This window comes from Streptomyces lichenis (genome assembly GCF_023218175.1).
Taxonomy (GTDB): Bacteria; Actinomycetota; Actinomycetes; order Streptomycetales; family Streptomycetaceae; genus Streptomyces; species Streptomyces lichenis.
The window spans coordinates 227,922-284,014 of record NZ_JALPTH010000005.1; the positions used below are offsets into that span (position 1 = coordinate 227,922).

54 protein-coding genes and 1 pseudogene (2 of these 55 cut by a window edge) are annotated in these 56,093 nt (G+C 73.8%); 15 read left to right on the forward strand and 40 right to left on the reverse strand.

From position 1 onward, the window contains the following. The 5 genes and pseudogenes from M1O15_RS07480 to M1O15_RS07500 all read right to left on the reverse strand — a co-directional run. A protein-coding gene (locus M1O15_RS07480; RefSeq protein ID WP_248632457.1) for a serine/threonine kinase C-terminal domain-containing protein crosses the window boundary here: on the reverse strand, positions 1–2,029 show its 5' portion. Its footprint begins 980 nt before the window's first position; only the first 2,029 of its 3,009 coding nucleotides appear in the window; its start codon is at positions 2,027–2,029; its stop codon lies off the left edge, out of view. 307 nt (positions 2,030–2,336) lie between these two features. Next, positions 2,337–5,048, reverse strand: a complete 2,712-nt coding sequence (locus M1O15_RS07485) for a serine/threonine-protein kinase (RefSeq protein WP_248632458.1) — start codon at positions 5,046–5,048, stop codon at positions 2,337–2,339. Between the two features lie 304 nt (positions 5,049–5,352). Then, entirely contained in the window at positions 5,353–5,529 is a 177-nt protein-coding gene (locus tag M1O15_RS07490) for an alpha/beta fold hydrolase (protein WP_248632556.1), read from the reverse strand. Positions 5,530–5,581: 52 nt separating this feature from the next. Beyond that, positions 5,582–6,145 (reverse strand): annotated as a pseudogene (locus tag M1O15_RS07495) (alpha/beta fold hydrolase); the annotation flags it as partial. A gap of 55 nt (positions 6,146–6,200) precedes the next feature. After that, positions 6,201–7,907 carry a glycerol-3-phosphate dehydrogenase/oxidase gene (locus M1O15_RS07500; RefSeq protein WP_248632459.1) on the reverse strand — a complete coding sequence of 569 codons (1,707 nt, stop codon included), beginning with the start codon at positions 7,905–7,907 and terminating at the stop codon, positions 6,201–6,203. 494 nt (positions 7,908–8,401) lie between these two features. Between M1O15_RS07500 and M1O15_RS07505 the strand changes: the two genes are divergently transcribed. Beyond that, entirely contained in the window at positions 8,402–9,643 is a 1,242-nt protein-coding gene (locus tag M1O15_RS07505; RefSeq protein WP_248632460.1) for a nucleotide sugar dehydrogenase, read from the forward strand. Between the two features lie 91 nt (positions 9,644–9,734). Here M1O15_RS07505 and M1O15_RS07510 read toward each other — a convergent pair whose 3' ends face one another. The 4 genes from M1O15_RS07510 to M1O15_RS07525 form a co-directional block, all read right to left on the reverse strand. Then, on the reverse strand, positions 9,735–10,859 hold the full coding sequence (locus M1O15_RS07510; protein ID WP_248632461.1) for a GuaB3 family IMP dehydrogenase-related protein: 1,125 nt from the start codon (positions 10,857–10,859) through the stop codon (positions 9,735–9,737). 112 nt (positions 10,860–10,971) lie between these two features. Further along, complete coding sequence (gene guaB / locus M1O15_RS07515) at positions 10,972–12,477, reverse strand: IMP dehydrogenase (RefSeq protein ID WP_248632462.1); 1,506 nt, start codon at positions 12,475–12,477, stop codon at positions 10,972–10,974. 139 nt (positions 12,478–12,616) lie between these two features. After that, positions 12,617–13,264, reverse strand: coding sequence for a sigma-70 family RNA polymerase sigma factor (locus M1O15_RS07520; protein ID WP_248632463.1), 648 nt, complete (start codon positions 13,262–13,264; stop codon positions 12,617–12,619). A 230-nt stretch (positions 13,265–13,494) separates the two neighbouring features. Beyond that, a complete protein-coding gene (locus M1O15_RS07525; RefSeq protein WP_003948568.1) occupies positions 13,495–14,106 on the reverse strand; it encodes a response regulator transcription factor in 612 nt (203 codons plus the stop codon). A 431-nt stretch (positions 14,107–14,537) separates the two neighbouring features. Between M1O15_RS07525 and M1O15_RS07530 the strand changes: the two genes are divergently transcribed. Then, positions 14,538–14,924: a WhiB family transcriptional regulator gene (locus M1O15_RS07530; RefSeq protein ID WP_248632464.1), complete on the forward strand. Its 387-nt coding sequence runs from the start codon at positions 14,538–14,540 to the stop codon at positions 14,922–14,924. Positions 14,925–15,052: 128 nt separating this feature from the next. Here M1O15_RS07530 and M1O15_RS07535 read toward each other — a convergent pair whose 3' ends face one another. After that, the gene (locus M1O15_RS07535; RefSeq protein WP_248632465.1) at positions 15,053–15,994 is read right to left on the reverse strand and encodes a LysR family transcriptional regulator; all 942 of its coding nucleotides are present in this window, start codon (positions 15,992–15,994) and stop codon (positions 15,053–15,055) included. Positions 15,995–16,121: 127 nt separating this feature from the next. On the opposite strand from M1O15_RS07535, the gene M1O15_RS07540 reads away from it, so the two are divergent. From M1O15_RS07540 to M1O15_RS07570, 7 genes are all read left to right on the forward strand, one after another. After that, on the forward strand, positions 16,122–16,805 hold the full coding sequence (locus tag M1O15_RS07540) for an MOSC domain-containing protein (protein ID WP_248632466.1): 684 nt from the start codon (positions 16,122–16,124) through the stop codon (positions 16,803–16,805). A gap of 77 nt (positions 16,806–16,882) precedes the next feature. Then, a complete protein-coding gene (locus tag M1O15_RS07545) occupies positions 16,883–17,656 on the forward strand; it encodes an SDR family NAD(P)-dependent oxidoreductase (RefSeq protein ID WP_248632467.1) in 774 nt (257 codons plus the stop codon). A 362-nt stretch (positions 17,657–18,018) separates the two neighbouring features. Then, positions 18,019–19,245: a substrate-binding domain-containing protein gene (locus M1O15_RS07550; RefSeq protein WP_248632468.1), complete on the forward strand. Its 1,227-nt coding sequence runs from the start codon at positions 18,019–18,021 to the stop codon at positions 19,243–19,245. 129 nt (positions 19,246–19,374) lie between these two features. Next, positions 19,375–20,685, forward strand: a complete 1,311-nt coding sequence (locus M1O15_RS07555) for an ABC transporter substrate-binding protein (RefSeq protein WP_248632469.1) — start codon at positions 19,375–19,377, stop codon at positions 20,683–20,685. A 235-nt stretch (positions 20,686–20,920) separates the two neighbouring features. After that, positions 20,921–21,814 (forward strand): carbohydrate ABC transporter permease, encoded by an 894-nt coding sequence (locus M1O15_RS07560; RefSeq protein ID WP_248632547.1) that lies wholly within the window; start codon positions 20,921–20,923, stop codon positions 21,812–21,814. After that, entirely contained in the window at positions 21,811–22,686 is an 876-nt protein-coding gene (locus M1O15_RS07565; RefSeq protein WP_248632470.1) for a carbohydrate ABC transporter permease, read from the forward strand. The genes M1O15_RS07560 and M1O15_RS07565 overlap by 4 nt, the downstream gene beginning before the upstream one ends. Positions 22,687–22,734: 48 nt before the next feature. Next, entirely contained in the window at positions 22,735–23,799 is a 1,065-nt protein-coding gene (locus tag M1O15_RS07570; protein WP_248632471.1) for a hydroxyacid dehydrogenase, read from the forward strand. 95 nt (positions 23,800–23,894) lie between these two features. Here the strand turns inward: M1O15_RS07570 and groL are convergent, their stop codons facing one another. From groL to M1O15_RS07590, 4 genes are all read right to left on the reverse strand, one after another. Then, entirely contained in the window at positions 23,895–25,523 is a 1,629-nt protein-coding gene (gene groL, locus M1O15_RS07575) for a chaperonin GroEL (protein ID WP_248632472.1), read from the reverse strand. 190 nt (positions 25,524–25,713) lie between these two features. Next, positions 25,714–26,022 carry a co-chaperone GroES gene (gene groES / locus M1O15_RS07580; protein WP_010471835.1) on the reverse strand — a complete coding sequence of 103 codons (309 nt, stop codon included), beginning with the start codon at positions 26,020–26,022 and terminating at the stop codon, positions 25,714–25,716. Between the two features lie 215 nt (positions 26,023–26,237). Continuing rightward, a complete protein-coding gene (locus M1O15_RS07585) occupies positions 26,238–27,185 on the reverse strand; it encodes an SGNH/GDSL hydrolase family protein (RefSeq protein ID WP_248632473.1) in 948 nt (315 codons plus the stop codon). 178 nt (positions 27,186–27,363) lie between these two features. Next, a complete protein-coding gene (locus M1O15_RS07590) occupies positions 27,364–28,299 on the reverse strand; it encodes a polysaccharide deacetylase family protein (protein ID WP_248632548.1) in 936 nt (311 codons plus the stop codon). Between the two features lie 91 nt (positions 28,300–28,390). On the opposite strand from M1O15_RS07590, the gene M1O15_RS07595 reads away from it, so the two are divergent. After that, the gene (locus M1O15_RS07595) at positions 28,391–29,596 is read left to right on the forward strand and encodes a class I SAM-dependent methyltransferase (RefSeq protein ID WP_248632474.1); all 1,206 of its coding nucleotides are present in this window, start codon (positions 28,391–28,393) and stop codon (positions 29,594–29,596) included. On the opposite strand, the gene M1O15_RS07600 is transcribed toward M1O15_RS07595, so the two are convergent. The 5 genes from M1O15_RS07600 to M1O15_RS07620 form a co-directional block, all read right to left on the reverse strand. Further along, entirely contained in the window at positions 29,544–30,176 is a 633-nt protein-coding gene (locus M1O15_RS07600) for a 3'-5' exonuclease (protein WP_248632475.1), read from the reverse strand. The two genes, M1O15_RS07595 and M1O15_RS07600, sit on opposite strands and share 53 nt — an antisense overlap. 33 nt (positions 30,177–30,209) lie before the next feature. Then, positions 30,210–30,866, reverse strand: a complete 657-nt coding sequence (locus M1O15_RS07605) for a hypothetical protein (protein ID WP_248632476.1) — start codon at positions 30,864–30,866, stop codon at positions 30,210–30,212. Between the two features lie 33 nt (positions 30,867–30,899). Continuing rightward, a complete protein-coding gene (locus M1O15_RS31615) occupies positions 30,900–31,094 on the reverse strand; it encodes a hypothetical protein (RefSeq protein WP_308282250.1) in 195 nt (64 codons plus the stop codon). A 206-nt stretch (positions 31,095–31,300) separates the two neighbouring features. After that, positions 31,301–32,200, reverse strand: a complete 900-nt coding sequence (locus M1O15_RS07615) for a hypothetical protein (RefSeq protein WP_248632477.1) — start codon at positions 32,198–32,200, stop codon at positions 31,301–31,303. Next, on the reverse strand, positions 32,197–33,210 hold the full coding sequence (locus M1O15_RS07620) for an SPFH domain-containing protein (RefSeq protein ID WP_248632478.1): 1,014 nt from the start codon (positions 33,208–33,210) through the stop codon (positions 32,197–32,199). The genes M1O15_RS07615 and M1O15_RS07620 overlap by 4 nt, the downstream gene beginning before the upstream one ends. 122 nt (positions 33,211–33,332) lie before the next feature. Here M1O15_RS07620 and M1O15_RS07625 point away from each other — a divergent pair, with 122 nt between their 5' ends. Further along, entirely contained in the window at positions 33,333–33,668 is a 336-nt protein-coding gene (locus tag M1O15_RS07625) for an NIPSNAP family protein (protein ID WP_248632479.1), read from the forward strand. 17 nt (positions 33,669–33,685) lie between these two features. On the opposite strand, the gene M1O15_RS07630 is transcribed toward M1O15_RS07625, so the two are convergent. The 4 genes from M1O15_RS07630 to tsaB are packed head-to-tail and all read right to left on the reverse strand — an operon-like array spanning position 33,686 to position 36,302. After that, entirely contained in the window at positions 33,686–33,961 is a 276-nt protein-coding gene (locus M1O15_RS07630) for a hypothetical protein (RefSeq protein WP_248632480.1), read from the reverse strand. Between the two features lie 19 nt (positions 33,962–33,980). Beyond that, positions 33,981–35,078: a tRNA (adenosine(37)-N6)-threonylcarbamoyltransferase complex transferase subunit TsaD gene (tsaD, locus tag M1O15_RS07635; RefSeq protein ID WP_248632481.1), complete on the reverse strand. Its 1,098-nt coding sequence runs from the start codon at positions 35,076–35,078 to the stop codon at positions 33,981–33,983. After that, a complete protein-coding gene (gene rimI, locus M1O15_RS07640) occupies positions 35,071–35,625 on the reverse strand; it encodes a ribosomal protein S18-alanine N-acetyltransferase (RefSeq protein ID WP_248632550.1) in 555 nt (184 codons plus the stop codon). The genes tsaD and rimI overlap by 8 nt, the downstream gene beginning before the upstream one ends. Before the next feature lie 20 nt (positions 35,626–35,645). Then, on the reverse strand, positions 35,646–36,302 hold the full coding sequence (tsaB, locus tag M1O15_RS07645; RefSeq protein WP_248632482.1) for a tRNA (adenosine(37)-N6)-threonylcarbamoyltransferase complex dimerization subunit type 1 TsaB: 657 nt from the start codon (positions 36,300–36,302) through the stop codon (positions 35,646–35,648). Between the two features lie 106 nt (positions 36,303–36,408). Here tsaB and M1O15_RS07650 point away from each other — a divergent pair, with 106 nt between their 5' ends. Next, positions 36,409–36,969, forward strand: a complete 561-nt coding sequence (locus M1O15_RS07650) for a hypothetical protein (RefSeq protein ID WP_248632483.1) — start codon at positions 36,409–36,411, stop codon at positions 36,967–36,969. Positions 36,970–36,986: 17 nt separating this feature from the next. On the opposite strand, the gene M1O15_RS07655 is transcribed toward M1O15_RS07650, so the two are convergent. The 8 genes from M1O15_RS07655 to M1O15_RS07690 all read right to left on the reverse strand — a co-directional run bounded on the left by M1O15_RS07655 (position 36,987) and on the right by M1O15_RS07690 (position 44,845). Further along, a complete protein-coding gene (locus tag M1O15_RS07655) occupies positions 36,987–37,172 on the reverse strand; it encodes a hypothetical protein (RefSeq protein WP_248632484.1) in 186 nt (61 codons plus the stop codon). Between the two features lie 140 nt (positions 37,173–37,312). Then, positions 37,313–37,825: a tRNA (adenosine(37)-N6)-threonylcarbamoyltransferase complex ATPase subunit type 1 TsaE gene (gene tsaE, locus M1O15_RS07660; RefSeq protein WP_248632485.1), complete on the reverse strand. Its 513-nt coding sequence runs from the start codon at positions 37,823–37,825 to the stop codon at positions 37,313–37,315. 77 nt (positions 37,826–37,902) lie between these two features. Further along, positions 37,903–39,168 (reverse strand): alpha/beta fold hydrolase, encoded by a 1,266-nt coding sequence (locus M1O15_RS07665; RefSeq protein ID WP_372499390.1) that lies wholly within the window; start codon positions 39,166–39,168, stop codon positions 37,903–37,905. A 154-nt stretch (positions 39,169–39,322) separates the two neighbouring features. Further along, a complete protein-coding gene (gene alr, locus M1O15_RS07670) occupies positions 39,323–40,537 on the reverse strand; it encodes an alanine racemase (protein ID WP_248632486.1) in 1,215 nt (404 codons plus the stop codon). 127 nt (positions 40,538–40,664) lie between these two features. After that, on the reverse strand, positions 40,665–42,134 hold the full coding sequence (locus tag M1O15_RS07675) for an NAD(P)H-hydrate dehydratase (RefSeq protein ID WP_248632487.1): 1,470 nt from the start codon (positions 42,132–42,134) through the stop codon (positions 40,665–40,667). A gap of 4 nt (positions 42,135–42,138) precedes the next feature. After that, positions 42,139–42,507: a holo-ACP synthase gene (locus M1O15_RS07680; RefSeq protein WP_248632488.1), complete on the reverse strand. Its 369-nt coding sequence runs from the start codon at positions 42,505–42,507 to the stop codon at positions 42,139–42,141. Positions 42,508–42,544: 37 nt separating this feature from the next. Further along, entirely contained in the window at positions 42,545–44,392 is a 1,848-nt protein-coding gene (glmS, locus tag M1O15_RS07685) for a glutamine--fructose-6-phosphate transaminase (isomerizing) (RefSeq protein ID WP_248632489.1), read from the reverse strand. A 138-nt stretch (positions 44,393–44,530) separates the two neighbouring features. Continuing rightward, positions 44,531–44,845: a hypothetical protein gene (locus M1O15_RS07690; RefSeq protein ID WP_248632490.1), complete on the reverse strand. Its 315-nt coding sequence runs from the start codon at positions 44,843–44,845 to the stop codon at positions 44,531–44,533. 97 nt (positions 44,846–44,942) lie between these two features. Here M1O15_RS07690 and coaA point away from each other — a divergent pair, with 97 nt between their 5' ends. Both coaA and M1O15_RS07700 read left to right on the forward strand, forming a co-directional pair. After that, positions 44,943–45,950, forward strand: coding sequence for a type I pantothenate kinase (gene coaA / locus M1O15_RS07695; RefSeq protein WP_248632491.1), 1,008 nt, complete (start codon positions 44,943–44,945; stop codon positions 45,948–45,950). Positions 45,951–46,008: 58 nt separating this feature from the next. Then, positions 46,009–46,953, forward strand: coding sequence for a DUF389 domain-containing protein (locus tag M1O15_RS07700; RefSeq protein WP_248632492.1), 945 nt, complete (start codon positions 46,009–46,011; stop codon positions 46,951–46,953). A gap of 62 nt (positions 46,954–47,015) precedes the next feature. On the opposite strand, the gene glmM is transcribed toward M1O15_RS07700, so the two are convergent. The 4 genes from glmM to M1O15_RS07720 all read right to left on the reverse strand — a co-directional run bounded on the left by glmM (position 47,016) and on the right by M1O15_RS07720 (position 51,421). Then, positions 47,016–48,374 carry a phosphoglucosamine mutase gene (gene glmM, locus M1O15_RS07705; RefSeq protein WP_248632493.1) on the reverse strand — a complete coding sequence of 453 codons (1,359 nt, stop codon included), beginning with the start codon at positions 48,372–48,374 and terminating at the stop codon, positions 47,016–47,018. 188 nt (positions 48,375–48,562) lie between these two features. Further along, positions 48,563–49,081 (reverse strand): 30S ribosomal protein S9, encoded by a 519-nt coding sequence (gene rpsI, locus M1O15_RS07710; RefSeq protein ID WP_248632494.1) that lies wholly within the window; start codon positions 49,079–49,081, stop codon positions 48,563–48,565. 42 nt (positions 49,082–49,123) lie between these two features. Further along, a complete protein-coding gene (gene rplM / locus M1O15_RS07715) occupies positions 49,124–49,567 on the reverse strand; it encodes a 50S ribosomal protein L13 (protein WP_248632495.1) in 444 nt (147 codons plus the stop codon). Positions 49,568–49,801: 234 nt separating this feature from the next. Next, positions 49,802–51,421: an ABC-F family ATP-binding cassette domain-containing protein gene (locus M1O15_RS07720; RefSeq protein ID WP_248632496.1), complete on the reverse strand. Its 1,620-nt coding sequence runs from the start codon at positions 51,419–51,421 to the stop codon at positions 49,802–49,804. 71 nt (positions 51,422–51,492) lie between these two features. Between M1O15_RS07720 and M1O15_RS07725 the strand changes: the two genes are divergently transcribed. Then, complete coding sequence (locus tag M1O15_RS07725; RefSeq protein ID WP_248632497.1) at positions 51,493–52,548, forward strand: hypothetical protein; 1,056 nt, start codon at positions 51,493–51,495, stop codon at positions 52,546–52,548. Here M1O15_RS07725 and truA read toward each other — a convergent pair. The 5 genes from truA to rpsM form a co-directional block, all read right to left on the reverse strand. Then, positions 52,525–53,391 (reverse strand): tRNA pseudouridine(38-40) synthase TruA, encoded by an 867-nt coding sequence (gene truA, locus M1O15_RS07730; protein WP_248632498.1) that lies wholly within the window; start codon positions 53,389–53,391, stop codon positions 52,525–52,527. The two genes, M1O15_RS07725 and truA, sit on opposite strands and share 24 nt — an antisense overlap. Positions 53,392–53,487: 96 nt before the next feature. Further along, the gene (rplQ, locus tag M1O15_RS07735; RefSeq protein WP_248632499.1) at positions 53,488–53,982 is read right to left on the reverse strand and encodes a 50S ribosomal protein L17; all 495 of its coding nucleotides are present in this window, start codon (positions 53,980–53,982) and stop codon (positions 53,488–53,490) included. A 128-nt stretch (positions 53,983–54,110) separates the two neighbouring features. Further along, positions 54,111–55,133: a DNA-directed RNA polymerase subunit alpha gene (locus tag M1O15_RS07740; protein ID WP_146481858.1), complete on the reverse strand. Its 1,023-nt coding sequence runs from the start codon at positions 55,131–55,133 to the stop codon at positions 54,111–54,113. Positions 55,134–55,273: 140 nt separating this feature from the next. Further along, a complete protein-coding gene (rpsK, locus tag M1O15_RS07745; protein ID WP_003956432.1) occupies positions 55,274–55,678 on the reverse strand; it encodes a 30S ribosomal protein S11 in 405 nt (134 codons plus the stop codon). Positions 55,679–55,746: 68 nt separating this feature from the next. Continuing rightward, a protein-coding gene (gene rpsM, locus M1O15_RS07750; RefSeq protein ID WP_105868313.1) for a 30S ribosomal protein S13 crosses the window boundary here: on the reverse strand, positions 55,747–56,093 show its 3' portion. Its footprint extends 34 nt past the window's final position; the window shows 347 of its 381 coding nt (coding positions 35–381); its start codon lies beyond the right edge, outside the window; its stop codon occupies positions 55,747–55,749.

Sequence of the window (56,093 nt, forward strand, 5' to 3'; positions counted from 1 at the left end):
GCGCCGAGCGGACGAGCGAGCGCAACCAGCCGCGCAGCTCCTCCACATCGGGCCGCTCGGTGGCGTCCTGGCGCAGCAGCGACTCGACCACCGGGCGCAGCGGGCCGCACTCCTCGGCGAACGCGGGCGGCTCGGAGCAGACCATCTGCACCAGCTCGGCGGCGTTCTCCTCCGGGTAGGGGGCGTGCCCCTGGACCGCGCGGTAGAGCAGGGCGCCGAGCGCCCAGAGGTCGGTGGAGGGCCCGACCGGCGGGGCCAGCTGCCAGGTGCCGTGCACCGGTCCGGCCTGTTCGGGCGCCCAGCGCTCGGTGACCGGGCCGACCACCGCGATCCGGGTCTGTCGGGCGCGCTCGGCGGCCAGCGGGGTCTCCGGGCCGCGGTAGCGGGGCGGGGCCGCCGGTCCGTCCCCGTGGGGAGAGTCCGGAGACGGCTCCCGGGCGGCGGCGGTACGGGAGGAGGCCGCGGCGGCCGGTACGGGCAGCCGGGGCTGCTCCCGCCGGGCGTCGGCCCGCAGCGCGTCCCGGGTGCCGTACGGGGAGCGGCTCTGGCCGGATGACCCGGACGGCTTGTAGCGGTCGTACGGGGAGCGGCCGCCGCCCGCGGGCACGGATCCGCCGCGTCCGGTGCCGCCGGGGCCGTCGTTCCAGACTCCGGCCAGATGGGCGCGCCGGGGCGGCTCCTGCTCCGGGCCGGGCCCCTCGTCCGGCTGCCGGTAGGGCCGGGCCCCATAGGGCTCGTCCCCGTAGCCCTCCGCCCCGTACGGCCGGGTCCCGTAAGCCGGGTCCTGGCCTTCGTCCTCGTCGTCGTCCTCGTCATCGGCGAGCGCGGGGTCATGGGACCACCACCGCGGTTCCGCGTCCCCGGCCCCAGCGGCGTAAGGCGGAGTGCCGCTGGGTGGCAGGGCGCGTGCGCCGGTGTCCTCCGGGGCGGGCGGAAGCGAGAGCGAGGCCCGGGCCTCGGCCGCGCGGGCGGCGGCCCGGGTACCGGCGCTGTAGGCGGCGATGGCGCCGGCCCGGGAGGCCCGGGCGTCCGGCACCACGGGTGGCGGCACCGGCTCGCCCGGCGGCTGGTCCGGCCGCTCCCCCGGCCGGGGCACCGGCTCGGCGCCGCGACTCTGCGGCAGCGCCGGCTCGTAGCCCGGGGCGAGCGCGGGCAGCGCGGGCGCGGCGGAGGCGTCCACCTCGTCGTAACCGCCGCGGTCCCCGTAGCGGTACCCGTACGCGTACTGCCGCTGGTGGCCGCCCGCGCCGCCGGACGCCTCCGGCGGGGAGCCCGGGGCCTCCTCGTCGTAGCCCTCATCCCCCTCAGCGGCGATCGGGCCGTCGTCACCGTCCGTCCCGCCCTGGTACTCCGCGCCGTCCGCGAAATCCTCGTAGCCCTCGTAGCCCTCGTCGTTCTGGTCGTCCTGGTCGGGCAGGGGGTCGTAGCCGCAGAGCGCCTCCTCGGCGGCGCCCGCGGCGAGCCCGGTGAGCACCACCCGGCCGTCGTCGCAGACCAGCACCGTCTGGGCGGTGACATTGCGGTGCGTCCAGCCGTGGGCGTGCAGCGCGCGGAGCGCGGTGAGCACCTCGGAGCCGATCTCGGCGGCGCGGTAGGGGGTGAGCGGCTGCTGGTCGAGCAGCGAGGCCAGGGAGCGGGCGGCCACCAGTTCGCTCACTATCCACAGCGAGCCCCCCTCGGCGAACACGTCGAAGACCTGGTCGAGCCGGGGGTGGTCGGGGATCTGGGCGGCGGCCTGCGCGGCCTCGACGGCCCGGCGCACAAAGGGGTCGGTGGGGCGGCGGACCGCCTGGTCCGGACGGGGGGCGGACGGGCCGCGGTCCGGACGGCGGGTGCCCGGCTCGTCGGCGTCCAGCACCTCCGCGTCCACGATCTCCGGCAGCGGGAGCCGGCGGATCATCACTTCCTGGCCGCTGTAGGTGTCGAAGGCGCGCGTGGCGACGGGCTCCTGCTCGTACCCGTACTCGTCCTGGGGTGGCAGCGGAAGGCGGTAGCGGTCGGCCAGCACCCTGCCCGCGTACTCGTCCACGACGCCGCCTCCCCACGGACCTCGTCCTCCGGCCACCGCGGTGCGGCGGGTCCGGCTCCTGGGATCCGGTTACCCGGACCCGGCCACCCCAGATCGTAGGCAACCGTCAGATTCGGTCGCCGGCCGAGCAGTTGTCGAGCATGTGTCGAACAGTTGCGGACCGACCCGAGGGGCTGTCCGGCTGCGTACGGTCTTCGGACTCTCACGATACGTGCCCCGGACCGTCCTCGGGCGCGATCCGGCGGTCCCACCGGACCCCCGGAGCTGAAGCCCCCTCAGCTCTTCGGGGCCTCAGCCCTTGGGGGCCTCAGCCCTTGGGGGTGAAGCTCGCGAAGGCCGTCTCCCGGAGCGTGGTGCACTCCTTGCCGCCCCACTCGGCGACCGGGCAGCTGATCATGATCGAGTAGCCGCGCCCGGCGTCCACCTTGAAGCCCCGGTTCAGCACCCGGACCCGCTCGCCGTTCTCGTCCCGCTCGAACTGCCAGTCGGCGACCGTCGGGTAGCCCTTGTAGTCGACCTTGGCTATGCCGATGTGGCGGTAGCCGCTGCTGGTGGCCGCCACCCCGGCGCGGGCGAGGTTCCACGCCAGTGCGGCGTCCCCCTTCGGGTCGCCGGTGAAGTCGACCTGGACGCGCGGGTAGGCGGAGGCGCCCCAGAACTTGCCGCCCGAGTTCTGCCCGGCTATCCCCTTCAGGGAGAAGTCCTTGGGCATGCCCATGCTGAAGCGGAAGGTGTCGTTGGAGACCGTGGTGTATCCCGCGGGCAGGCCGCCGGACGCGCCACCGGGCGTGCCGCCGTCGCCACCGGTGCCGGGGGTGCCGCCGTCCTCGGGCTGGTCACCGCCGGAGGCGTCCGGAGTGGGCCCGCCGCCGGGCTGCCCGCCCTTGCCCTCGTCCTTGCCGTCGTCCTTGCCGTCCGTCTTGCCGTCGTTCTCGCCCTGGCCCGTGCCGTTCCCGGACGCGCCGGTGGGCTCGACCTCCGACCCGGCCGAGGCGGTGCGGTCGGCACCGGGGCCGCCCTGGCCCTTGGTGCCCGGATCGTCGCCGCCGGCGGCGATGACGGCCACGATCGCGGCGATCACCAGGACGACCACGACCGCGATGACCACCAGGGTCCGGCGCGACACCACATCGGTCAGCGGGGCCCGCGGCGGGACCGCCGGCCCCCGGCCCTCGGACGCGGTCACACCGGTGCCGGTCCCGGCGGCGGTGGTACGGGAACGAGCGCCGGAGTCCTGCCGGTTCGCCGAGGTGGCAGCGGCCGCGTTCCGTACGGAGCGCAGCGCGCCGCGCATCCGCTCGGCCGCCGCCTCGGTCGCCGGCCGCTCGGCCCCGGTCGCCCCGGCTGCTGCGGCGGCTCCGGCCGTCCGCGAGCCGGTCCGGTCGCCGCCCCGGGTCCGCTTCTCGCGCTTCTCCAGCGGTGCGGGCCGCGCGGGAGGCAGCGGAACGACCCGGGTGGCCTCCGGTGAGGCCTCCTCCACGGCCGCCGGCTCGGGGGCCCGGATCACCGCCTGGAGCAGCGCCCGCGCCCCGGCGTCGTCCAGCCGCTTGGCCGCGTCCTTCTCCAGCAGGCCGTAGATGACCTCGGTCAGCGGGCCGGCGTTCTTCGGCGGGTCGAGCTGCTCGGTCATCACCGCGGTGAGCGTGGCGATGGCGGAGCCCTTGTCGTACGGCGGGCAGCCCTCGACGCTCGCGTACAGCAGGCCGCCCAGCGACCACATGTCCGCCGCGGGGCCGGGCTTGTGACCGCGGGCCCGCTCCGGGGAGATGTACGAGGGGGCGCCGACGAGCATGCCGGTGGAGGTGATGGAGGGGTCGCCCTCGACCTGGGCGATGCCGAAGTCGGTGAGGACGACCCGGCCGTCCGCGCCGATCAGCACATTGGACGGCTTCACGTCCCGGTGCAGGATGCCCTCGCGGTGGGCGGAGCGCAGCACGTCCAGGACCGCGAGGCCCACCTCGGCGGCGCGCTTCGGAGTGAGGAGGCCGTCCTCGCGCACCGCGTCCGCCAGGGACTTGCCCTCGATCAACTCCATGACGATCCACGGGCGGTCGTCCTCGTCCACGACGTCGTAGACGGTGACCGCGCCGTTGTTGCGGATCCGGGCGATCGCCTTGGCCTCGCGGAGGGTGCGGGTGATCAGACGGCGCTTCTCCTCCTCGTCGATGCTGTTGGGGAAGCGCAGTTCCTTGACTGCCACCGTGCGGCCCAGCGTCTCGTCCACGGCCCGCCATACGGTGCCCATGCCGCCTCGGCCGAGCACACCGTCGAGCCGGTACCGCCCGGCCAGCAGCCGACCGCCGTTGCCACTGCCACTGCCGTGGCTGCCGGTGCTGCCGCTGCCGGATCGGCTGCCGCTGCCCGAGCGGCCGCCTGACGACCCGGCACCGTCCTTGCCGCCCGTGCCCTTGGGCAGGTCCTTGGCCTGGTCCTGCCGGGCCTGGGCCTTGGCCGCGTCGGTGGCCGCGCCGGTCTCGCCGCCCTGCCTGGCGCCGACCTCCTTGGCACCGGCCTCCTTGGCACCGGCCTCCTTGGCGGGGCCGTCCTCCTGGGCGGAGCTCCCCGGCTTGCGGGTCGGCACCCGGTCGGCGGGCTTGGCGGGCGACGCCTCGTCACCGGCACCACCGGCCGCCGTCTCCTTGGTGAACTCCTTGGTGGTCCGCGGCCCTTCAGCGGTCTTCGCGTCGGCGGGCGTGCCGTCGGCGTTCTCGCCGTCGGCGTTCCGGCCATCGGTGGGCTTGGCGTCGGTGGGCTCGGCCTGCCCGGGCTTGACGCCGCCGTCAGCAGCCGCCTGGGACCCGGCCGCCGCATCGGGCCGCTCGGTTCCCTTGTCCGGACCCGGGGTTGGCCTGTCCCGTCCCGGGGTTGACGTGTCCGCCCCCGGGGTTGGCTTGTCCGGCTTCGGGCCCGTCTCCGCGGCCGGCTGGCCGGAACCCGCCGGTGGCCTGTCCGACCGCGCCTCGGCGGCGTCCGCGCCGCTCGGGGCCCCGTCCGCCTCCTTGGCCGCGCCGAGCTTCATCGTGGAGTCCCCGGCCGGCTGGGCACCCCGAGGAGAGGGGACCCGCCCTGCCTCGTCCGTGGCCGGCGTGCCCTTGTCCCGCTGAGGTTCCCGAGCCGCCCTGCGCGACTGCTCCGCTCCCGACATGCGTCCCCTCTGCGATCCTTGTTCCTCGCCCGCGCCTACCGCGTCCGCGCGACGCGGTAACCCGCCCTGGAAGAAACTCCATTGTCACCCACTCCGGGACCGGCGGCGCCTCCGGGTCCGTCAGCTTCCGGGTACGACCGGCACATCCGCCCCCTGTTCACCCTCGGCCGCCCCCGCCTCACTCGATGGATATGCCCAACGCCTCGGCCACCCGCCCCGGTTCGAGCAGTGGGACGAGATGGTAGGCGCCCGCCGGCAATCGGAAGCGGGCCCGCGGCAGCGCGGCGGCCATGTCCGCCATGGCCTCGGCGCTCGCCACCCGGTCGTGCTCGGCGCCGAGGAGGAGGGTGGGCAACCGTGAGGGTGCGCAGCTCCTCCAGGGCGTCGAAGTCCGCGATCATCCGGAGCACCGACGCCCACACCGCCGGGTCCGCGGCCCGCGCGCGGGCCGCCGCGTACCGCACCTCCGGCAGGCCGGCCGCCACCGCCTCGGGCGGGAACCGGCGGGCCACGGCGGAGGCGACCGCGGCGGTGCCGGCCCGCTCCAGCAGCCGGGCCGCGTCAGGGAAGGCGGGGTAGGGGGTGGCCCGGGTGCACAGCAGGGTGAGCCGGCGGACGCGCCCCGGGGAACGCAGCGCGAACCGCTGTGCCACCTGTCCGCCGAAGGAGTGGCCGAGCAGCCGCGCCCGGTCGATCCCCAGCCGGTCCAGGAGGGCGGCGAGGTCGTCGGCGAGCTCCGCCACGGTCGCGGCGGGCGGGGCCCCGGCCGCGGACCCGTGCCCCCTGAGGTCGTAGCCGACCACCCGGGCGCCCGGACAGCAGAGGGACGAGCCCGTCCCAGCAGTGCCGGTCCAGCGGCGTCCCGTGCACCAGGACCAGCGGCTCGCCCGCGCCCTCGTCCCGCACGGTGGTGGCCCGGCCCCCGCCGCCACCGGTCCCGATCCGGCGTACGGCCATGGCCTCGCCCTCATCCGCTCGCCGCCCCCTGCCCTCCTCCCTTCTCTCCCCGCGGTGGAGCCCCTCTCCTTACAGCGGCACGATGTCCGGGGCGCCGAGGCGGGCGGCGTCCGCGGTGAGGTCGTCGGGCTGGCGCTGGGACTCCCGCTCGGCCTCCACCCGCTTCTCGTAGTGCTCCACCTCCCGGTCGATCTGCCCCTGGTCCCAGCCGAGCACCGGTGCCATCAGCTCGGCGCACTCGCGGGCGCAGCGGGTGCCCCGGTCGAAGGTCTCGATGGAGATGCGGGTACGCCGGGTCAGCACGTCGTCCAGGTGCCGGGCGCCCTCGTGCGAGGCGCCGTAGACCACCTCGGCGCGCAGGTAGTCGTCGGCGCCGCCGAGTGGCTCGCCCAGCTTGGGGTCGGCGGCGATCAGCTCCAGGACCTCCTCGGCCGAGGAGCCGTACCGGTTGAGCAGGTGCTCGACCCGGACCACATGCAGACCGGTGCGGGCGGCGATCCGGGCGCGGGCGTTCCACAGGGCGCGGTATCCCTCGGCGCCGATGAGCGGCACGTCCTCGGTGACGCAGGCCGCCACCCGGCTGTCCAGGCCGTGCACCGCGGCGTCCACCGCGTCCTTCGCCATCACCCGGTACGTCGTGTACTTGCCGCCCGCGACGACCACCAGACCGGGCACCGGATGGGCCACGGTGTGCTCGCGGGACAGCTTGCTGGTCGCCTCGGACTCGCCCGCCAGCAGGGGCCGCAGCCCGGCGTAGACGCCCTCCACGTCGTCCCGGGTGAGCGGGACCGCCAGCACGCTGTTGACGTGCTCCAGCAGGTAGTCGATGTCGGCGCTGGAGGCGGCCGGGTGCGCCTTGTCCAGGTCCCAGTCGGTGTCGGTGGTGCCGACGATCCAGTGCCGCCCCCAGGGGATGACGAAGAGGACGGACTTCTCGGTGCGCAGGATCAACCCGGTGGTGGAGTGGATGCGGTCCTTGGGCACCACCAGGTGGATGCCCTTGGAGGCGCGGACGTGGAACTGCCCGCGCTCGCCGATCAGCGCCTGGGTGTCGTCGGTCCACACCCCGGTGGCGTTGACCACCTGCTTGGCGCGCACCTCGTACTCGCCGCCCGCCTCCACGTCCTGCACCCGGGCGCCGACCACCCGCTCGCCCTCGCGGAGGAAGCCGATCACCCGGGCCCGGCTGGCGACCTGCGCCCCGTAGCTGGCGGCGGTGCGCACCAGGGCCGTGACGAACCGGGCGTCGTCCATCTGGGCGTCGTAATACTGCAGGGCGCCCACCAGCGCGTCCTTGCGCAGCGCGGGGGCGACCCGCAGCGCGTGCCGGCGGGAGAGGTGGCGGTGCATGGGCAGGCCGCGGCCGTGGCCCGAGGAGACCGACATCGCGTCGTACAGCGCGACGCCGGAACCGGCGTAGAGCCGCTCCCAGCCCTTGTGCTGGAGCGGGTAGAGGAAGGGCACCGGCTTGACCAGGTGCGGGGCCAGCCGCTCCAGCAGCAGTCCGCGCTCCTTCAGTGCCTCCCGGACCAGCGCGAAGTCCAGCATCTCCAGATAGCGCAGACCGCCGTGGATGAGCTTGCTGGACCGGCTGGAGGTGCCCGACGCCCAGTCGCGCGCCTCCACCAGGCCGGTCGCCAGGCCCCGGGTGGCCGCGTCGAGGGCCGTGCCCGCGCCCACCACCCCGGCGCCGATGACCAGCACGTCCAGCTCCCGATCGGCCATGGCCGCCAGCGCCTCCGCGCGCTCGGCGGGCCCCAGTGTCGCTGTCCTCACCGCTGCCTCCCGTCGTTCCCGGGTCGTCTTCGGTCCTGCCCGTCCTGCCCGGTCCTCACCGCGAGCCCCGGCGGCCACTTCTGTGCCCGCTCTGCCCGTCTGCCCGGTCCTGCCCGTCCGTCCCCCTGCCGACCGCCGTCCGCCGCCCGTCATCCGCATCCGCATCCGCATCCGCATCCGGCACCACGAGACACGGACGTCGGCCACCAGGTCACAGCTTCGATTCTGGCCCGCCTCGCCGACTTCAGCCACCGCCTGCCCCGCGACCTGTGGACAACCCCGCGTCATCGCCGCGCCTGTGGACAACCCGGTACGTCCACCATCCGGCGCAGGGCGCCGCTCCCCCGGCAACACTCCGGATCTTCCCGGCCTGTAATGCCGCATAACGGTCATATTTACGCCTAGTCTGACATTGCGTCGCACTCGTTCTGACCACAGGGCTTGCGCGGCTCGTCCACTCCGGTTACCGGCCCCTGGGAAGGACGGCATCACCCATGCCCGCAGACCTCGCCGTCATCGGCCTCGGCCATCTCGGACTGCCCCTGGCCCAGGCCGCCGCGGCCGCCGGTATCGACACCATCGGCTACGACACCGACCCGCGCGTGGTCGGCGAACTGGCCGCGGGGCGCCCCCCGGTCGACGGTTCGCTGACCGCGCCGGAGATCCGCCGGATGCTCTCGGGGGGCTTCCGGCCCACCACCGACCCGGCCGAGCTGGGCCGCGTCCGCACCGCCGTCATCTGCGCGCCCACCCCGCCCGGCCCCGACGGCGGCCCGGACCTGACCGCCCTGGACGAGGCGGCCCGCGCGCTCGCCGCCCGGCTGCGTCCCACCACCACCGTGCTGCTGGAGTCCCCGGTCCACCCGGGCACCACCGAGGAGCACCTGCTGCCGCTGCTCGAAGCGGGCTCCGGACTGCGCGCCGGACGCGACTTCCACCTCGCCTACTCCCCCGGCCGCCTCGACCCCGGCCGGCCCGCCCACGGCTACGCCCGCACCCCCAAGGTCATCGGCGGGCTCACCCCCGCCTGCACCGAGTCGGCCGCGGCCTTCTACGGGCGCCTCGCCGACAAGGTGGTCCGCGCCCGGGGCACCCGCGAGGCGGAGACCGTCAAGCTGCTGGAGACCAACTTCCGGCATGTGAACATCGCCCTGGTCAACGAGATGGCGGTGCTCTGCCACGACCTCGGCGTGGACCTGTGGGACGTCATCCGCTGCGCCGAGACCAAGCCGTCCGGCTTCCAGGCCTTCCGCCCCGGGCCCGGCGTCGGCGGCCACGGCACCCCAGTGGGCACCCTGCCCGGGCACCGCCCGCTGCGCCTGGTCGAGCTGGCCGGCCAGGTCAACGAGCGGATGCCCGCCTATGTCGTCCAGCGCTGCGCCACCCTGCTCAACGAGCACGGCAAGTCGGCGCGCGGGGCGCGGGTGCTGCTGCTGGGCGTCACCTACAAGCCGGACCTCGCCGACCGGCAGGGCGCACCGGCCACCGAGATCGGCGAACGGCTCACCGCGATGGGCGCCCAGGTCGGCTACCACGACCCCTATGTGGCCGGCTGGCGGGTGGGCGGGCGGCGCGTACCGCGGGCCGACTCGCTGTACGAGGCGGCCGCGGCGGCCGATCTGACGGTGCTGCTCCAGCACCACCGCACCTACGACCTCCAGGGCCTGGCCGTGAAGGCGCAGCTGCTGCTGGACACCCGGGGGGCCACCCCGGCGGGCGCCGCGCACCGCCTGTGACCCCGGCCCGGCAGGGCCGTACGCAAAAGGGCCCGCACCCCGTTCCTCCGGGGGTGCGGGCCCTTCCCTGCCGAGGTCCGTCCCGGCGCCGTCAGCGCTTGTGCTGGGCGTCCGCGACGGTGACCTCCACGCGCTGGAACTCCTTCAGCTCGCTGTAGCCGGTGGTGGCCATCGCGCGGCGCAGGGCGCCGAAGAAGTTCATCGAGCCGTCCGGGGTGTGCGAGGGGCCGGTCAGGACCTCCTCGGTGGTGCCGACGGCGCCGAGGTCGACCAGCTTGCCGCGCGGCACGTCCTCGTGCACGGCCTCCATGCCCCAGTGCCGGCCGCGGCCGGGGGCGTCGGTGGCGCGGGCCAGCGGGGAGCCGATCATCACCGAGTCGGCGCCGCAGGCGATGGCCTTCGGCAGGTCGCCGGACCAGCCCACCCCGCCGTCCGCGATGACGTGCACATAGCGGCCGCCGGACTCGTCCATGTAGTCCCGGCGGGCCGCGGCCACGTCGGCGACCGCGGTCGCCATCGGGACCTGGATGCCCAGCACGTTGCGGGTGGTGTGGGCGGCGCCGCCGCCGAAGCCGACCAGCACACCGGCCGCGCCGGTGCGCATCAGGTGCAGGGCGGCGGTGTAGGTGGCGCAGCCGCCGACGATGACCGGGACGTCCAGCTCGTAGATGAACTGCTTGAGGTTGAGCGGCTCGGCGGCGCCGGAGACGTGCTCGGCGGAGACGGTGGTGCCGCGGATGACGAAGATGTCCACACCCGCGTCGACGACCGCCTTGGAGAACTGCGCGGTGCGCTGCGGGGAGAGCGCGGCGGCGGTGACCACGCCCGAGTCGCGCACCTCCTTGATGCGCAGCCCGATCAGCTCCTCCTGGATGGGAGCGGCGTAGATCTCCTGCAGACGGCGGGTGGCGGTGTCGGCCGGGAGGTGGGCGATCTCGTCCAGCAGCGGCCGGGGGTCCTCGTAGCGGGTCCACAGGCCTTCGAGGTTGAGGACGCCGAGGCCGCCCATCTGCCCGATGCGGATCGCGGTCTCGGGGGAGACCACCGAGTCCATCGGGGCGGCCAGGAACGGCAGCTCGAACCGGTAGGCGTCGATCTGCCAGGCGATCGAGACCTCCTTCGGGTCCCGGGTGCGCCGGCTGGGGACGACGGCGATGTCGTCGAACGCGTACGCCCTGCGGCCGCGCTTGCCGCGCCCGATCTCGATCTCAGTCACGTTGTGTGGCCTTTCCCTCTTCGTCTGCGCCTACCAGTATCCCCGACGCACGGCGGAGGGGCGGTCCCGGCCGTATGCCGGAATCCGCCCCTCCGCCGCACTGCGAGGGCCGTTACCTCTTGCTGCTGTAGTTGGGCGCCTCGACGGTCATCTGGATGTCGTGCGGGTGGCTCTCCTTGAGGCCCGCGGAGGTGATCCGGACGAAGCGGCCGTTGGCCTGGAGGTCGGGCACGGTGCGGCCGCCGACGTAGAACATCGACTGGCGCAGACCTCCGACCAGCTGGTGGACCACCGCGGAGAGCGGGCCGCGGTAGGGCACCTGGCCCTCGATGCCCTCGGGGACCAGCTTCTCGTCGGAGGCGACGCCCTCTTGGAAGTAGCGGTCCTTGGAGAAGGAGCGCTGCTCGCCGCGGGACTGCATGGCGCCCAGCGAGCCCATGCCGCGGTACGACTTGAACTGCTTGCCGTTGATGAAGAGCAGCTCGCCCGGGGACTCCTCGCAGCCGGCCAGCAGCGAGCCCAGCATCACGGTGTCGGCGCCGGCGACCAGCGCCTTGGCGATGTCGCCGGAGTACTGCAGTCCGCCGTCGCCGATGACCGGGACACCGGCCGCCTTGGCGGCGAGGGAGGCCTCGTAGATGGCGGTGACCTGCGGGACGCCGATGCCGGCGACCACGCGGGTGGTGCAGATGGAGCCGGGGCCGACGCCGACCTTGATGCCGTCCACACCGGAGTCGATGAGCGCCTGGGCGCCGTCGCGGGTGGCGATGTTGCCGCCGATGACGTCCACCGAGGAGTTCGACTTGATCTTGGCGACCATGTCGCCGACCAGCCGGGAGTGGCCGTGCGCGGTGTCGACCACGATGAAGTCGACGCCCGCCTCGATCAGGGCCTGGGCGCGCTCGTAGGCGTCCCCGGCGACACCGACGGCGGCGCCGACCAGCAGCCGGCCGTCCTTGTCCTTGGCGGCGTGCGGGTACTTCTCGGCCTTGACGAAGTCCTTGACGGTGATCAGGCCCTTGAGGATGCCCGCGTCGTCGACCAGCGGCAGCTTCTCGATCTTGTGGCGGCGCAGCAGCTCCATGGCGTCCACGCCGGAGATCCCGACCCGGCCGGTGACCAGCGGCATCGGGGTCATGACGTCCCGGACCTGCTGGCCGCGGTCGGTCTCGAAGGCCATGTCGCGGTTGGTGACGATGCCCAGCAGCTTGCCGGCCTGGTCGGTGACGGGCACGCCGCTGATGCGGAACTTGGCGCAGATCGCGTCGGCGTCGGCGAGCGTGGCGTCCGGGTGGACGGTGATCGGGTCGGTCACCATGCCGGACTCGGAGCGCTTGACCAGGTCCACCTGGTTCGCCTGGTCGGCGATGGACAGGTTCCGGTGCAGGACGCCCACGCCGCCCTGGCGGGCCATGGCGATGGCCATCCGGGACTCGGTCACCTTGTCCATCGCCGCCGACAGCAGCGGGATGTTCACCCGTACGTTCTTCGAGATGTACGAGGAGGTGTCGATCTGGTCCGGGGCCATGTCCGACGCGCCGGGCAGCAGCAGCACGTCGTCGTAGGTAAGCCCCAGCGTCGCGAACTTCTCGGGCACTCCGTCGACGTAAGCGGTCATGACACCTTCCCCAGATGGCCTTGCTCGGTGCGGATGTCCATGCTAACGGGCTCGCGGCGTGTCCCATTCCACGAACAAGATCACCGGGAAGGTTTGGACGTTCACACGGGTGGCGCAAGGGCCGGAAGAGAAGGGGGGGTCACTGCTCGGCGAGGGCGCGGAGCCGGCTGAGCGCGCGGTGCTGGGCGACCCGGACCGCGCCCGGGGACATGCCGAGCATCTGCCCGGTCTCCTCGGCGGTGAGGCCCACCGCGACCCGGAGCACCAGCAGTTCGCGCTGGACCTCGGGGAGGTTGGCGAGGAGCCGCTTGGCCCACTCGGCGTCATCGCTGAGCAGCGCCCGCTCCTCGGGGCCGAGGGAGTCGTCGGGCCGCTCGGGCATCTCGTCGGAGGGCACCGCGGTGGAACCGGGATGGCGCATGGCGGCGCGCTGGAGGTCGGCGACCTTGTGGCCGGCGATGGCGAAGACGAAGGCCTCGAAGGGGCGGCCGGTGTCGCGGTAGCGGGGCAGTGCCATCAGCACCGCCACGCAGACCTCCTGGGCGAGGTCCTCGACGAAGTGGCGGGCGTCACCGGGCAGCCGGTTGAGCCGGGTGCGGCAGTAGCGCAGGGCGAGCGGGTGGACATGGGCGAGCAGGTCGTGGGTCGCCTGCTCGTCGCCCTCGACCGCGCGGTGGACGAGTGCCCCGATCGCCCCGCGGGCGGGCCCCTGGGCCGGGGACGCTCCGCGGGCGGTGCCCTGGACGGCGGCCGCCGTCTGGGCCGGGGCCGCCTCGTTGTCGCGCATCGGTCCATGGTGCACCGGCGCGTGCCCGTCCGCCGTACCGCTTCCACCCTTGTGCACCGAAGCGTTATGAGCAGGCGCGCCCGTCATCTCGTGCGCCCTCCCCTCCCGCTCGATCGACTTGTCCCCGAGGAACTCCACTCTTCAAGGATGCGGCATCGGCGCGGAAACAGATCCCGTCGTTCCGCCGCCCCGTCCGCCGCGGGGCGGACGGGGTCGCCACGGCCGGCGCCTCAGCGCACCAGGCCCCAGCGGAAGCCGAGCGCGACGGCGTGCGCGCGGTCCGAGGCGCCCAGCTTCTTAAACAGCCGCCTGGCGTGCGTCTTCACGGTGTCCTCGGAGAGGAACAGCTCGCGGCCGATCTCCGCGTTGGAGCGGCCGTGGCTCATGCCCTCCAGCACCTGGATCTCGCGTGCGGTGAGGGTGGGGGCTGCGCCCATCTCGGCCGAGCGCAGCCGGCGCGGGGCGAGCCGCCAGGTGGGGTCGGCGAGCGCCTGGGTGACGGTGGCCCGCAGCTCGGCGCGGGAGGCGTCCTTGTGCAGGTAGCCGCGGGCGCCGGCGGCGACGGCCAGCGCCACGCCGTCCAGGTCCTCGGCGACGGTGAGCATGATGATGCGGGCGCCGGGGTCCGCGGAGAGCAGCCGGCGGACGGTCTCCACGCCGCCCAGACCGGGCATGCGCACGTCCATCAGGATGAGGTCCGAGCGGTCCGCGCCCCAGCGGCGGAGGACTTCCTCGCCGTTGGCCGCGGTCGTCACGCGCTCGACGCCGGGCACCGTGGCCACGGCGCGGCGGAGCGCTTCTCGGGCAAGCGGGGAGTCGTCGCAGACGAGAACGGATGTCATGGCCGTCCTCCGCAGCTGATGCGCGTCACCTAGAGCCTCCAGGCTGGTCGTGAATCGTCACCTGTGCGGTTGACGCCCCCGGACATCTGCCCGAGCGCTTCTCTCTTCAACCGCTCCGCACTCTCAACGACGGTCACTCGAAAGAGTTACGGGTCCCTGCCACCGCTTCGGCACTCTACGTGAGCGGGCCGGTACGGAGGAGAGCGACGCAGGTCACGCATGGTTCACCTGGAGCTATGCCCCATTTAGCTGCTTTTCCTTCACTTTGCCAGTGTCTATGGCTAGATTCGCAATGAGTCATATTTACATCTACTTAGACAGTAGTTGTAACGTCGTGGCTGTACCGGCTCCCCGGTCATGGCCGACCAAGCCCGCTCAGCTCCGGCCGGCACCGGAGTTCGCTCACGCACCGGAACCAAGGGACATGCGCCATGGCAGATTTCTCCCGCCTTCCCGGACCCAACGCCGACCTGTGGGACTGGCAGCTGCTCGCGGCCTGCCGAGGGGTCGACAGTTCGCTCTTCTTCCATCCCGAGGGTGAGCGCGGCGCGGCGCGGAGTGCGCGCGAGAACTCGGCGAAAGAGGTGTGCATGCGGTGCCCCGTCCGGGCCGAGTGCGCGGCCCACGCACTGGCGGTGCGCGAGCCGTACGGAGTGTGGGGCGGCCTCACCGAGGACGAACGCGAGGAGCTGATGGGGCGGGCCCGCAACCGCCTGGTCTCCACCGCGCCCTCGGCGAACGGCACCCCGGCCTCCCCCGCCCCCGCACCCGCCCACCACACCCATGGGCCGTCCTCGCGGACGGTCTACCACTCCTGAGGGCCGTCGGCCGCGAAGCCGAGGAGGAACGTTCCTGCGCGTAAGGGGCCCGGGACAGGCGGCGCGGGCCCCGGGCCGGGACGCGGGGCCCGGCAAGGCGGCGCGGGCCCCGGGCCGGGCGGCGCGGGTCAGGTGCGGGCGGCCGCGGCGGCGAGCCGGTCCAGGGTGGCCGCGACCGCGGGCACCTGGGCCAGGTCGGGCAGCGTGAGGGCGACCACCTCGCGCTCGACGACCGGTTCCACCGCGACGGTACGCGCGCCCCGCGGCCGTACCGACTCCACCGCCAGCTCGGGCAGCACCGCGACCCCGAGCCCGGCGCCGACCAGGCCCACCACCGCGGGGTAATCGTCGGTCGCGAAGTCGATACGCGGGACGAACCCGGCCGCCTCGCACACCTGCACCAGCTGGCGGCGGCAGCGCGGGCAGCCCGCGATCCAGGACTCCTCGGCCAGCTCCGCGATGCCCACCGAGCCCGCGTCCGCGAGCCGGTGGCCCTCCGGGACCAGCCCCACCAGGCGGTCGGTGAGCAGCGGCCGGACCACCAGGTCGGTCCAGTCGTCCCCGGCGGCCCCCTGCTCGCGCGGCCCGCCGCCGCTCCCGTTCCGCCCCGTCCCGCCGCCGTAGCGGAAGGCGAGCGCCACGTCGCAGTCCCCCTCGCGCAGCATCTCCACCGAGCGCGGCGGCTCCGCCTCGACCAGGGAGACCCGGGTGCCGGGGTGGTCGGCCCGCAGCGCGGCGAGAGCGGTCGGCACCAGGGAGGAGCTGCCGCTCGGGAAGGAGACCAGGCGCACCCGCCCGGCCCGCAGGCCCGCGATGGCGGCGACCTCCTCCTCGGCCGCGGTGAGTCCGGCGAGGATGCCCGCGGCATGCCGGACCAGCGCCTCGCCGGCCTGGGTCAGCCGGGTCTCGCGGCCCGTGCGGATGAGCAGCGGGGTGCCGGTGGAGCCCTCCAGCGCCTTCATCTGCTGGCTGACGGCGGGCTGGGTGCAGCCCAGTTCACGCGCGGCCGCGGAGAAGGAGCCGGTGGCGGCGACGGCGCGCAGCACGCGCAGATGACGGGCTTCGATCACCCTGCGAGCATAAGCGGAGCTTGGAGGTGGAAGCGAATCACCTTCACCCCCTTTGAGGTGCGGCCCCACCGGCCCCTCCAGGATCAGGGCAGCTGTGCCTCCCAGGAGTCCGGGATAGCGTGCGGGCATGAAGGTGCTGACGGTGAACATCGGGGCGATACGCCCGACGGAGGACTCGTCCGCCGGGGTGACCGGGATCGACAAGCGGCCCGTGGACGGGCCGGTGCTGGTCAGCGACCCCGGGGTCAAGGGCGAGGGCGGCAGCGGGCTGGCCGGGGACGGCATCGGGGACCTGCGCAACCACGGCGGCAGCGATCAGGCGGTGTACGCCTTCGCCCGCGAGGACCTGGACGGCTGGGAGCGCGAGCTGGGGCACCCCCTGGCCAACGGGGCGTTCGGGGAGAACCTCACCACCGGCGGGGTGGACGTGAACGGCGCGCTGATCGGCGAGCGGTGGCGGATCGGCCCCCGGCTGCTCCTGGAGGTGACCAGCGCGCGCATCCCCTGCCGTACCTTCGCGGCCCAGCTGGGGCAGCGCGGCTGGGTGCGGCGGTTCACCCAGGAGGCGGCGCCCGGCGCGTATCTGCGGGTGCTCCGGCCGGGTGAGATCCGCGCGGGTGACGCGGTCGAGGTGGTGCACCGCCCGGCGCACCGGGTGACCGTGGCGGTCGCCTTCCGGGCCGCCACGACCGAGCGGACGCTGCTCCCCGAGGTGCTGGCCGCCGGTGAGGCGCTCCACCCGGAACTGCTGGAGTCGGCCCGCGCGTACGCGGCCCGGGCCGGCGACCGGAACGCCGAACGCCCGGCCTGACGCCGGGGGCGCTTGGAGGGGCGGGCGGATGGGGGTGCGTACCCCGTGGGGGTGCGGGGGCGGTTAACGTGCCGCTTATGACGACTGCACTGATCACGGGCGCGACCGCGGGCATCGGCGCCGCCTTCGCGCGTCGGCTCGCGGCGGACGGGCACGACCTGGTCCTGGTCGCCCGTGACACGGCGCGGCTGCGCGAGCAGGCCACCGAGCTCCACGACCGGCACGGCATCGAGGCGGAGGTGCTCAGCGCCGACCTGGCCACGGAGGAGGGCATCGGCGCGGTCGAGCGGCGGCTCGGCGACCCGAGGCGCCCGGTGGACCTGCTGGTCAACAACGCGGGCTTCGGCAACAAGGGCCGTTTCCTGGACGTGTCCATGGGCGACGAGCTGCGGATGCTGAAGGTGCACTGCGAGGCGGTGCTGCGGCTGACGTCCGCGGCCTGCGAGGCGATGCGCGGACGGGGCAGGGGCGGGGTGGTGAACGTGGCCTCGGTGGCCGCCTTCGTCCCGCGCGGCACCTACGGGGCGTCCAAGGCGTGGGTGGTGCAGTTCACCCAGGGGGTGGCCAAGGACCTGGCCGGCAGCGGGGTGCGGCTGATGGCGCTCTGCCCGGGGTTCGTGCGCACCGAGTTCCATGAGCGGGCGGGCATGGGGACCGGCAACATCCCCGGGTGGATGTGGCTGGACGCCGACAAGCTGGTCGCGGCGGCCATGGCGGACCTCGCCCGCGGGCGGACGATCTCGATTCCGGACCCGCGCTACAAGGCGCTGATGGGCCTGGTGAAGCTGGCGCCGCGCGGCCTGCTCGGGGGTGTCAGCTCGCGCGCGGGGCGCAGGTACGGCCCGAGTTGACGGCGGACGGATGAGCCGTCCTCCCGGGGCTCCGGCGCCGGGACGGCGGCGGCCGGAGCGGTCGGGCGGGGGCGGGTGGTGCGGGCGGGCACCCGCCGGCCGGCCCTGGGCGGGCGCGCCTCGGTCGGAGGCGCGCGGGCCCGGGCGGAACGCAGCAGCCCCCCGTGGTCCCCTGGTGATGGCCGGTCGCGGCTTGTTCGACGACGTTCCCGGCCCGGGGCTTCTGCGTCCACCGGAATCCTGGGCCTGGTGGTGATCGATCGTCAAGATGCCATGGGCGGATGATCGAAACATTCCTCATTCGATCAGAGTGGATTAGGGTCGGGCGTCCGGTCCGGCCACCGAGGAGGGGGATTTCCACCGTGCGTGAGAGTGCCGCCGAACGTCATGACCGTCTGCTGGCCCTGGTACGGGAGCGGGGCACCGCGCGGGTCGCCGACCTGGCCGTACAGCTGGGTGTCTCCCCGGTGACCGCCCGCCGCGACGTGGAGGCGCTGGCCGGGCGGGGCCTGCTGGACCGGGTGCACGGCCAGGTGTCCTGGCCAAGTTCGGTCGGGCAGCCGGGCGGGGCGGAGCATCCGGCCGGGGCGGAGGCCCTGTCGGCCGCGGCCGGGCGGGGGCCGGTCATCGGTCTGCTCGCGCCCTCGGCCACGTACTACTTCGCCGAGGTGATCCGCGGGGCGCGCGAGGCGGCGGCCCGGGCCGGGGCGCGGCTGATCCTGCGGATCTCGGACTACCGGCCGGAGGACGACCGGGCGCGCACCGAGGGGCTGCTGGCCTCGGGGGCGGAGGGGCTGCTGGTCGCACCGGGCTGGCGGGCGCCGGGCGACCAGGCGGAGCACGGCGACTGGATCGCCGAACTGCCCGTTCCCGCCGTGCTGCTGGAGCGGCGGGCCGAGCCGGGTTCGGCGCTGGACGGGCTGGACCGGGTGTCCTCCGACCACCGGCACGGGGTACTGCTGGCGGTGCGGCACCTGGTGGGGCTGGGGCACGGGGCGCCGCTGCTGGTGGCCCGGGCGGACTCCCCGACGGCACTGGCGGTACGGGCCGGGTACGCGCGGGCGCTGCGGGTGCTGGGGCTGCACGCGCCCGGGCCGGTGGTCGACTCGGTGCCGGCGGAGGTGGAGCCGGAGGGGTTCGAGGCGGCGGTGCGGGCGCTGCGCGCGGCGGTCGCCTCGGGGACGGCGACCGCGGCCCTGGTCCACAACGACGTGGACGCCATCCAGATGGTCCAGCGGCTGGCGGAGCTGGGGGTGCGGGTGCCGGAGGACCTGGCCCTGATCGCGTACGACGACGAGGTCGCCGCGCTGGCGGACATCCCGCTGACGGCGGTGGCCCCGCCCAAGCGGCAGGTGGGGCGGCTGGCGACGGAGCTGCTGGTGGAGCGGCTGGCGGCGCGGGCCGCGGGCGCGCCGGGCAGGCCGGGCGGGGTGGGCTCGGCGGCCGGCGGGGAGGGCGAGGACCGGATGGCGGACGCACCGCGCCATGTGACCCTGCTGCCGGGTCTGCGGGTGCGGGCGTCCTGCGGGCCGGCCCGGACGGGCTCCGATGCGGCGGTCCGGGAGGCCGCGACCGGGCCTTCCGTCTGACGGCACCCATCGGCGGCGGCCATCTGATCAATTTTCGATCAAACAATCTTTCGCTCTTGACTTCGCTCAGAAACGGCTCAATCATCACGGCCACACCTTCCGCGCAGTCACCCGTTCAGGAGAGCCGCCGTGAACCGCTGTAGGAACAGAAGCACCACCGCCATAGCCGCCACCGTCACCGCCCTCGCCGTCCTCACCGCCTGCGGGGGCGGTGAGGACTCCGCCCCGGAGGCCGACGGCAAGCCGGTGACCATCACCTTCTGGGGCTGGGCCAAGGGCACCAAGGAGACCGTGGACGCCTTCAACGCGGCGCAGAAGGACATCCGGGTGAAGTTCGAGGAGATCCCGGCGGGCGGTGCCGGCGGCTACGCCAAGATCTCCAACGCGGTCAAGGCGGGCAACGCCCCCGACCTGGTGTCCATCGAGTACCCCTCGCTGCCGGAGTTCGTCAGCCAGGGCGCCCTGAAGGACATCCGGCTGCCGGAGGAGGTCAAGGGCAAGCTGCTGCCGCAGGCGGTGGAGCTGACCACCCTGGGCGGGAAGAACTGGGCCGTCCCCTTCGACGCCGCCCCGCAGGCCTTCTACTACCGCAAGGACCTGTTCGCGAAGTACGGGGTGGAGGTGCCGAAGACCTGGGACGAGTTCCGGGCCGCGGCCGAGAAGGTGAGGAAGGCGGACGCCAAGGCGCGGATCGCCACCTTCTTCCCGGACGACCCGACCACCTTCGAGGCGATGGTCTGGCAGGCCGGCGCCCAGTGGTTCAAGGCCGAGGGCGACACCTGGAAGATCGACACCACCGACGCGGCCACCGAGAAGGTCACCGGCTACTGGCAGGACCTGCTCGACAAGGACCTGGTCCACAACGACGTCTCCTTCAGCCCCGAGTGGACCGGCTCGCTGAAGAACGACTCCACCATCGGCTACCTGGGGGCCTCCTGGGGCGCCGGGGTGCTGAAGGGCACCCTGCCCGAGCAGAGCGGCAAGTGGGCGGTGGCGCCCATGCCGAGCTGGGACGGCAAGCCCGCCAGCGGGATGCTGGGCGGCTCCACCTTCGCGGTGACCAAGGACAGCGGGCACGCCGAGGCCGCCGTGGAGTTCGCCACCTGGATGGCCACCACCGAGCAGGGCGTCAAGGCGCGGATCGGCTCGGGCACCTCCAGCGCCTTCCCGGCCGCCACCGAGCTGCGCCCGGTCGCCAAGGCGGCCTTCGACGCCGGGTACTACGGCGGGCAGGACATCTACCGGCTCTTCGACGAGGCGGGCACCTCCATCAGGGGCGGCTGGGCCTGGGGCCCGACCACCGGCACCACCAACACCACCATCAAGGACCAGCTCGGCAAGGTCTCCGACGGCTCCACCACCATCGCCGACGCCGTCCGGGCCGGCCATGAGGCCACGGTCGCCGAGCTGAGGAAGCGCGGCCTGAAGGTCGAGGGCTGAGGACGTGACGGACCGCGTCACGGCCGGCCGCCCCGGACCCGGCGGCCCCGCGCCCGGACACCGCGAGGACGGCCGCCCCGGACCCGGCGGTACGGCAGCCGGGCACCCCGGCACCGCACGCTCCACCACCGGCCACCGCACCCCCAGCGGCTCCCCCGCCGCCCCCGCCCCCTCCCCTGCCGCCGTCCGGCCCGGCGGGCGGAGCGGGGCGCGGGCCCGGGCGGGGGCGGCGGCCCTGCTGCTGGCGCCGTTCTTCGTGCTGTTCGCCGTGGTGATGGTGCTGCCGATCGGTTACGCGCTCTGGCTGAGCCTGTTCACCGAGAAGCAGTCCGGGCTCGGCTTCGGCGGCACCGAGACCGTCTTCAGCGGGCTGGGCAACTACACGGCGGCGCTGGGCGACGCGGCCTTCCGCGAGGGCTTCCTGGTGCTGCTCGGCTACTGCCTGGTCTACATCCCGCTGCTGCTGGCCGGCGGACTGGGGCTGGCACTGCTGCTGGACTCGGCGCTGGCCCGGGCCCGCCGCTTCTTCCAGCTGGCGCTGTTCCTGCCGCACGCCGTCCCCGGCATCATCGCCGCGCTGATCTGGGTGTACCTCTACACCCCGCAGCTCAGCCCGGTGGTGAAGGCCATGGAGGCCGGCGGTATCGGCTTCGACTTCTTCTCCCCCTCCGGCGCCCTCCCCTCGGTGGTCAACATCGCGCTGTGGGAGTGGCTCGGCTACAACATGGTCATCTTCTACGCCGCCCTCCAGGCCATCGACCGCTCCGTCCTGGAGGCCGCCACCGTGGACGGCGCCGGGGCCTGGCGCACCGCCTTCTCCATCAAACTCCCCCTGATCCGGGCGTCCGTGGTGATGGTCGCCCTGTTCACCGTGATCGGTTCGCTCCAGTTGTTCACCGAGCCGCTGATCCTCAACAAGGGCACCGGCTCCGCCGTCACCTCCACCTGGACGCCCAACATGTACGCGTACACCGCGGCGTTCGACCGGAACGACTACGGGCTGGCCGCCGCCGCCTCGGTGCTGCTGGCACTCACCGCCGCACTGCTCTCGTTCGCCGTCACCCGCCTCGCCGGCAACCGTGAGAAGAAGAGCAAGGAGCGCAAGGCTCGGAAGGAGCGCACGGCATGAGCGCCACCACCCCCACTCGGCCCGGGCCACGCCGCTCGGGGCCCTGGCTGTCGAAGGCCGCGGTCAACGGCGCCCTGCTGCTCTCCGCCTGCTACATGCTCTTCCCCCTGGTCTGGCTGGTCACCGCCGCCACCAAGGACGCGGGCGGGCTGCTCGGCGGGAACGCCTTCTCCTTCGAGGGCTTCGACCTCGGCGGCAACCTCGCCCGGCTCGCCGAGTACGGCGACGGGGTCTACTTCCGCTGGTACCTCAACAGCCTGCTCTACGCCGGCGGCGGCGCCCTGGTCTGCTCCTTCGTCTGCATCGCGGCCGGCTACGCCTTCGACACCTACGACTTCCGGGGCAAGGAGAAGCTGTTCGGCGTGGTGCTGATGGGCGTGCTCGTGCCCAGCACCGCGCTCGCCCTGCCCATGTACCTGCTCGCCAGCAAGACCGGGGTGGTCAACAGCTACTGGGCGGTGCTCGTCCCCGTACTGGTCAACCCCTTCGGGGTCTACCTCTCCCGGGTGTTCTGCGCCGGCTACATCCCCGGCGAGGCCCTGGAGGCGGCCCGGATCGACGGCGCCGGGGAACTGCGCACCTTCTGGTCCATCGGGCTGCCCATGGTCATGCCGGGCCTGGTGACCGTCTTCCTCTTCCAGTTCACCGCCATCTGGAACAACTTCTTCCTCCCCCTGGTGATGCTCTCCGACCAGCAGCTCTTCCCACTGAGCCTCGGCCTGTACGCGTGGAACAGCAACGCCCACGCCGAGCCCGGCTTCTACCCCCTCGTCGTCACCGGCTCCCTGCTCGCCGTGGTCCCCCTCGTCGTCGCCTTCGTCTCGCTGCAACGCCACTGGAAGGCGGGACTGACCGCCGGCAGCGTCAAGTGACCCCCGAGGCCCCAAGTGAGAACCTCTGTGAGGAGTTCGACTTCCACCATGCACCCAGCCACTGACAACCGGCCCGAGCGGCAACCGGCGACACGGCCGGACGACCGGCCCCCGCTGCTGCTGGCGATGGGCCCCGGCGTCCCGGGCCGGCTGCTCACCGACGCCCACCGGGTCCGGCTGGCCGAGCTGAGCCGGACCGATCCGCGGCTGGTCGCCCACGACCTGGCCGCCCCCACCCCCCGTGTCGCCGCCGCGCTCGCCGAGGCGGAGGTGCTGCTCACCTGCTGGGGCGCCACCCCGCTCACCGCGGACGTGCTGGACCGGGCGCCCCGGCTGCGGGCCGTGGTGCACGCCGCCGGGTCGGTGAAGCACCATGTCACCGAGGCCTGCTGGGAGCGCGGCATCGTTGTCACCTCGGCGGCCGCCGCCAACGCGCTGCCGGTCGCCGAGTACACGCTCGCGGTGATCCTGCTGGCCGGGAAGCGGGTGGGCCGCGCCGCCCGCCGGTACGCGGAGCTGCGCGCGGGCCACGACTGGCTGGCCGAGCTGTCCGACAGCGGCAACTACCGCCGTACCGTCGGGATCGTCGGGGCCTCCCGGATCGGGCGGCGGGTGATCGAGCTGCTGCGCCCCTTCGACCTGGAGGTGCTGCTGTACGACCCGTATCTGACGGACACGGAGGCGCTGGCGCTCGGCGCCGTACGCACCGGTCTGGACGAGTTGTGCGCCCGCTCCGACGTGGTCTCGGTGCACGCGCCGCAGCTCCCCGCCACGTACCGCATGATCGGTGCCCGGCAGCTGGCGCTGATGCCGGACGGGGCGACGCTGGTGAACACCTCGCGCGGATCGCTCGTCGACGAGAGCGCGCTGCTGGAGCACCTCGCCCCGGGGCGGCTGAGCGCGGTGCTGGACGTCACCGATCCGGACGTACCGCCGCCCGGCTCGCCGCTCTACACCCTGTCGAACGTGCTGCTCACCCCGCATATCGCCGGTTCGCTCGGCAATGAGCTGCACCGGATGGCGGACGCGGCCCTGGACGAGTTGGAGCGGTACGCGCGCGGGCTGCCGTTCGCCGACCCGGTGCACCCCTCGGAGCTCAGCCGGTCGGCATGACAGGCGTGGACGCACCGAGGCCCGGTGCCCCCGCGACGGGGGCACCGGGCCTCGTGTGTCTCACCGGCGCGGCGGCGTCACGGCCGCCGGGTGCCTCAGTGGGAGTGGCCGTGACCGTGGCCGTGGCCCGCGTCCGCCGGCTCCTCTTCCTTCTTCTCCACGACCAGGGTCTCGGTCGTGAGGAGCAGGGAGGCGATGGAGGCGGCGTTCTCCAGGGCGGAACGCGTCACCTTGACCGGGTCGATGACGCCGGCCTTGACCAGGTCGCCGTACTCGCCGGTGGCGGCGTTGAAGCCCTGGCCCTTCTCGAGCTCGGCCACCTTGGCGGTGATCACGTAGCCCTCGAGGCCCGCGTTCTCGGCGATCCAGCGCAGCGGCTCGACGGCGGCGCGGCGGACGACGGCGACACCGGTGGCCTCGTCGCCCTCCTTGCCGAGGTTGCCCTCCAGCACCTTGACGGCGTGGACCAGAGCGGAGCCGCCACCGGAGACGATGCCCTCCTCGACCGCGGCGCGGGTCGCGGAGATGGCGTCCTCCAGACGGTGCTTCTTCTCCTTCAGCTCCACCTCGGTGGCGGCGCCGACCTTGATCACGCACACGCCGCCGGCCAGCTTGGCGAGGCGCTCCTGGAGCTTCTCGCGGTCCCAGTCGGAGTCGGTGGTCTCGATCTCGGCCTTGATCTGGTTCACGCGGCCGGTCACGTCGTCGCTGTTGCCGCCGCCGTCGACGATCACGGTGTCGTCCTTGGTGACGGTGACGCGGCGGGCGGTGCCGAGCACCTCCAGGCCGGCCTGGTCGAGCTTGAGGCCGACCTCCTCTGCGATGACGGTGGCGCCGGTGAGGGCGGCCATGTCGCCGAGCATCGCCTTGCGGCGGTCGCCGAAGCCGGGGGCCTTGACCGCGACCGCGTTGAAGGTGCCGCGGATCTTGTTGACGACCAGGGTCGACAGGGCCTCGCCCTCGACGTCCTCGGCGATGATCAGCAGCGGCTTGGAGCCACCGGCCTGGATGACCTTCTCCAGCAGCGGCAGCAGGTCCTGGATGGCGCCGATCTTGCCCTGGTGGATCAGGATGTACGGGTCGTCGAGGACGGCCTCCATACGCTCCTGGTCGGTCACCATGTACGGGGAGAGGTAGCCCTTGTCGAAGGCCATGCCCTCGGTGAAGTCCAGCTCCAGGCCGAAGGTGTTGGACTCCTCGACGGTGATGACACCGTCCTTGCCGACCTTGTCCATCGCCTCGGCGATGAGCTCGCCGACCTGGCTGTCCTGGGCGGAGAGCGCGGCGACGGCGGCGATGTCGGTCTTGTCGTCGATCGGGCGGGCGGTGGCGAGGAGGTCCTCGGACACGGCCTTGACCGCGGCGTCGATGCCCTTCTTCAGGGCGGCCGGGGAGGCGCCGGCGGCGACGTTGCGCAGGCCCTCGCGGACGAGCGCCTGGGCGAGCACGGTGGCGGTGGTGGTGCCGTCACCCGCGATGTCGTTGGTCTTGGTCGCCACCTCCTTCACCAGCTGGGCGCCGAGGTTCTCGTACGGGTCCTCGACCTCGACCTCGCGGGCGATGGTGACGCCGTCGTTGGTGATGGTCGGGGCGCCGAACTTCTTGTCGATGACGACGTTGCGGCCGCGGGGGCCGATGGTCACCTTGACCGTGTCGGCGAGCTTGTTGACGCCGCGCTCAAGGGCGCGACGGGCGTCCTCGTCGAACTTCAGGATCTTCGCCATGGGAGCGTTCCAAGTCCTCTCGATTGCGATCGTCGGGCGCGCTCGGGCGCGCCGCCATCGCCGGTGAAAAAGAGCCGCGCCCCTCGCGCCCGGCGTTGTCGGCGGGGTGCCAGGGGCGCAGCTCGTCAAGCGTTCAAGCTTTCAGCGGTCGTGCTCCGCGGCCGGGCCGCGGTGCTGCCGCTGAGGTGACTTACTTCTCGACGATCGCGAGGACGTCGCGAGCCGAGAGGACGAGGTACTCCTCGCCGCTGTACTTCACCTCGGTGCCGCCGTACTTGCTGTACAGCACGATGTCGCCGGTCTTGACGTCGAGCGGCAGGCGCTCGCCGTTCTCGAAGCGGCCCGGGCCCACGGCCAGGACGACGCCCTCCTGGGGCTTCTCCTTGGCGGTGTCCGGAATGACCAGGCCAGAGGCGGTGGTCTGCTCGGCGTCGAGCGGCTGGACCACGATGCGGTCCTCGAGCGGCTTGATGGCAACCTTGGAGCTGGTGGTCGTCACGATCCGACCTCCCCCTTCGGAGATCTCACGGGGTCAACTGTCTGAGGTGGCGACCAGGTCGATCCGTCGTCGCGGGTGCCGGACCTGCCCGTCGCTGTGTTGGCACTCTCCAGTGGGGAGTGCCAGACCAGAGACTATGACCGCGATTAGCACTCGGTCAAGCGGAGTGCCAGGCGAGCGCCGCCGCGTCGGGATCGGTGCCTCCCCCGCGGGGGTCATCGGCCCTCGGTCACGGGGCCGCCGGGGGCGCTGCCGGCGAGCCAGCCCCTGGCCGCGGCGGCGCCGAGGGCGGCGTGCCAGGCGGTGGCCATCTTGGCGTAGCCGGCGTCGTGCGGGTGCAGCTTGTCCACCAGGTCGGCCGGGGTGAGCGCGCCCATGTCGGCGAGCAGGATCCGGCGCCCGGCGGCGGCGCGCCGCTGGACGATCCGGCGGACCTCGGCGTTGTAGACGGCGATCCGGGCCCGCAGTTCGGCGGTGCGCGCGGGGACCAGGGTGGCCACCACCAGGGTCGCCCCGGGGGCGTCGGCGTGCAGCTGGTCGACCAGCGCGGCGAGGTGGGCGGGGGCGGTGGCCGGGTTGCCGCGGTTCATGTCGTTGGTGCCGGCGTGCAGCAGGATCACGTCCGGGTGCCGCACCGGCACCGAGGCGGCGGCGTCCCGCGCGATCCGGCGGATCAGGGCGCCGGGGTGGCCCTCGTTGTCGAGGTCGGCGAAGTCGCCGGAGCGCCGGGAGCCGACGAAGTCCACCGCGAGCTCGGCGCGGAGGCCGCCGTAGAGCGCGCCGCGGTAGCCGGAGCGGGTGGAGCTGCCGACGCCGAAGGTGATGGAGTCGCCCAGCGGCATGATCCGCAGCGGCCGCCGCCGCTCCCGGCCCTCACTGGCGAGGGTGCGGACAGCGGCGCCCGGCCGGTCGTCGCCGCGGGCGGCGGAGGCGTCGGCGATCCGGCCCGGGGCGGCGGCGTGCGCGGGCGGCGCGGCGGGGGCGTCGGCGCCGAGCACGGTGGCCGCCAGCGCGGCGGCGGCGACCCCCGCGGCGGTGAGCCCCAGGGCCCAGCGGGCCGGGCGGCGCCGACGGTCACTCCGGTACGGGGACGAGGACGGGGACGGGGCCCCGGTCGGGCCACCGGTCGGCGAAGTCCCCTGCCCGGGCAGGCGTTCTGACACGGAGGTCCCCCCACTGGTGCGCTCCGGCCGGCGGTCGGTGTCCCGGCCGGCTCGACTCTCCGTCAAAAAACGTTAAGCCATCCGGCGTCAGGGTCTTGACCGTTCATATGACGATCAGCTAACGGACATGTTCCCACCTGCCGTCAGCGCCCGTCGTCGCCCCCGCGCGGGATCCCGCTCAGACGTAGTCCTCCAGCCGGGCCACGGCGTACCCCTTGGCGGTGATGACGTTCATGACCTGGCGGACCATGTCGGCCATCGAGCCCTGCCAGTCGCCCTTGCCGCGGAAGTGGCTGAGGATGATGTCGCCCGGGTGGAGGTCGCGGTCCCACTCGCGCCACTCCATGTGGTCCGCGAAGGCCTCGGACGCCCACAGCGGCACGGCCGTGACGCCGCAGGACCGGGCGGCGCGCAGGGTGTCGCTGTCGTAGTTGCCGTAGGGCGGGCGGAACAGCGGCGGCCGCTTGCCGTACTTCTTCTCGATGACGTCCTGCATGCCGCAGATCTCCTGCCTCTGCTCCTCGTAGGAGAGCGCGGGCAGGTAGCGGTGGTTGAGCGTGTGGTTGTGCAGGGCGACGCCGCGCTGCTGCATCTGCTTGAAGTAGCCGTAGTCCTCCTTGACCAGGTAGTCGCTGAGGAAGGCGCTGTAGGGCAGGTTCAGCTCGGTCATCATCCGCAGCAGCTCGGGGTCCTTCTCCGAGCCGTCGTCGATCGTCAGGAAGACGATCTTCTCCTTGGTGGGGACGGTGGTGAAGACCGGCGGCAGGGACGGGTCGCCGACCTCGAAGCCCTTGCGGAAGGTGATCTCCGGCTTCTTCGCCGGGGGCGCGGGCGCGGGCAGCGGGACCTGCCGCAGCCCCCACTTGCGGGCGGCGACCACGCGGGCGGCCTGGACCTTGCGGGCCTTCTCGGCGTACGCGGCGAGGGCGCCGGCCGCACCGGCGGCCTGCTCGGGGCGGGGCTGCCCGGCGGCCCCGGGGGCGCCCGCGCCCCCGTCCTCGGCCGTCGCGCAGGCGGAGCCGAGGGCGGCGAGGGTCAGCGCGCAGAGCGCGATCCGCGCCCGGACCCCGGCCCGGGCAACAAGCTTTTGACCTTTTTGTCTTACTAGCTGCATGGCGCGCATCCTGTCAACGCCCCGCCTCGTGTACGGGCGACGCCGCCGGGAGGGCCCCGGACCATGACCCGGCTGGCCCACAATGGGGCAGGTGACCGACCACTCCGCCGCCGCCTCCGCGCCCCGCGCCGCCCTCGACGCCTTCGACGCCCTGCTCACCGACGAGGGGCAGGCCCTCCTCGCCGAGCTGCGCGACTTCGCCCCGTCCGAGGAGCTGGCGGTCGTCTCCCGGCTGCGGCGCGCGCACCCGGCCGAGCTGGTGACGGCGGCGGTCGCGCAGGCCCGGCTGCGGCAGCGGGCGGTGGCCAAGTTCGGCGCGGCGGACGCGTACCGGATGTACTTCACGCCCGGCGGCGTCGAGCAGTCCACCCGCGCCCCGGTGGCCGCCCACCGGGCGGCGCGCTTCGCCGCGCTGGGCGTGGGCAGCGTGGCCGACCTGTGCGGCGGGATCGGCGGGGACGCGATCGCGCTGGCCCGCGCGGGCATCCGGGTGCTGGCGGTGGACCGCGACCCGCTGGCGGTCGCGGCGGCCCGCGCCAACGCCGCCGCGCTGGGTCTCGCGGACCTGGTCGAGGTGCGCCGCGCCGATGTGACCGAGGTGGACACCTCCGGCTACGACGCGGTGTTCGTGGACCCGGCGCGGCGCGGCGGCCGGGGCCGGATCTTCGACCCGGAGGCGTACTCACCGCCGCTGTCCTGGGCGGTCGGCGCGGCCCGTACCGCGCGGCACGCGGCGCTGAAGATCGCGCCCGGCATCCCGCACGAGGCGGTGCCGCCGGAGGCGGAGGCGGAGTGGGTCTCGGACGGCGGGGACGTCAAGGAGGCGGTGCTCTGGTTCGGTACGCGTCCGGGCGCCGTGACCGCGACCCTGCTGCCCGGCCCGCGCACCCTGGCCGGCCGGGGGCTGCCCGACCCGGCGGTCCGCCCGCTCGGCCGCTACCTCTACGAGCCGGACGGCGCGGTGATCCGCGCGCATCTGGTGGCGGAGGCGGCCGAGGAGCTGGCCGGCGGGCTGATCGACGCCACCATCGCGTACATCACCACCGACACGGCCGCCCCGACCCCGTACGCCACCGGCTACGAGATCACCGACGAGCTGCCGTTCAACCTCAAGCGGCTCAAGGCGCTGCTGAGGGAGCGGGAGGTGGGCACCCTGACGGTGAAGAAGCGCGGCTCGGCGGTCGAACCGGAGGAGCTGCGCCGCAAGCTGAAGCCGAAGGGGCCGAACGCGGCCACCGTCTTCCTCACCCGCGCCGCGGGTGCCCCGGTGATGCTGGTGGGCCGCCCGCTGGCCTGAACCCGCCGCGGGAGGCGTACGGGCGGCCGTCCGGCCAGGCGCCGCGCCCGGCGAGGTCCAGCACCAGGGCGGCGATGTTCCAGGCGTCGTCCTCGCCCCGGTGGTGGCGCCCCTCCAGCGGCAGCCCGGCCACCTCCAGGGCCCGGGCCATCCCGGGGCGCCTGCCCAGCCCGTACGCCTCCGTGAACACCGCCTTGGCGTTGATGTGCCGGCGCCCGAAGGGGTACGGCGTGGACGTGGCCTCGCACTGGCGGGTGAACTGCTTGCGGTCGTAGTCGCCCCAGCTCGCCCAGGCCCGCCGGCCGGCCCGGTGCTCGGCGGCCAGCAGCCGGCAGGCCTCGGCGAAGTCCACCCCGCGGGCGACCTCCTGGGGGGTCAGCCCGGTCAGCTCGGTGCAGAACGCGCTCACCGCCGACCGCTTCGGCCGCACCAGGACGCGGTGCCGGGCGATCCGCTCCCGCGCGGCGAGGTCCACCACGGTCAGCCCGATCTCGATGATCTCGCTCACCGCGCCGGGCGGCGGCCGGCCCTCCCAGCAGGTCGCCTCGATGTCCACCACGTTCAACAGGGCCCCGGTCATGGCGGTGAGCCTAGGGACGGGCGCCCCCCAAGGTCACCCGGTTTTCCGCCCGGCCGCGCCCGGCCGCCCGGTCGCCCCCAGCCGTATCGCCACCCGGTAGTGCCCGGCCGCCTTCACCAGGCCGAGCAGCCCGTTGACCCAGAGGATCATCCCGGCGCCCATGGCGAAGACGACCTCCGCGAAGGTGGTGGAGCCGGGCCGGGCGGCGGCCGGTACGGCGAAGCAGAGCCACAGCCCGGCGGCGCACTGGACGAACCCGAGCAGCAGCCAGAGCAGGCTGAGCCCGGGCGCCCGCAACCGGGGGTCGCGCACCGGGGCCGGGTCCAGCGCGGCCCACTCCAGCAGCCGCGCGCGGGCCACCCGGTCCCGCCGCACCCCCTCGACCACCCCCCACACCGCGACGGGGAGCCCGACCAGCCCCAGAGCGGCGACGAGGATGACGGCCAGGGCCGTCAGCGGGTCCATCGCCCCGTCCACGAGGGACACCAGCCCCAGTCCGAAGACCCCCCACGCGGCCTGGAGCGCCAGCAGCATCAGCAGATACGTACCGAGTCGCCGTACGCCCACCAGCCGGGCGCCGGCCTCCCCGACCGCCCGCTCCCGGTCCGCCCGCCGGGCCCCCTCGTCCGGCCAGCTCCGCAGAGACGGCGGAGGAGGGGGCGGCGGCAGCGGGGTGGTTCGACTCGGCATCCGCCCGAGGTTAGTAGGCGCCCGGGGGGCGGCTCACGCGAGGGCGGCGCGCGCCTCGTCCAGGACGCGGCCCGCCTCGGCCGCGGCCTGCCGGGCCTCGTACTCCTCGCCCGTCGCGGCGATGTGCTCGGCCTCGCGCAGCCGTGCCGCCGGCCGGGGGCGGCGCTGGATCTCGACGTACAGCGCCCACTGGGCGGTGAACCGGCGCAGCGGGCGCCGGGTCCGCACCGAGCAGCGCCTGGTCGGCGGCCCGGGCGAGCTCGCGGGTGAACGCGGGCAGCGCGGCCGGGGCGATCCGCGCGACGGCCGTCCGCAACGCGGCGGCGGTGGCCGGCGGCCGGGGGATCAGGGGGCGGTCCGACGAGCTGAGAGGCATGCTCCACCATCCGGTCCAGGGGTCCAGGCCCACCAGTCTGCCGGAGGGGCCAGGAGGCTCAGACCACCAGCCGCAGCACCGTCTCCGCGATGCCCAGCCGCACGCTCTGACCCCAGGTCAGCTCCAGGGCGTCGGCCTCCATGCCGTCGCCGAAGACCACCAGCCGGTCCGACTCCACGGTCAGCCGCAGCCCCTGGCCCCGGCCCAGCTCGCCGGCCACCCGGGTGGTGCCGGTCGCGGGTGAGGGCCAGGCCTCGCGGACGAACCACAGCAGGCGCGGGTCGCACGGCGCGGGCAGCGGGGTGGTGCTGCCGCGCTCCAGCCACAGCGAGCGGAGCCAGCCGGTGGCGCCGGTGCCGGTGCCGACCAGCAGCCCGGAGGAGGCCTGGGCCTCACCCTGGTCCCGCTCGCCGTCGGGGCCCAGCCGGTAGCGGGCCGTCTGGTGGCCGGGCGGGCCCAGATAGATCTCGTTGAGGGCGAGCAGGCGCTGGGTGTCGTCGGCGACCGCCTCGACCATGGTCAGCTCCTCCGCCCGGCCGCCGGCGGCGGTCGCGGCACGGAGCAGGGCCGCCGCGTCGGTACGGCGGTGGCGGACCAGGACCCCCGGGTTGCGCCCGGGGTCGGTGTCGATGCCCACCACCGGCTGCCCGCCCAGGTACTTCGCGGTGTTGGCGACCAGCCCGTCCTGGCCGACCACGACCACCACGTCCTCGGGGGCGAACAGGAAGCGGTCCAGGTCCGCCCGCTCCACCCGGGTGGAGCGCCAGGTGAGCGGCACCGCCGCCGCCACCTCCCGCAGCGCCTGCTCGGTGCGGTCGTGGCGGCGGGCCACCTCGTCGATCGAGCGGCCCCGGCTGGAGAGGAAGAACGCGGCCTGCCCGTGCGTCCCGTGCCGGGCCAGCAGTTCCTCGTACTCGGTCCTGCGGTGCACCAGCACCGCGCGCGGGGCGAGGCTCACGCGTCCGCACCGCCGTGCGGGCGCCCGAGCCTGGACAGCAGGGTGGTGAGGACGTCCGGGGAGAGTGTGACGCTCTCGATCCTCGGCAGGTTCTCCGCCAGCCGGGTGGCCGCCAGGGCGTGCAGGGTGGCCGGGTCGGTCTCGCCGTGCACCCGCAGCCAGGCCGCCTGGGCCTCGGCGCGCGCCGCGCCCGCCACCCGTGCCGCCTCCGCGTGGGCACCGGCCAGCCGGACCGTGCGGGCCGCCTCGGCCTCGGCCTGCACCCCGTCGGCCGCCGCCTTCTCCTCGGCCTCCCGGCGGCTGTTGGTGCCGCGCTGCTCGACCAGCCGCTCCTCCCGCCGGGCCAGCTCGATCTGGCTGGCCAGCTCGTTCTCCGCGATGGCCCGCTCCCGTTCGACGGCGACGGCCCGGCGCTGGTAGGTGGCCCGGTCCGCCTCCTGCTGGATCTGCTCGCGGGCGGGGGTGCGCAGGGCGCGCTCCACCTCGGCCTCGGGACGGATCGCCACCACCCGGACGGCCACCACCTCGATGCCGGTCTCCGGGAGCCGGGGCTCGGCGGCCAGACCGGTGGCCACCCGTTCCCGTACCGCGGCGACCCCGTCCACCAGGGCGGCGGCCAGCTCGGTGCGGGCCAGCACGTCCAGCGCGTGCTGCTGCGCGGTCTCGGTCAGCAGGGTGGCCAGCTGCTCCAGCGGCGCGCCGCGCCAGCTCCCGGTGTCCGGGTCCACCGAGAAGTCGAGCCGCTCCGCCGCCTTGGCCGGATCGCTGACCCGGTACGTGACGGTGGCCTGCACGGTGACGTCCTGGAAGTCGGCCGTACGGGCGTGGAACGCCATGGCCAGCTCCCGGTCGTCCACCGGGACCTCGGAGAGCGCCGCCGACAGCGAGCGGTACCAGAAGCTGAGCCCCCGGCCGTCGTGGGCGAGGCGGCCGCGCTTGTGGTGGCGGATGTGGGCGGTGGGCGCGGAACGCAGATGGCGCCAGCCCAGGCGCCGGGTGATGTCGGCCATGGCAGGCCCCCCTCGGCTCGATGTCGTCAGTACGACGATAACGACTGAGGGTGCTTATCGTCAACAGGACGGGAAGGGGGACGGGACCGGCCTCGCGTCCGGGCGCGGCCTACCATGCGCGGGTGATTACCTGTGTGGTCCGGTATGTGATCGACCCGTCGCGGATCGAGGCGTTCGAGCGCTTCGGGCGCCGCTGGATGGAGCTGGTGGACCGGCACGGCGGCACCCATCACGGCTACTTCCTGCCCGGGGAGGGCGCCAGCGACGAGGCGCTGGCCCTCTTCAGCTTCCCGAGCCTCGCGGCGTACGAGCGCTACCGCGCGCGTTTCGGCCAGGACCCGGAGTTCGTCGCGGCCGACCGCATCCGGGACGGGAGCGGCTGCGTCCTGCGGTACGAGCGCACCTTCATGCGCCCGATACTGCCCGGCAGCGCCGAGCCGGAGCGGACACCCACGTAGGGCGCCCCGCCGGAAGCTCAGCCCCCGGCCACCTCCACCGAGGTGAAGCGCCAGCGGTGGACCGGGCGGGCCAGGAGCTCGGCAGGCGGGTCGGGGAGCTCGGGCACCGTGGTGCCCTCGGGGGCGTCCCACCAGGTCAGCACCAGCACCCGGTCGCCGGGGGCGGTGAAGGTCTCCCGGCGCGACGGGGCGAGCCCGGGCTCGGACGGTGGTCGCTGCGACCGGGCCCAGGCCAGCAGCTCGGCGCCCCGGCCGTCGGCGGCGCGGGCCTCCCACATCAGGGTCTGGGTCACGGCAGCTCCCGGATCGCGGTCACGAGTAGAGGTTCTCCTTGCTGACCTCGTGCACATGGTCGTGATCGTGGTGGTGGCCCGGGACATGGGGGTCGGTGACCGGGAGGGAGGAGTCCGCGGGCAGCTCCAGGTCGGAGGCGGGCCGGTTGCGGGCGACCATCTCGGCACCCAGCGCGGCGACCATCGCCCCGTTGTCGGTGCACAGCTTGGGCCGGGGCACCCGCAGCCGGATGCCGGCCCGCTCGCAGCGCTCGGCGGCCAGGGCCCGCAGCCGGGAGTTGGCGGCCACCCCGCCGCCGATCATCAGATGGTCGACGCCCTGGTCCTTGCAGGCGCGCACCGCCTTGCGGGTCAGCACATCCACCACCGCCTCCTGGAAGGAGGCCGCCACATCCCGTACCGGCACCTCCTCGCCGGCCGCCCGCTTGGCCTCGATCCAGCGGGCCACCGCGGTCTTCAGACCGGAGAAGGAGAAGTCGTACGCGGGGTCCCGCGACCCGCTCAGCCCGCGCGGGAACGCGATGGCGTTCGGGTCGCCCTCCTTGGCGAGCCGGTCGATCACCGGGCCGCCGGGGAAGCCGAGGTCCAGCACCCGGGCGATCTTGTCGAAGGCCTCGCCCGCCGCGTCGTCGATGGTGGCGCCCATCGGCCGGACGTCGGCGGTGATGTCGGGCGCCAGCAGCAGCGAGGAGTGCCCGCCGGAGACCAGCAGCGCCATGGTCGGCTCGGGCAGCCGGCCGTGCTCCAGCTGGTCCACGCAGATGTGCGAGGCCAGGTGGTTCACCCCGTACAGCGGCTTGCCCAGCGCGTAGGCGTACGCCTTGGCCGCCGAGACGCCCACCAGCAGCGCGCCCGCGAGCCCCGGGCCCGCGGTCACCGCGATGCCGTCCAGGTCGCGCGCGGAGATCCCGGCCTCCTTCAGCGCCCGCTCGATGGTGGGGACCATCGCCTCCAGATGGGCCCGGGAGGCGATCTCGGGCACCACACCGCCGAAGCGGGCGTGGGTGTCCACGCTGGAGGCGATGGCGTCGGCGAGCAGGGTGGTGCCGCGGACGATTCCGACGCCGGTCTCGTCGCAGGAGGTCTCGATGCCGAGGACGAGGGGTTCGTCAGCCATGGTTCTCAGTTCCTGATCGTGCGGAGTCGTCCGTGCCGGAGACGGCGGGGAGGGCCGGAGGGGCGGGGTCGGCAGCCGGGATGGGAGGCGGCCCGGCGGGGTCGGCCGCCAGTTCCAGCCGCATCACCAGCGCGTCCACGTTCCCCGGCTGGTAGTAGCCTCGCCTGAAGCCGATGGGCGCGAAGCCGAAGCGCTCGTACAGCTTCTGCGCGCGGGTGTTGTCCACCCGCACCTCCAGCAGCACCTCGGCGCACTCGAAGGCGGTGGCGTGCTGGAGCAGGTCGGTGAGCAGCCGGGCGCCGAGCCCGGTGCCCCACTGGTCGCGGGCGGCGGCGATGGTCTGCACATCGCCCAGACCGCCCGCCGCGGCCAGCCCCGCGTACCCGGCGAGCCGGCCGTCCTCGGTCTCGGCCACCACATAGCGGCGGGAGGCGCGCGGCCCGCGGGCGTGCGCCAGCTCGGACCAGAACATCCCCTCCGACCAGGCGTCCTCCGGGAACAGCTCGTGCTCCAGGACCAGCACCGCCGGGATGTCCCACCAGCGCATCTCGCGCAGGACGATCCCGGTCACCGGGGCGTGACCACCTTGTAGTTCTTGGGGACCTGCGCGTCCGGGCGGCGCAGGTACATCGGCTGCGGCTCCTCGAACGGCTCCCCCGCGGCCAGCCGCTCGGCGGCCAGCGAGGCGAGCGCGGCGGCCGACTGGTGCTCGGGGTCGCGGGCGTCCGGGAACACCTCCCCGTACAGCCGCGCCCCGGCGCCCACCGCGGGCAGCCCGGCGACGGCCTCGGCGATCTCGGCCGGGCGGTCCACGGCCGGTCCGCCGACCCGGGTGCGCGCGTCCTCGTACCGCGCCCAGTAGACCTCCTTGCGGCGGGCGTCGGTGGCCACCACGAAGGGCTCCTCGATCCCGGAGGCGTAGGCGAGGCCGTCCAGGGTGCACACCCCGTGCACCGGTACGCCGCCGAGCGCGGAGGCGAAGGTCGCGGCCGTCACCAGGCCGACCCGCAGTCCGGTGTACGGGCCGGGGCCGACGCCGACCACGATGCCGGTGACCTCGCCCAGCGCCCGCCCGGACTCCTTCATCACCCGGTCCACGGCGGGGAGCAGCAGCTCGCCGTGGCGGCGCGCGTCCACCTGACTCGAACGGGCGATGACGGCCGAGCCGTCGTGCAGGGCGACGGTGACGGCGGGGGTGGCGGTATCCAAGGCGAGCAGCAGCACAACGAACAGCCTACGGCTCCCCGGGGCCGGGCATGCCGCCCCGGCCCCGCGCTCCGATCCTGCTACGGTCACACCGGGTAGGCATACATGTGAAATGGGTGACGACATGGCCGTTCGAAGTGCGCAACTGGTGGCGGGTCTCACCGCGGCGGCCGCCCTCACCATCGCCGGCTTCGCCTACCAGGCGGCGACGAACGTCCCGGCGGCGCTCACCTCGGGGGCACGCGCCGGGGACGCGACCCCGGCGGCGCGCGCCCCGGGCGCGCAGGAGGCGCCCGCCCATCCGACCGCGCTGCCGAAGGACTCCGGCGAGGGCCCCCGGGTGGTGTACGCGCTCGGCGGGCGGCGGGTCTGGCTGGTCGACGAGGCCGGCAAGGTGGCGCGGACCTTCCCGGTGTCACCGAGCACGGTCCACCCGCCGGCCGGCACCTACCAGGTCTCGTCCCGCTCGAACAGCGTGGCCGGCTCGGACGGGGTGCGGATCGAGCATGTGGTGCGGTTCGCCACCGTGGAGGGGGTGACGGTCGGCTTCAGCGCGGCGGTCGACGGCTCCGCGCCCCCGGCCGACCCGGCCCGCAGGACCGGGGGCATCCGGATGAAGCGCGCGGACGGCGACGCGATGTGGACCTTCGCGACGGTCAACTCCAAGGTCGTCGTCGTCGACTGAGCCCCCGAACCGGCTGCTCAGGCCGCTCGCGGCGGGGCCTCCGTACGCCCCTCGGCGCCGGTCGCCCCGCCACCCGCAGCCTCTTCGGGAGTGTCCCGCAGCAGCCGGGGAGGGGTGGACACCGCGCTGGCCGCCGCGCACGACGCCAGCAGGTCGCGCATCGACACGTCCGTCTCGGGCCCGTCCTGCTTCGACCTCGGCATGGTTGCCTCCCGGGGCTCCATAGGGCGCAGGTTAGGTACACCTAACCAAGTCCTCAGGTCCATGGGACCACGCCTCGCCCGCCCGGTGCAACATGGTGCCGACATCTTGTCGGAAAGTACGGGCCGGGGGCTCCTGCCCCCTACGGCTGGGCCGCCGCCAGGTCGACTCCGGTCCAGCGTCCGCCGATGCCGGTGAGAGTGACCCGCCGCCGGTCGTCGTCGGTCTCCCCGACGACCCGGTCGATGACGATGTGCAGCCGGTCCTCGGACAGCTCCTCGACCTTGCCCTCGCCCCACTCGACCACCACCACCGACTCCGGCAGCGAGACGTCGAGGTCCAGGTCCTCCATCTCGTCCAGACCGCCGCCGAGCCGGTAGGCGTCCACATGGACCAGCGCGGGCCCGCCGGTCAGCGAGGGGTGTACGCGGGCGATGACGAAGGTCGGCGAGGTCACCGCGCCCCGCACCCCCAGGCCCTCACCGAGCCCGCGGGTCAGCGTGGTCTTCCCGGCGCCCAGCTCACCGGTGAGCAGGACCAGGTCGCCGGGGCGCAGCAGTGCGGCGAGCGCCCGCCCGAGGGCCTGCGTCTGGTCGGGCGAGTGGAGGGTGATCCGGGCCGCCGCCTCGGCGGCCGGGGAGTGCGGTGCTTCCATAGCCGCCAACGGTAGCCCGTACGCCGACGGCGGCCGGTACGGAGCGGGGCTCGGCTCGTCGGGGAGTGCGGGCCGGCTCAGCTGCCGCCCGTACGGCAGGAGTCCGGGTCCGGGTCCTGGGCCGACGCGGGCAGGGCGCCGACCCGGTCCAGCAGGCGCAGCAGCAGCCGGTCCACCGCCTCGGGGTGCTCCAGCATCACCAGATGGCCGCCGTCCGGCACCAGCACCAGTTCGGCGTCGGGCAGCAGCGCGGCGATGGCCTCGGTGTGCGAGCTGGGGGTCACCAGGTCCTGCTGCCCGGCCAGGGCGAGCGAGGGGACCTCGGCGAACACCGCCAGCGCGGCCGCCTTGTCGTGCTCGTTGAAGGCCGGGTAGAACTCGGCGACCACGTCGATCGGGGTGGACTCGATCATGCGCTCGGCGAACCGGGCCACCGCCGGGTCCACCTCGGCCGACGAGAAGGAGTAACGCTTCACCAGGCCCGCGAACAGGTCGGCGGTGGCCCGGCGGCCCTTCTCCACCAGCTCCGCCTGGGAGCCGAGCGCCCGCAGTATCTGCGGCAGCACCCGGCGCACCGCGTTGACCCCGGCGACCGGCAGCCCGTAGTTGACCTCGCCGAGGTTGCCGCAGGAGGTGCCGACGAATGCGGCGCCGACCACCCGGTCGCGCACCAGCTCCGGGTACTGCTCGGCCAGCGCCATCACCGTCATGCCGCCCATGGAGTGCCCGACCAGCACCAGCGGCCCCTCGGGCGCGGCCGCGTCCAGCACCGCCTTCAGGTCGCGGCCGAGCTGGTCGATGGTGACCGGCACCGCGTCGGGACCGCGCTGGGCGGCGCCGCGCGCGGAGCGGCCGTGGCTGCGCTGGTCCCAGTGGACGGTGCGGACCAGGCCGCGCAGGGCCGCCCGCTGGAAGTGCCAGGAGTCCTGGTTGAGGCAGTAGCCGTGGCTGAAGACCACGGTCACCGGCGGGCGGCCGGGGGCACCGCCCGCTGGTGCCCCCTCGGCCTCGTCCACCTCGTAGTACAGCTCGGTGCCGTCGTCGGCGCGGGTCTTGCCGGGGACGCCGCGCAGGGCCCCGTAGGGACCGGCCGCGTCCAGCGCCAGCCGGGCCTTGCGGCGCATACCGCGGCCGACGGTGAGCCGCTCGATGGCCACCCCGGCCGCCGCGCCCGCGGCGAGCACCCCTATCGCGGCGCCCGCGAGACCGGCGCGCCGCCAGGCGGCCGAGCCGACCGGCACCGGCAGCGGCATCGGCACCTCCGGTACGGCGGAGGCCGCCGCTCCGGCCGCGGCGGCGCCCGCCGCGCGCACCGCCCGCCGGGAACGGGCCGCCCCGGCCATCCGGTCCACCCCCGCGGCGGCCGCGCGGGCCGCCGGACTGGTCTCACTCACTACGGCTGCCTCCCGCCGCTCCTGCGGTCCCGCTCCGCGCGGCCCCGCCCGTCGGTCCCGGTCCACCGGTCCCGATCACTCGTTCCCGGCCCACCGGCTCCGGTCAGCCGGTCCCGTCCGCTCCGGAAGACGTCCCGGATTCCATCCCGCTCGCCTCATGGAGATGGACGCGCGGCACGCGTGAACCGATCCGGGTCACGATCTCGTACGCGATCGTGTCCGCGGCCCGGGCCCAGTCCTCGGCGGTCGGCTCACCCTCATCGCCTGCCCCGAACAGCACAGCCTGTGCACCCGGTTCCACGGTGTCCCCCGAGAGGTCCACCACGAACTGGTCCATGGCGATGCGTCCGGCCACCGTGCGCACCTTGCCGCCGACCAGCACCGGGCCGCGGCCGGAGGCGTGCCGCGGGACCCCGTCGGCGTAACCGAGCGGGACCAGGCCGAGGGTGGTCTCCCGCTCGGTGACGTAGTGGTGGCCGTAACTGACGCCGTGTCCGGCCGGTACGCCCTTGACCAGCGCCACGCTGCCGGACAGCCGCATCACCGGGCGCAGCCCGAAGTCGGCGGCGGTGCCCAGCTCGGGGCTGGGCGACACCCCGTACATCGCGATGCCGGTGCGGACCAGGTCGAAGTGGGCCCCGGGGACGGTGAGCGCCGCCGGGGAGTTGGCGAGGTGGCGCACCTCGGGCTCGACGCCCGCCTTCTCGGCGTACGCGAGCATGTCCCGGAAGACGTCCACCTGGGCGGTGATGGAGGGGTCGCCCGGTTCGTCGGCGCGGGCCAGGTGCGACCAGATCCCGGTGACCCGGAGCAGTCCGTCGCCCTGGGCGCGCAGCGCCTCGGCGACCAGGGCGGGCCAGTCGGCGGGCTGGCAGCCGTTGCGGCCGAGGCCGGTGTCGGCCTTGAGCTGGACACGGGCCGGGCGTCCGGCGGCCCGGGCGGCGGCGGTGACCTCGGTGAGCGCCCACAGCCCGCTGACCCCGATGTCGATCCCGGCCTCGATCGCCTCGCGCCAGGGGTCGCCCGGGGTCCACAGCCAGCAGAGCAGCGGGGCGTCGATCCCGGCGGCGCGCAGGGCGAGGGCCTCCTGCGGGGTGGCGGTGCCCAGCCAGTGGGCGCCGGCCTCCAGCGCGGCCCGGGCGCAGGGGACGGCTCCGTGGCCGTAGGCGTCGGCCTTCACCACGGCCATGAGGCGGACGCCCGGCCCGACCCGGCCGCGCAGGGCGCGCACATTGGCGCGCAGCGCGCCGAGGTCGATCTCGGCGCGGGCGCGGGGGTGGTGCGGCGCGCGGGGGGTCTGCGGTGTCATCTCGCTCATCGCGCTCAGTCTCTCACCCCGGTGTCCGGGGCCCGCGTGCCTCATCGGCAGGGTGTCAGGTCACCGGCGGGGGCCTGTCACGGAGCGGGCCCTCAGCCGCCGGTGGAGTCCCGCCCGGTTTCCGCGGTCAGCCGCCGTCCGCCACATCCCGCCAGGCGCCCGGCAGGGCCTCGGCCACGTCGTAGGCGGCCACCGGGGCGCCCCGGGCGGCGCGGCGGGCGGCCAGGCCGTGGAGGTAGGCGGCGGCCGAGGCGGCGTCCCGGGGGGCGAGCCCGGCGGCGAGCAGGGAGCCGGCCAGTCCGGAGAGCACGTCCCCGGAGCCGGCGGTGGCCAGCCAGGGGGTGCCGGTGGGGTTGACCCGGACCGGCTCCTTCGGGTCCGGGGAGGCGACGACCGTGGTGGAGCCCTTGAGCAGCACGGTCGCCCCGTACGTCGCGGCCAGTTCGCGGGCGGCCGCCAGCCGGCCGGCCTCCACCTCCTCGCGGGCGGCGCCCAGCAGCGCGGCGGCCTCCCCGGCGTGCGGGGTGAGCAGGGTGGGCGCGGGCCGGGCGCGCACCGCGGCCGGGTCGAGCAGCCGCAGCCCGTCGGCGTCCACCAGCACCGGGACCTCGGAGGCCAGCACCGCCTCCATCCCCGGGGTGTCGCCGAGGCCGGGGCCGATCACCCAGGACTGCACCCGGCCTGCCTCGGCCGGGCCGCCGGGGTGCACCAGGGTCTCGGGGTGGCGGGCGAGCACCGCCTCGCCGGCCGGGCCCGCGTACCGCACCGCCCCGGCGCCGCCGCGCAGCGCCCCGGAGACGCAGAGCACCGCGGCACCCGGGTAGCGGGCGGAGCCGGCGACCACCCCGACCACCCCGCGCCGGTACTTGTCGCTCTCGGCGGCGGGGCGGGGCAGCAGCCGGGCCACGTCCTCGTGTTGCAGCGCCTCGGCCGCCGCCGCGCCGGCCGGGAGGTCCAGGCCGATGTCGACGAACCGCAGGGCGCCCGCGTACTCCCGGGCCGGGTCGATCAGCAGCCCGGGCTTGTACGCGCCGAAGGTGACGGTGGCGTCGGCCCGTACCGCCTCGCCCGGCACCGTCCCGGTGTCGGCGTCCACCCCGCTGGGCAGGTCCACGGCGACCAGCAGGGCGCCGGAGTCGCGGGCGGCGCGGGCCAGCGCGGCGGCGTCCGGGCGGAGCCCGCCGCGGCCGCCGATGCCGGTGATGCCGTCCAGGACCAGGTCGGCCCCGGCCAGCGCGGCAGCCGGATCACCGGCCACGGCGGAGGCCGGGCGGGAGGTGCCACCGGCGGCGGTCAGCGCGGCCAGGGCGGGGCGGTGGACCTTGGGCCGCCCGTCCTCGCCGGGCGAGCCGAGGAGCAGGGCGGTGACCCCGGCGCCGCGCCGGGCCAGCCGGGCCCCCGCGTAGAGCGCGTCGCCGCCGTTGTCGCCGCTTCCGGCGAGGACCACCACCCGGGAGCCGTAGACCCTCGGCAGCATCCCAGCACAGGCGGCGGCCAGCGCGGCCACGGCCCGCCGCATCAGCGCGCCCTCCGGGAGCCGGGCCATCAGCGCGGCCTCGGCGGCCCGTACGGTCTCGACGGGGTAAGCGGTACGCATACGGTCAACCCTCCGCGATCACCACGGCGGAGGCCACCCCCGCATCGTGACTGAGCGACACATGCCAGCTCCGGACGCCCAGCTCGGCGGCGCGGGCCGCGACCGTGCCGGACACCCGCAACCTCGGCTGCCCGCTGTCCTCCACATACACCTCGGCGTCCGTCCACAGCAGCCCGGCGGGCGCGCCGAGCGCCTTGGCCAGCGCCTCCTTGGCGGCGAACCGGGCGGCGAGCGAGGCGATGCCCCGGCGCTCGCCGCTCGGCAGCAGCAGTTCGGACGGCACGAACAGCCGCTGGGCCAGCTGCGGTGTCCGCTCCAGCGCCGCCGCGAACCGGTCGATCTCCGCGACGTCGATCCCCACCCCGATGATCACACCTACTCCTCGCTCAGTCGTACACCCCTGTGGATCATCACTCGACCGTGACCGACTTGGCCAGGTTGCGGGGCTGGTCCACCTCGTTGCCGCGGGCGGTGGCCAGCTCGCAGGCGAAGACCTGGAGCGGCACGGTGGAGACCAGCGGCTGGAGCAGCACCGGGGTGGCCGGGATGCGGATCAGGTGGTCGGCGTACGGGACCACGGTCTCGTCGCCCTCCTCGGCGATCACGATGGTGCGGGCGCCGCGGGCGCGGATCTCCTGGATGTTGGAGACGATCTTGTCGTGCAGCACCGAGCGGCCGCGCGGGGAGGGCACGACCACCACCACCGGCAGGTCCTGCTCGATCAGGGCGATCGGGCCGTGCTTCAGCTCACCGGCCGCGAAGCCCTCGGCGTGCATATAGGCCAGCTCCTTGAGCTTCAGCGCGCCCTCCAAGGCCACCGGGTAGCCCACATGGCGGCCCAGGAAGAGGACGGTGCCCTTGTCGGCGAGCGAGCGGGCCAGTTCCCGTACCGGCTCCATGGTCTCCAGCACCCGGTCCACGTCCTCGGCGATCCGGGCCAGGTCGCGGACCACGTCCCACACCTCGTCGCCCCACTTGGTGCCGCGCACCTGGCCCAGGTAGAGCGCCACCAGGTAGCAGGCGACCAGCTGGGTGAGGAACGCCTTGGTGGAGGCGACCGCCACCTCGGGCCCGGCGTGGGTGTAGAGCACCGCGTCGGACTCGCGGGGGATGGTGGAGCCGTTGGTGTTGCAGATGGCCAGCACCCTCGCGCCCTGCTCCCGGGCGTGCCGCAGCGCCATCAGGGTGTCCATGGTCTCGCCGGACTGGCTGATGGCGATGACCAGGACGCGCTGGTCGAGGATGGGGTCGCGGTAGCGGAACTCGCTGGCCAGCTCCACCTCGCAGGGGATCCTGGTCCAGTGCTCGATGGCGTACTTGGCGATCAGCCCGGCGTGGAAGGCGGTGCCGCAGGCGACGATGACGACCTTCTGGGCCTCCCTCAGCACCTCGTGCGGGATGCGGATCTCGTCCAGCGAGAGCGAACCGGAGGCGTCCACCCGGCCCAGCAGGGTGTCGGCGACCGCCTTGGGCTGCTCGGCGATCTCCTTGAGCATGAAGTAGTCGTAGCCGCCCTTCTCGGCGGCCGAGGCGTCCCAGTCCACGTGGTACGCGCGCACCTCGGCCGGGGCGCCGTCGAAGTCGGTGACGGTGACCCCGTCCCGGCGCAGCTCCACCACCTGGTCCTGGCCCAGCTCGATGGCGTCCCGGGTGTGCTCGATGAAGGCGGCCACATCGGAGGCCAGGAACGCCTCGCCCTCGCCGACGCCGACGACCAGCGGGGAGTTGCGTCGGGCGCCGACCACGGTGTCCGGGTCGTCGGCGTGCACGGCGACCAGGGTGAAGGCGCCCTCCAGCCGGCGGCACACCAGCCGCATCGCCTCGGCCAGGTCGCCGCCGGCGGAGAACTCCTCGGCCAGCAGGTGCGCGACCACCTCGGTGTCCGTCTCGGACGCCAGGTCGTGGCCGCGCTCGGCCAGTTCGGCGCGGAGCGCGGCGAAGTTCTCGATGATGCCGTTGTGGACGACGGCGACCCGTCCGGCGTTGTCCAGATGGGGGTGGGCGTTGGCGTCGTTGGGCGCGCCATGGGTGGCCCACCGGGTGTGCCCGATGCCGGTCGGGCCGCTCGGCAGCGGCCGGGTGGACAGCTCCTTCTCCAGGTTGACGAGCTTGCCCGCCTTCTTGGCAGCGGCCAGCGACCCGTCCGCGAGCACCGCGACACCGGCCGAGTCATAGCCCCGGTACTCCAGCCGCTTCAGACCGGCGAGCACCACATCAAGCGCCGACTGACCGCCGACGTATCCCACGATTCCGCACATGTCGGCAGCCTACGACCGCGCTCCGCCCCCGGCCCGTCAGCCGGGCGCGGAACGCGGCATACGGGGCAGGGGCGGGGCGGGAAGGGTGCGGTGTACGGGGCCGGCACGGGCCGTCAGCCGGGGCCGGCGGCCCGCCCGTCAGCCGAGCTTCTTCACCTGGGCGTCGACCACCGCGGTGGACTTCACCGGCTCGCCGCCCCCACCGGTCAAGGCGGCCAGATCGATGGTCCCGAAGGTGGCCAGGGTGGAGCCCCTGCGGCCCGCGGTGAGCTGGTAGAAGGGGACCTCCTTGCCCTCCATGTCCATGAACACCGTCCAGCCGCCGGCCTCGTCGCCACCGGTCGCCGGGGACTCCACGATCTTGGTGAGGGTGACCTTGTCCTGCCCCTTGAGCTGGTCGGCGAGCTTCTCGACCTTGTAGCCCTTGACATCACCCTGGGCGATGACGACCACCCCGCCCTCCGGGGCGCTTCGGTACGAGGTTCCCGCCCCGCCACACCGTGACCGACCCCACGCCCCACTCGGCGCCTCGGCGCACGACAATGGCCAGGTGATCACAACGCCGTCCCGAAGCTCCTCCGCCCAGCGCCGTGCGGAGGCCGCGCCGGCCACGCCGTACGTCGACCTCACCCGTGAGGAGTGGAGCGCGCTGCGTGCCAAGACGCCGCTGCCGCTGACCGCCGAGGAGGTGGAGCGGCTGCGCGGCCTCGGCGACGTCATCGACCTGGACGAGGTGCGCGACATCTATCTGCCGCTCTCCCGGCTGCTCAACCTGTACGTCGCCGCCACCGCCAGTCTGCGCGGCGCGCTCAACACCTTCCTCGGGGACGCCGCCGGGGGCGGCAAGAGCTCCCAGCGCGGCACCCCCTTCGTCATAGGGGTGGCCGGCTCGGTCGCCGTCGGCAAGTCCACGGTGGCCCGCCTCCTCCAGGCGTTGCTGGCCCGCTGGCCGGAGCACCCCCGGGTGGAGCGGGTGACCACCGACGGGTTCCTGCTGCCGATGAAGGAGCTGAAGGAGCGCGGGCTGATGTCCCGGAAGGGCTTCCCCGAGTCGTACGACCGGCGGGCCCTGACCCGGTTCGTCGCCGACATCAAGGCCGGCAAGGACGAGGTCACCGCCCCTGTCTACTCCCATCTGATCTATGACATCGTGCCCGGTCAGCGGCTCACCGTGCGCCGCCCGGACATCCTGATCGTGGAGGGGCTCAACGTCCTCCAGCCCGCCCTGCCCGGCCAGGACGGCCGCACCCGGGTGGCCCTCGCCGACTACTTCGACTTCTCCGTCTACGTGGACGCCCGGGCCGAGGACATCGAGTCCTGGTACCTCAACCGGTTCCGCAAGCTGCGCGACACCGCGTTCCAGGACCCCTCCTCGTACTTCCGCAAGTACACGCAGGTCAGCGAGGAGGAGGCGCTGGACTACGCCCGTACCGCCTGGCGCACCATCAACAAGCCGAACCTGCTGGAGAACGTGGCCCCCACCCGCGGCCGTGCCACCCTGGTCGTCCGCAAGGGCCCGGACCACAAGGTGCAGCGGCTGTCCCTGCGCAAGCTCTGACCCCACCGGGGATCGCCGGAAGCCACCGGAGACCCGGGAGACCCGAAGGGCCACGCCCGTGCTCCATCTGCGCCTGATCGTGCCGTCCGACCGCACCGACCAGGTGGTCGGCGTGATCGAGAAGACGGTCGGCACCACGCACCTCGTCGTCGTGCCCGGCGCCTGCCGCGACCCGGCCGGAGACCTCGTCCTGTGCGATGTGGCGCGCGAGGCGGGTGACGGGCTGATCGCCGAGCTGCGCGCCCTGGGCCTGGACCGGTCCGGCGCGATCACCGTGGAGGAGATCGGGCTGTCCCTGTCGGCCCGCGCCGAGCAGGCCGAGAAGGACGCGCCCGGCGAGGGCGCGGACGCGGTGCTGTGGGAGCAGTTGCAGGACGCCACCCACGAGGAGTCCACCCTCAGCGTCACCTATGTGGCGTTCCTGACCCTCGCCACGATGATCGCCGCCTGCGGTGTCGTCCTGGACAACGCCATCCTGGTCGTGGGCGCCATGGCGGTGGGCCCGGAGTTCGGTCCGCTCGCCGGCATCTGCACGGCGCTGGTCCGCCGCCGGCCCCGGCTGGCGATGCGCTCGCTGACCGCGCTGGTCGTGGGCTTCGCGGCCGCGATGGCGCTGACGGTGCTGTTCAGTCTGCTGATGGACGCGACCGGCCTGTTCACCGACGGCATGCTGCACGGCGAGCGGCCGAACACCGGCTTCGTCTACGCGCCGGACTGGTTCTCCTTCGTGGTCGGCCTGCTCGCCGGTGCCGCCGGAACCCTGTCGCTCACCTCGGCGAAGTCCGGCGCGCTGGTCGGGGTGGCCATCTCGGTCACCACCGTCCCGGCGGCGGCCAACGCCGCGGTGGCGCTCGCCTACGGGGACCTCGGCCAGACCAGGGGCTCGGCCGAGCAGCTGCTGCTCAACCTGCTGGCGATCGTGCTCGCCGGGACGCTGACGCTGCTGGCGCAGAAGTCCTTCTGGGGGTGGCAGCGCCGCCGCACCCGGCGGGCGGGTACCTGAGGACGGGAGAGGGGCGCTCCGCCGTCACCGGCGGGGCGCCCCTGATTCCGCGTGGGGACTGGTCAGCCCAGCGCCGACTTCACCACGTCGGCCAGCTCCCCGGCGATGGCCCGGGCCTGCTCCAGGTCGGCGGCCTCGACCATGACCCGCACCAGCGGCTCGGTGCCGGAGGGGCGCAGCAGCACCCGGCCGGTGGCGCCCAGGCGCCGCTCGGCGTCCGCGACCGCGGCGCCCAGCTCGGCGGAGGTCTTCACCCGGGACCGGTCCACGTCCTTGACGTTGACCAGCACCTGCGGCAGCCGCTCCATCACCCCGGCCAGCTCGGCCAGCGAGCGGCCGGTGGCGGCGACCCGGGCGGCCAGCATCAGCCCGGTCAGGGTGCCGTCGCCGGTGGTGGCGTGGTCGAGCACGATGACGTGCCCGGACTGCTCGCCGCCGAGCGCGTAGCCGTGCTCCTTCATGGCCTCCAGCACATACCGGTCGCCGACCGCGGTCTGCACCAGCTTCAGCCCCTCGCGCTCCATGGCGAGGGTGAAGCCCAGGTTCGACATCACGGTGGCGACGACGGTGGCGCCGCGCAGGGTGCCGGCCTCGCGCATGGCGAGCGCCAGCACGGCGAGGATCTGGTCCCCGTCCACCTCGGCGCCGGTGTGGTCCACGGCCAGGCAACGGTCGGCGTCCCCGTCGTGGGCGATGCCGAGGTCCGCGCCGTGCTCGATCACGGCGGCCTTCAGCAGGTCCAGGTGGGTGGAGCCGCAGCCGTCGTTGATGTTGAGCCCGTCGGGGGCGGCGCCGATGGTGACGACCTGGGCGCCGGCCTGCTCGAAGGCGGCCGGGGAGACGCCCGCGGCGGCGCCGTGCGCCTCGTCCAGGACGATCTTCAGCCCGTCGAGCCGGTTGGGCAGCACCGACAGCAGATGGGCGACGTACTGGTCGAAGCCCTCGGTGTAGTCGGCGACCCGGCCGACGCCCGCGCCGGTGGGCCGGTCCCAGGGCGCGCCGGTGCGGTGCTGCTCGTAGACGGCCTCGATACGGTCCTCCAGCTCGTCGGCGAGCTTGTGACCGCCGCGGGCGAAGAACTTGATGCCGTTGTCGGGCATGGCGTTGTGGCTGGCGGACAGCATCACGCCGAGGTCCGCGCCGAGCGCCCCGGTGAGGTGGGCGACCGCCGGGGTGGGCAGCACCCCGACCCGCATGACGTCCACGCCGGCACTGGCGAGTCCGGCGACGACCGCCGCCTCCAGGAACTCGCCGGAGGCGCGCGGGTCGCGGCCCACGACGGCCGTGGGCCGGTGCCCCTCGAAGGTCCCCGCCTCGGCGAGCACATGCGCGGCCGCCACGGACAGGCCGAGCGCGAGCTCCGCCGTCAGATCCGCGTTGGCGACGCCGCGCACACCGTCCGTGCCGAAGAGTCGTCCCACAGTTGTCCTCCGAAGTACTCCGATGAAGCCAGGTGAAGCCGGGTGAAGCGGTGGACGCAAGTCGAGCGGGCCGACGCGCGCGCAGACGGCGTAGGTCCCGGGATGACCCGCGTCCGCAGACGACGTACGCCCCGACAGCACGAGAGGTGCCGCCGGGGCGTACGTACGAGCAGACCGAGCAGGCGTGTTTAGCGCTTGCTGTACTGCGGGGCCTTGCGGGCCTTCTTCAGACCGGCCTTCTTGCGCTCGACCGCACGGTCGTCGCGGCTCAGGAAGCCGGCCTTCTTCAGGGCGCCGCGGTTGTTGTCCACGTCCGCCTCGTTCAGCGCGCGGGCCACGCCCAGGCGCAGGGCGCCGGCCTGGCCGGAGACGCCGCCGCCGGAGATGCGGGCGATGACGTCGTAGCGGTTGTCGAGTTCGAGCACCTTGAAGGGCTCGTTGACTTCCTGCTGGTGCACCTTGTTGGGGAAGTAGTCCTCAAGGGTGCGGCCGTTGATCTTCCACTTGCCGGTGCCCGGGACGATCCGGACGCGGGCGATGGCGTTCTTGCGACGGCCCAGGCCGGCGGCCGGCTGGGGCTCGCCGAAGCGCGAGGCCATGGACTCCGAGGTGTACTCGCCCTCGACGGGCGTCTCGGACTCGAAGGTGGTGACCTCGGCGTAGGTCTCCTCGCCCTCGACGGGGTTCTCAACAGTGGTCTCGGCCACGATGCTCCTCAGATTTCTTTCGTTCTTAGGGGGTGGCCGGAACTACTGCGCGACCTGGGTGATCTCGAACGGGACCGGCTGCTGGGCAGCGTGCGGGTGGTTCTCGCCCGCGTAGACCTTCAGCTTCGAGAGCATCTGACGGCCGAGGGAGTTCTTGGGGATCATGCCCTTGATGGCCTTCTCGACGGCCTTCTCGGGGTTCTTGTCCAGCAGCTCGTCGTAGCGGACGGAGCGCAGACCACCCGGGAAGCCGGAGTGGCGGTACGCCAGCTTCTGGGTCCGCTTGTTGCCGGACAGGTGCACCTTGTCGGCGTTGATGATGATGACGAAGTCACCCATGTCCATGTGCGGCGCGTAGACGGGCTTGTGCTTACCCCGCAGGAGGTTCGCAGCCGTCGTCGCCAGACGGCCCAGGACAACGTCCCGCGCGTCGATGATGTGCCACTGGCGAGTGACGTCGCCGGGCTTGGGGCTGTACGTACGCACTTCGTAGCCTTCGCTTCTTCAGTGGAGGGATGTCCAGACACACCTGAAGCGATCATGCAGCTGGGGCCCACACTGCCGGGAACACCGCCCGTATGCGAGCCACTGGTAACTGCTCCAGGGAACGTGCGCAGGAGCTTCTCGCCGCCAAGCGGCGAAGCCCATGCGCATAACAAACGGCAACAGTACCCGCGCCGCCCCCGGCAGGTCAAAACGCCCGGGGAGCGCCGGGGGCGGCTACCGCGCCCGCTCCACCCGCCGCTCGTCCCAGACCGGCTCCGCGGTCTCCCGCACCCGGCCGTCCGAGCCGAAGACCAGGTACCGGTCGAAGGCGCGGGCGAACCAGCGGTCGTGGGTGACGGCCAGCACCGTCCCCTCGTACGCCTCCAGACCCGCCTGGAGCGCCTCGGCGGACTCCAGGTCCAGGTTGTCGGTCGGCTCGTCCAGCAGCAGCGCGGTCGTGCCGGACAGCTCCAGCAGCAGGATCTGGAAGCGGGCCTGCTGGCCGCCGGAGAGCCGGTCGAAGGCCTGGTCGCCCTGCTTGTCCAGCTCGTAGCGGCGCAGCGCGGACATCGCCGCGCCCTTGTCCCTGGCGTGCTCGGTCCACAGGATGTCGACCAGGGTGCGGCCCATCAGCTCCGGGTGCGCGTGCGTCTGGGCGAAGTGGCCGGGGACCACCCGGGCGCCCAGCTTCCAGTCGCCGGTGTGCGCCACCTCCTCGCCCGCCAGCAGCCGCAGGAAGTGCGACTTGCCCGAGCCGTTGGAGCCCAGCACGGCGACCCGCTCCCCGTAGAAGACCTCCAGGTCGAACGGCTTCATCAGCCCGGTCAGCTCCAGGTTCGCGCAGGTCACCGCCCGCACCCCGGTGCGCCCGCCGCGCAGCCGCATCCGGATGTCCTGCTCGCGCGGCGGCTCCGGCGGCGGCCCGGCCTCCTCGAACTTCCGCAGCCTGGTCTGCGCCGCCGCGTACCGGGAGGCCAGCTCATGGCTGATCGAGGCCGCCTGCCGCAGGTCCAGCACCAGCCGCTTCAGCTGGGCGTGCTTCTCCTCCCAGCGCCGCTTCAGCTCCTCGAACCGGGCGAACCGCTCCCGGCGCGCCTCGTGGAAGGTGGCGAACCCGCCGCCGTGCACCCAGACGTCCGCCCCGGCCGGGCCGGGCTCCACCGCGACGATCTTCTGTGCGGCCCGGGCCAGCAGCTCCCGGTCGTGCGAGACGAACAGCACGGTCTTGCGGGTCTGCTCCAGCCGCTCCTCCAGCCACCGCTTGCCGGGGACGTCCAGATAGTTGTCCGGCTCGTCGAGCAGCAGCACCTCCTCGGGGCCGCGCAGCAGCGCCTCCAGCACCAGCCGCTTCTGCTCGCCGCCGGAGAGGGTGCGCACCTGGCGCCACTGGGCCTTGTCGTACGGCATGCCGAGCGCGGCCGTGGTGCAGATGTCCCAGAGCGTCTCCGCCTCGTAGCCGCGCGCCTCCGCCCAGTCGCTGAGCGCCTGCGCGTACCCCATCTGCGCGGCCTCGTCATCGACGGTCATGATCAGGTGCTCGGCCTTGTCCACCGCCCGGGCGGCCTCCCGGATCCGCGCCGGGGAGACCGAGACCAGCAGGTCGCGCACGGTCCGCTCATCGCGCACCGAGCCGACGAACTGCGGCATCACCCCCAGCCCGCCGGAGACGGTCACCGCCCCGCCGTGCGGCTGGAGCTCGCCGCTGACCAGCCGCAGCAGCGTCGTCTTCCCCGCGCCGTTCGGCCCGACCAGCGCCACCACCGCGCCCTCGCCCACCCGGAACGACACATCGCCGAGCAGCGCCCGGCCGTCCGGAAGGTGGTACTCCAGGTGCGCGGCCTCCACATGTCCCATGGTGCGCATTGTCGCCGTCCCGCCCGTCGGCGCCCAAACGGATTACCCGCCGGGCATCTAAGATGCGCGGCATGAGCTTTGGTGGGGGGCCCGCGTGGCCGGGCGAGCCGGGACCGGGGCCAGGTGACCGGTCGCAGAACCAGCCGCCCTACGGACAGCAGGGCGGGCAGCAGCCGTACGGGCAGGGGTACGGGCAGGGCCAGGCGCAGGGCTACGGGCACGGCCAGGGGTACGGGCAGCAGCCGTACGCCGCCGCCCCGCTGCCGCCCGCCCAGCCGTACCCCGCCGACGGGCGCTACTCCGCCTCCGGGCCGCTGAACGGCGGCTCGGACACCCCCGACTGGAGCGCGCTGGCCGACGCCTCGGCCGCCCGCAAGCGGCGCCGGCGGCTGCTGGTGGTGGGCGGCGCCGCCCTGGCCACCGCGGGCATCGGCACCGCCATCGCGCTGGCCGTGGTCAACTCCGGTGAACCGTCCGGCTCCGCCACCGCCGCGCCCCGCAGCAGCCAGGCGCCCGAGCTCCCGGCCGGCGGCAGCGCCGAGCCGCAGCCGTCCTTCTCCTCCGTCGCTCCCCCGCCGCCCCCGGACCCGATGGACTACATCTCGATTCCGGCCAAGGACACCGCCCCGCTGACCGCCGACTCGCTCTTCCCCGGCAGGACGCTCACCCTGGGGAAGAACGGCTACACCAAGGGCGCCGTCGCGGCCACCGCCGACTGCGCCTCCACCGGGCAGGCCGGGCTGGCCGGGGTGCTGGCCCGGCACGACTGCACCCGGATGGTCCGCGCCACCTATGAGCGGGACGGGGTGGCCGTCACCGTGGGCGTGGCCGTGTTCGCCTCGCCGGAGGCGGCGCAGAAGGCCAAGAAGGAGGCGGTCGGCGGGATCGCCACACTGGCCGGCTCCGGGGTGGAGCCGTTCTGCCAGACCCGTACGGTCTGCCTGCGGCGCGCAAACGCGCTGGGCCGCTACGCCTACTTCACCCAGGCCGGCTTCACCAGCGGCAAGCGGGTCACCAAGGCCGACGAACCGGTGTTCGCCAGCAGTGACGACCTCGGCACCTTCGCCTTCGACCAGATCTACGGGCGCGGCCGGGCCCAGGCCTCAGCAGCAGCCACCGGTGGCTGAACCACCCGGCAGGGTCCGCTTGTTGCGCGCCTCCAGGTTGCGGGCGGCCAGCAGCTCGTCGGCCGGGTAGCCGACCTCCTCCAGGGTCAGCCCGTGCGGCCGGACCACATGGACGGCGGAGTCCCGCACGCCCGCGGCCAGCACCTCGGCCGGCCACTCCACCGGGCGGTGCCCGTCGCCGACGAAGAGCAGCGCGCCGACCAGCGAGCGGACCATGTTGTGGCAGAAGGCGTCCGCCTGGACGGTGGCCTGAAGCACCCCCGACTCCAGCCGCTCCCAGCGCAGCGTCCGGAGGGTGCGGATGGTGGTGGCGCCCTCCCGGCGCTTGCAGTACGCGGCGAAGTCGTGCTCGCCCAGCAGCCGCTCGGCGGCGGCGTTCATCGCGTCCAGATCCAGCGGCCAGTCGTGCCAGAGCACATGGCCGCGCAGCAGCGGGTCGACGCCGCCGGGGTCGTCGGTGACCCGGTACGCGTACCGGCGCCAGATCGCCGAGAACCGGGCGTTGAAGCCCGCGGGAGCCTCGGCCACCCGCCAGATCCGCACATCGTGCGCCAGCCGCCCGGCGAGCCGCCGCAGCAGCTTCTCCCGGTGCTCGGCCCACAGTGCCTCGGGCAGGTCGACATGGGCGACCTGGCCGCGGGCGTGCACCCCGGAGTCGGTGCGGCCGGCCACTGTCAGCTCGTACGTCCGGTCCGCCCGGGTCACCGTGCGCAGGGCGTCCTCGATGTCCCCCTGCACGGTCCGCTGCCCGCCGGCCTGCTTGGCCCAGCCGTGGAAGTCCCGCCCGTCATAGCTCAGGTCCAGCCGCACCCGTACGAAACCGGGCTCCACCTCGTCGCTCACGCGCCCATCCTCTCCTCACACACCCTGTGCCCATGCGGACGGGCCCGCCCCCTGAGGACAGGGAGCGGGCCCGCTTACCGCAGGTCAGCCGGACACTTACGCGTCCTTCGACTCCTCGGCCGGAGCCTCGGCGGGGGTCTCGTCGGCCTTGGCCTCGGAGGCCTTCGCCTCGTCCTCCTTGACCGCGCGCTTGGTGGCGGCCTCGGCCTCGTCGACCGTCGCCTTCTTGGCGATCTCGCCCTCGACCAGCTCGATCACGGCCATCGGGGCGTTGTCGCCACGACGGTTGCCGATCTTGGTGATACGGGTGTAGCCACCCGGACGCTCGGCGTAGCGCGGGGCGATCTCGGTGAAGAGGGTGTGGACGATGCCCTTGTCGGTGATCGTCTGCAGCACCAGGCGACGGTTGTGGATGTCGCCCTTCTTCGCCTTGGTGATCAGGCGCTCGGCGACCGGACGCAGGCGGCGGGCCTTGGCCTCGGTCGTGGTGATGCGGCCGTGCTCGAAGAGCGACTTCGCCAGGTTGGCGAGAAGCAGCTTCTCGTGCGCGGCGCTGCCGCCCAGACGGGCTCCCTTGGTGGGACGCGGCATGGTGATTCTCCTTGGGTCTGCACCGGCCGTACCAGGTACCGGTGTCAGTTACCGACGGGCGACTTCCCGCCGGAAGCTTCGTGCGCGCGGGTGCCGGGGCACGCGGGCCCCGGCACTCACGGTCGTGCTCAGTACTGCTCGGTCTCCACGAAACCGGCGTCCGCGTCGTCGTCGGCGCCGAAGGCGTCGGCGGCGGCGGTCGGGTCGAACCCGGGGGGCGAGTCCTTCAGGGCCAGGCCCATGCCGGCCAGCTTCGCCTTGACCTCGTCGATCGACTTGGCGCCGAAGTTGCGGATGTCGAGCAGGTCCGCCTCGGAGCGGGCGACGAGCTCGCCCACCGAGTGGATGCCCTCGCGCTTGAGGCAGTTGTAGGAGCGGACGGTGAGCTCCAGCTCCTCGATCGGCAGCGCGAGGTCGGCGGCCAGGGCGGCGTCCGTCGGGGACGGGCCCATGTCGATGCCCTCGGCGTCGATGTTGAGCTCGCGGGCCAGGCCGAACAGCTCGACCAGGGTCTTGCCGGCCGACGCCATGGCGTCGCGCGGGCGCATGGCCTGCTTGGTCTCGACGTCGACGATCAGCTTGTCGAAGTCGGTGCGCTGCTCGACTCGGGTCGCCTCGACCTTGTAGGTGACCTTGAGGACCGGCGAGTAGATGGAGTCGACCGGGATGCGGCCGATCTCCTGGCCGACCTGCTTGTTCTGCACGGCGGAGACATAGCCGCGACCGCGCTCGACGGTCAGCTCCATCTCCAGCTTGCCCTTGCCGTTGAGGGTGGCGAGGACGAGGTCGGGGTTGTGCACCTCGACACCGGCCGGGGGCGCGATGTCGGCGGCGGTGACCAGACCCGGGCCCTGCTTGCGCAGGTACATCACGACCGGCTCGTCGTGCTCCGAGGAGACGACCAGCTGCTTGATGTTGAGGATCAGGTCGGTGACGTCCTCCTTGACGCCCGGCACGGTGGTGAACTCGTGCAGGACACCGTCGACGCGGATGGACGTGACCGCCGCACCCGGGATCGAGGAGAGGAGCGTACGGCGGAGGCTGTTGCCGAGGGTGTAGCCGAAGCCCGGCTCCAGCGGCTCGATGACGAACCGGGAGCGGTACTCGTCGACGACCTCTTCGGTCAGCGAGGGACGCTGAGCGATCAGCATGGTGGGTTTTCCTTCAGTCGTGGACGCCCGCTATTTGACGTCCTCTGGAACCGCGGTACCGCGTACCGCAAGGGTACGGGCGGCACGACCCGAAGGGGCCGTACCGCCCGGACTCTCACGAGCAGGTCAAGCGCGCTGCGTCAGACGCGGCGGCGCTTGGGCGGCCGGCAGCCGTTGTGCGGGGTGGGGGTGACGTCCTGGATGGAGCCGACCTCCAGGCCGGTGGCCTGGAGCGAGCGGATCGCGGTCTCACGGCCGGAGCCGGGACCCTTGACGAAGACGTCGACCTTGCGCATGCCGTGCTCCTGCGCGCGGCGGGCGGCCGACTCGGCGGCCATCTGCGCGGCGAAGGGGGTGGACTTGCGCGAGCCCTTGAAGCCGACGTGGCCGGCGGAGGCCCAGGAGATCACGTTGCCCGAGGGGTCGGTGATCGAGACGATCGTGTTGTTGAACGTGCTCTTGATGTGCGCGTGGCCGTGAGCGACGTTCTTCTTTTCCTTGCGGCGCACCTTCTTGGCAGCGCCCTGACGTCCCTTGGGGGGCATCTCTTAACTCCTACGGGGGAGGTGGTCGGTCCTACAGCGAAGACCGCTGGTGAGGCGTCCGCTGAGGACTACTTCTTGCCCGGCTTCTTCTTGCCGGCGATCGCGCGACGCGGGCCCTTGCGGGTGCGGGCGTTCGTGCTGGTGCGCTGACCGTGGACGGGCAGGCCACGACGGTGGCGCAGACCCTGGTAGCAGCCGATCTCGACCTTGCGGCGGATGTCGGCCTGGATCTCGCGGCGGAGGTCACCCTCGGTCTTGAGGTTGGCGTCCACGTACTCGCGGATCTTGACCAGGTCCTCTTCGGAGAGGTCACGAACGCGGGTGTTCGGGTTCACACCGGTCGAGGCGAGGGTCTCCTTCGCCAGGGTGCGGCCGATGCCGAAGACGTAGGTGAGTGCGACCTCCACGCGCTTTT

Bases quoted from the DNA above. Each gene is read 5' to 3' on its own strand.
- M1O15_RS07485 (WP_248632458.1), bottom strand. From the start codon at position 5,048: ATGAAGCTCGGCGCGGCCAAGGAGGCGGACGGGGCCCCGAGCGGCGCG.
- M1O15_RS07505 (WP_248632460.1), top strand. From the start codon at position 8,402: ATGCCCGCAGACCTCGCCGTCATCGGCCTCGGCCATCTCGGACTGCCC.
- guaB (WP_248632462.1), bottom strand. From the start codon at position 12,477: ATGACCGCTTACGTCGACGGAGTGCCCGAGAAGTTCGCGACGCTGGGG.
- M1O15_RS07520 (WP_248632463.1), bottom strand. From the start codon at position 13,264: ATGCGCGACAACGAGGCGGCCCCGGCCCAGACGGCGGCCGCCGTCCAG.
- M1O15_RS07525 (WP_003948568.1), bottom strand. From the start codon at position 14,106: ATGACATCCGTTCTCGTCTGCGACGACTCCCCGCTTGCCCGAGAAGCG.
- M1O15_RS07530 (WP_248632464.1), top strand. From the start codon at position 14,538: ATGGCAGATTTCTCCCGCCTTCCCGGACCCAACGCCGACCTGTGGGAC.
- M1O15_RS07540 (WP_248632466.1), top strand. From the start codon at position 16,122: ATGAAGGTGCTGACGGTGAACATCGGGGCGATACGCCCGACGGAGGAC.
- M1O15_RS07545 (WP_248632467.1), top strand. From the start codon at position 16,883: ATGACGACTGCACTGATCACGGGCGCGACCGCGGGCATCGGCGCCGCC.
- M1O15_RS07565 (WP_248632470.1), top strand. From the start codon at position 21,811: ATGAGCGCCACCACCCCCACTCGGCCCGGGCCACGCCGCTCGGGGCCC.
- M1O15_RS07570 (WP_248632471.1), top strand. From the start codon at position 22,735: ATGCACCCAGCCACTGACAACCGGCCCGAGCGGCAACCGGCGACACGG.
- groL (WP_248632472.1), bottom strand. From the start codon at position 25,523: ATGGCGAAGATCCTGAAGTTCGACGAGGACGCCCGTCGCGCCCTTGAG.
- M1O15_RS07590 (WP_248632548.1), bottom strand. From the start codon at position 28,299: ATGCAGCTAGTAAGACAAAAAGGTCAAAAGCTTGTTGCCCGGGCCGGG.
- M1O15_RS07600 (WP_248632475.1), bottom strand. From the start codon at position 30,176: ATGACCGGGGCCCTGTTGAACGTGGTGGACATCGAGGCGACCTGCTGG.
- M1O15_RS07605 (WP_248632476.1), bottom strand. From the start codon at position 30,866: ATGCCGAGTCGAACCACCCCGCTGCCGCCGCCCCCTCCTCCGCCGTCT.
- M1O15_RS07620 (WP_248632478.1), bottom strand. From the start codon at position 33,210: ATGGCCGACATCACCCGGCGCCTGGGCTGGCGCCATCTGCGTTCCGCG.
- tsaD (WP_248632481.1), bottom strand. From the start codon at position 35,078: ATGGCTGACGAACCCCTCGTCCTCGGCATCGAGACCTCCTGCGACGAG.
- rimI (WP_248632550.1), bottom strand. From the start codon at position 35,625: ATGCGCTGGTGGGACATCCCGGCGGTGCTGGTCCTGGAGCACGAGCTG.
- M1O15_RS07650 (WP_248632483.1), top strand. From the start codon at position 36,409: ATGGCCGTTCGAAGTGCGCAACTGGTGGCGGGTCTCACCGCGGCGGCC.
- M1O15_RS07655 (WP_248632484.1), bottom strand. From the start codon at position 37,172: ATGCCGAGGTCGAAGCAGGACGGGCCCGAGACGGACGTGTCGATGCGC.
- tsaE (WP_248632485.1), bottom strand. From the start codon at position 37,825: ATGGAAGCACCGCACTCCCCGGCCGCCGAGGCGGCGGCCCGGATCACC.
- M1O15_RS07665 (WP_372499390.1), bottom strand. From the start codon at position 39,168: ATGGCCGGGGCGGCCCGTTCCCGGCGGGCGGTGCGCGCGGCGGGCGCC.
- alr (WP_248632486.1), bottom strand. From the start codon at position 40,537: ATGAGCGAGATGACACCGCAGACCCCCCGCGCGCCGCACCACCCCCGC.
- M1O15_RS07675 (WP_248632487.1), bottom strand. From the start codon at position 42,134: ATGCGTACCGCTTACCCCGTCGAGACCGTACGGGCCGCCGAGGCCGCG.
- glmS (WP_248632489.1), bottom strand. From the start codon at position 44,392: ATGTGCGGAATCGTGGGATACGTCGGCGGTCAGTCGGCGCTTGATGTG.
- M1O15_RS07720 (WP_248632496.1), bottom strand. From the start codon at position 51,421: ATGGGACATGTGGAGGCCGCGCACCTGGAGTACCACCTTCCGGACGGC.
- M1O15_RS07725 (WP_248632497.1), top strand. From the start codon at position 51,493: ATGAGCTTTGGTGGGGGGCCCGCGTGGCCGGGCGAGCCGGGACCGGGG.
- rplQ (WP_248632499.1), bottom strand. From the start codon at position 53,982: ATGCCGCGTCCCACCAAGGGAGCCCGTCTGGGCGGCAGCGCCGCGCAC.
- M1O15_RS07740 (WP_146481858.1), bottom strand. From the start codon at position 55,133: ATGCTGATCGCTCAGCGTCCCTCGCTGACCGAAGAGGTCGTCGACGAG.
- rpsK (WP_003956432.1), bottom strand. From the start codon at position 55,678: ATGCCCCCCAAGGGACGTCAGGGCGCTGCCAAGAAGGTGCGCCGCAAG.